Origin of the sequence: Shewanella sp. SW24 (genome assembly GCF_025653395.1) — a bacterium.
GTDB classification, from domain to species: Bacteria; Pseudomonadota; Gammaproteobacteria; order Enterobacterales; family Shewanellaceae; genus Shewanella; species Shewanella oncorhynchi.
On sequence record NZ_JAKKSH010000033.1, the window covers coordinates 1 to 49,772 of the forward strand.

Genomic DNA, 49,772 nt, shown 5'->3' on the forward strand with positions numbered 1-49,772 from the left:
TGATTGCCCTTGGCATCGTTTAACTTCCCTATAGACACTAGAGCGATGACAATCAATGCATTTAGCTATGTGTGCTATCGAAAAGCCCTGTTCTAACAGCACGGAAATCTGGTATCGTCTTGCTTCGGTCAACTGTTGATAATTCATGGTGATACTCTTTTACTTTGGCGAGATAAAGCGTACCACTTTTCAGCAGTTGGCTTCTTCTACACCTCGATTAGAGTGTCGCAGTTATTATCTGAATTCTGGCTTACCGGATTACTATTTGTGTCAAGTACCTTAAATTTAACTTCAGAAGATTCTGAGCCACCTGTACCTAAAATGGCGATATTTTGCGGTGTCGCAGACATAAATATAATGCTTCCCACGTTAGCAGGAAGTACTTTAATAGTGCCCGTAGCTGAAAGATTTAATCCACCTGCGTTAGCAGTAACATTAATAGGATCATCTCCAACGCAGCCCTTTGCAAGGTAAGTCGTTGTAGCTACGCCATTCACAGAGGGTACGGGTGAACTTATTATGGCTTCTGGTGATGATTTAGTTGAACAGGCCGATGAAAACTTAACATCCACAGGTTGGGTAAAAGGCTTACCTTGATCGTCCTGGATAACGACAGAAATAGTCGCGGTGCCACCTGCAGTTAAATCACTTGAACTAACACTTGCTTTACCAGCAACAAAAGGACTTCCACTACCCATGACTACATTTGTAGCACCAACCACCACTACTGTATTACCTTTTTCACCACTAGCTAAAGAGGCAACGATAGTTCCTGCACCTAACGTATTACCAGCATAAATATCAACACTAGCCTTTCCCTGACTATTTGTTACAGCAGTTTTGATAGGAAGGTCCCCAATATCATTGTCAAAGGTCACTATCGTGGGTTTATTAATGCCGGTGATAGTAGCAGTTAACTTACCTGGATTTAAGGATGTGATAGTTTGAATAGGTAAACCTGTAATATCAGTTAAGGCTAAATTAACTTGTGCACCGCCACCCGCTTCACCGCCATCACCTTTCATCACAAAACCGATTTTCCCAGACTCCCCAGTATCAACTTTGCCAGTGACAGTACCTGCACCCGCAATAGTTGCTGTATTTAAAACAATAGTAGCAACACCTTCGGTATTCGTTAATGCCGTTGCCGTACTAGGATCAAAAGACCCAATATTAGAATTACTCAGAGTAAAAGTAACTAATTCACCAGCCAAGGAACCGAGTTTCGAATCAACAACTTTAGCTGATACTGTGGCAGGTGCTAAAGCAGAAATATCCGTATTAGTAATACTCAGAGTGACAGTGACGACACTTGGCGTCGGCGGAGTACCGGAACCATCATCAGAGATACTGCCTCCACCACCACATGCTAATAATAAAAGCGAACACAATCCTGCGAGAAAAACCTTATACGCTGACTTCATTGTCAGGCTCCCTGTTACTCTGATGATAATACCTAAGCGAGACGCTTATTACTTATAGGCTAACATTACACAATTTTCACGCAACTTTCCCATAACTATCTTATTTTATTTCGCAAATCTGATAAATACTTTAACATTAATTGTCATTTCATCTTCACGATTTTCTTGCTAGTCTTGTGAGCGCCAAAAAATAGAATGTATAAAAAACACACAGGACTCTCTATGGCAATTTCTATAAAAAATAAACTCGGCCTTACAAGTAAAATTCTGATCGGTATGGGAACAGGTATTGCTTTAGGCCTCTTTCTCCGCAATGCCTTTCCAGAAAGCGATATAGTAAAAGATTATATTACCGAAGGTTTCTTGCATGTTATCGGTACTATCTTCATCTCCAGCTTAAAAATGTTAGTCGTTCCTTTAGTCTTTATTTCATTAGTTTGCGGAACTTGCTCACTGAGTGAACCTTCAAAATTAGGCCGCTTAGGGGGGAAAACCCTCGCCTTCTATTTATTCACAACCGCCATTGCCTTAGTGATTGCGATTGTCAGCGCAGTCCTTATACATCCTGGAAACGCCTCACTGGCGTCAGAAAAAATGGAGTACGTCGCAAAAGAAGCCCCAAGTCTTGCTGATGTGCTGATAAACATAGTGCCCACTAATCCGATGCAGGCATTGAGCGAAGGTAATATGCTGCAAATTATTATTTTTGCGGTGATTTTTGGCTTTGCTATTGCCCATATTGGTGAGAGAGGTAAACGTATTGCGGCGTTGTTTGAAGATTTAAATGAAGTCATCATGCGTGTCGTGACACTGATAATGCAACTCGCGCCCTATGGTGTATTTGCGCTGATGGCAAAACTTGCATTAACACTCGGTTTAGAGACCTTTGGTAGTGTGGTTAAATATTTCTTCGTGGTCTTAGGTGTATTACTGATCCATGCGTTTGTTGTTTACCCTACACTTCTAAAACTTTTCTCAGGCCTCAATCCCTTAATATTTATTCGTAAAATACGCGATGTGCAGTTGTTTGCTTTTTCAACCGCCAGTTCAAATGCCACTTTACCCATTACCATAGAAGCGTCTGAACATAGATTAGGTGTCGATAATAAAATCGCCGCTTTTACGCTACCGTTAGGCGCTACCATTAATATGGATGGCACAGCAATCATGCAAGGCGTTGCCACTGTGTTTATTGCGCAGGTTTTTGGCATTGAGCTCTCACTAACCGATTATGCCGTTGTTGTTGTGACAGCCACGTTAGCATCAATTGGTACAGCGGGTGTTCCAGGTGTCGGACTTATCATGCTGGCCATGGTGTTAAATCAAGTTGGCTTACCAGTGGAAGGGATTGCCCTGATTATCGGTGTCGATCGCTTACTCGACATGGTACGTACTGCTGTAAATGTCACTGGTGATTGCGTAGCAACTGTAATTATTGCTAAATCAGAGGGCGAATTTAACGAGCAAGTGTTTAACAATACTCAAGCGGGTAAAGTTGCTAGAAGTTTTGATGAGCAAGTTCATCATTTAGATAAATCGAACTAAACCTCACAAAGACCAAAATGACGCCCAGCTTCAGTGTTGGGCGTTTTTGTTTGAACGCAATACAGTTAACATGTCTATTGTTAGCAAAATGTGAACGCACCAATAGTACGGAAGTTTGTTTTTAGATACATTATGTTTACTATTTTAATACGTTTAATGGGAGGGGTATAAATGTGGTGGAGAAGTCTTTGGATCCTGATTGCATGCTGGCTATTGAGTGCCCACTTCGTACGTTACGAACAAATTAACTTTGCCATTCCTTTTGCACTTGCGCCTTTGGTCTTATTTTTTAACTCAGTTTACTTACTTCGTTTATTACAAATTTTATTATTTATAAGTGTCTTTGCCGTCTGGGGCGTCACAACCATTGAAGCGGTACATCTGCGATTAGCGCAAGAAATGCCTTGGTTGAGATTGTCTTTTATCATGATGGCGGTGATGTTATTTACCTTAGGCGCGATTATGTGTGGCAACGGCATTTTGCGGATCAGAAAACAAAAATCGCCTTGGGGAAATTCCCCGATACGCTAACACTTTAACGGCAAAACCTTCTTATTCAACAATTAATTAGTACTTATTTTGACCACAAGTTCAACTCGGTCAGCAAAGGTTAAGTTCAACTAAGATATGCTGATCCTCTATTTGGTTATCAGTGTGATTTTGCGTAGACTAGTTTACTAAAGCTTAGCTCATACACTTTAAGGCATTATATTATGAGAATTTTGGTTGTTGAAGACGATCCTATTTTATCCCACCACTTAAAAGTGCAATTAAGCGATCTCGGCAATCAAGTTCAAGTGGCACTGACTGCCAAAGAAGGTTTTTATCAAGCCACTAATTATCCCATCGATGTCGCCATTGTCGATTTAGGGCTACCCGATCAAGATGGTATTAGCTTAATTCAACAGCTCCGTGAAGCGGGTCTTAAAGCACCAATATTAATTCTCACGGCACGAGTTAATTGGCAGGATAAAGTTGAAGGCCTAAACGCCGGAGCCGATGACTATTTAGTGAAACCCTTTCAAAAAGAAGAGCTTGTCGCAAGGCTTGATGCCTTAGTGCGACGTAGCGCAGGTTTTGTTAAACCCGTGATTTGCAGTGGAGAATTGAAACTCGATCTCGCCGCCAAACAAGTCACTCTGGGTGACGAAGTCATGGAGGTCACTGCCTTTGAATATTTAATCCTCGAATATTTGATGCGCCATTGTCATGAGGTTGTCGCCAAGCAACGTTTACTCGATGTGATTTATGGTGATAAGGAAGGCGATCCCAATACGATTGAAGTCATGGTCAGCCGCCTGCGTAAAAAACTGACCCGCGATGGTATCGATACCCCCATAGTGACCATCCGCGGCCAAGGATATAAATTTAACCTGCCATGCAATTAAGATTAAAATTCAAGAAACGTCTGCTGACACGGATGTTTCTCACCTCACTATCAATTATTACCTTAGTGGGTTTTGGTCTCGCATGGATGGTTAATATTCTGCATGCGCAAAATAGTTATAACGAAGAAACGGCCCAACTCATTGCCGAAATTCCCCAAGTCGCCGCCGAATTACGGGAGCACGATCTTATCCCCGATACCAGTGCTTGGCTGGAAGAAAATAATAAACAAGAGCGTTATGTGATAGCGAGCTGCGATGACAAATTTAAGCAGGTTTGGACCTCATCCCTCGCAGTAGATCGTGGCTTATTTGATACCTGTGAGCGTTTTAACGAAATCCGTAACGACTCCCCGCCCTACTATCTCACCATGGCTGACGACAGAGGATATTTCGTCTATTTGCTCGCGGTAGAAATTGCCAGTGTGCATTACAACCTCCTCGTCATGAAAGATGCCGCCAAACTGGAGCAGGAATACAGTAAGTTCAGTAAACGTACTTATATTCGTTTAGCCATGGTATTGGCCTTAGCCTTAATTCTATTGGTCAGCGCCGCCTATTGGGGCATGCGTCCCTTGGTACGGATGCAAAATGAACTGCAATCAATTAACCAAGGTAAGAGTAAATCACTTTCTGAGGGCTATCCTGTTGAACTTGAAGGCGTAACGCAAGCACTCAACCAGATGTTGCAACAATCGAGTGCCCAACAACAGCGCTATCAAAATGCTATGAATGACTTGGCACACAGTCTTAAAACCCGCTTAGCCGCCGTGCATGCCATTACAGATGACGCCAGTTTGAGTAAACAATCGGCGAGCGAAAAGATCATGGAACAAGTCAGCCAGATGGATCAGCTGGTCAAATACCAATTAAAACGGGCCATGTTAGGCCGCCAAGGCCTGAAGCAAGAACAAACTGTTATTGCGCCCTTAGTCGATCAATTAGCACAAATGTTGTTTAAAATTTATCGAGAAAAACAAGTTCAGTTCTCGGCCAACATATCCCCCTCTTTGATGTTCCCCGGCAACAAGGGTGACTTAATGGAGCTGTGTGGCAACCTTATGGAAAATGCTTTCCGCCTGTGTATCAGCCAAGTGCATGTATCGGCTAAAATTAACTCACAAGGTGAGTTTGAACTTATTGTTGAAGATGATGGCCCAGGTGTTGAAGAAAGCTTAAGACAGAAGATTATCCAACGTGGCGTGCGTGCCGATACTCAGTCTCCAGGGCAAGGGATAGGATTAGCTGTCTGTGATGAAATCGTTCACAGCTACGGTGGCTGCTTAAAAATTGAAGAAAGTCGCTTAGAAGGGGCGCTCTTTAGGATCCGTATCCCAGTGTAAGAAACTGGGATACTATCAGGCAATCACCGCATATAGCTGTTCGGCTCGATTAAACATGATCCAAGAAGTGGCAATATATTTGTCACCACTCACAGGTTTATTTCCCCGATGTGAATGAGTAAATCCCGCAGGCGCTATCACCATAGTGCCTTTTTTAGGGGAGATTTTACGCTGTTGATAATAGAATTCGGTTTCGCCGCCCTCTTCCACATCATTTAAATAAAACATATAGAGCACGACGCGATGCAGAGCTTCATTGTGGCCATTCTGCGGGAATTGCTCCGAATGCCAATGGGGATAACCGCCTTTATTTTGCTGATACTTTTGAATATTAATACTGCCACTGCGATACAAATACTTCACTAAGCCATCGGCCCTAGGCGCACCCAGCGTCGCAAAATTAGTCGGAGTTAGCGTTACAGGTTGGCCCTGCTCATCACTCACTGACACAGCAACCGCACCCATTAATGCCATTGAATACTTTGTGAAATAATCTACTGCGCCCTTTAAGGTATAACCTAAGAGTTCGTTTCTGATAGGCTGCAGGTCGACGAAACTATCTAAGGTCAAATCGCGGCTGATCTTCTTCTCCAAATCGACGCCATTGCCCGTTTGTCCATCAACAACGCCAGCATGTTGCTCAAATGCCAGAATGAGACGGTCACACAAATCATTCGGCAACGCATTAGGGTATACTTCAATAAAGTCCATACTTCCTCAATGGAGTGGCTACTTTCTAGGCTTACTATGCTGACATGTTAGTTAAGTAATTGTAAAGCAGCATCATTGAGATAAAATAACCCACATTACGCTTCACGATAACAAGAATATGAAAAAAAGCTGTAAAGTTTCAGTCCATCAACTTCAAGTCGGCAACTTTGTGCGTTTGCCCGTGGCTTGGAAAGATCATCCCTTTTTATTCAGTAGCTTTCATATTAAACAAGCTGCGCAAATCGAGTTGATTAAAAATCTGGGCATCGAACATGTCATCGTCGATTTAGAACGCAGCGACGTCGCCCCGATACATGCTGATGCGGTCAACCCTATCAAATTGCCGCCAAGTGCTGAAATCAATGTGCTTAAAAACGACATGGATCAATACAAAGCTGAGCAAATCGAAGTACAAAAAAAATTACGCCGTGACATTAATAAAACTGAGCAAAATTTTACCCGCTCAGTAGCCATGATGCGCAGCCTCATCTCTAAGCTACGTAATCGCCCCTTAAATGCGGTCGATGACGCCAAAGATTTGGTCCACACCATAGTCGAACAGTTGCTCAACTCAGATAACTTAGTGCTGCATTTGATGAGTGATGCTAAGCAGGATGAAAGCATTTACTACCACTCCTTGAATGTTGCGATCCTCTCTATGCTGATCGCCAAAGAAATGGAATGGGATAGAAGTGAAATCGAAACGGTCGGTCTCAGTGCCCTGTTCCACGACGTGGGTAAATTAAAAATCCCACCACAAATTCTAAAAAAATCGGCACCTTGGTCAGCACCAGAGCTTAATTTTATCAAACAGCATCCATTACTTGGGATTGAACTGCTCAAATTAGCCGATAATTTTCCCCAAGCAGCCTTACCTGCAATCACCAATCACCACGAGTTTCTCGATGGCAGTGGTTATCCCAAAGGCCTAAAGGAAGAGGCTCTCGACAAGGTATCGCAACTGATTGCGGTAGTGAACGAATATGACTCCTTGTGTTACCCAAGCCAACAGGGCAAAGCCAGAATGCCCTACGCCGCACTGGGGCATTTGTATAAGCAATACAAAACTAAGCTAAATCAAGAGTATATTGGCAAGATGATCAAGATGCTGGGCATTTATCCCCCAGGCAGTGTGGTGGAATTATCCAGCGGTCAATATGCCATGGTGATGTCGGTTAACTTAACTAAACTGCTATGCCCTAAGATATTGGTTTACGATGCGTTAGTTCCTAAAGACCAAGCACCTATCGTTGATTTAGAGATTGAAGGGATCAGCATAGTGCGCTGCTTACCACCTGCGGCGCTTCCTGAAAAAGTCCACGAGTATCTAAATCCGCGCGAGCGAGTGAGTTACTACTTTGGCGGCGATAGTCGTAAGTAGTTGATTAAGAAACTGGCTTAACGATTATGTCTAACGAGCTTCACTCATTTAAGCAAAGTCATCGAGTCTCACTCATTGAATAAAAGTCATTGAATGAACATGATTAAATAAAAGTGATAAAAATAAGGGTCGAATATTGCATTCGACCCTTATTTTTAATTCGAGAAATCAACACAGCTAGCGCCAGACTTATAACCAATGCTTACGTTTAAAGAAGAAGTAAGTACCTGCGGCACTGGCTAACATCATCACAATCGCCATAGGGTAACCGTATTGCCACTCAAGCTCAGGCATGCTGGTAAAGTTCATCCCATAACTACTGGCAATTAAGGTCGGTGGTAGAAACACCACTGCGGCAACCGAGAAGATTTTAATGATTTTGTTCTGCTGCAGACCACTGAACCCCATGGCCGCATCGAGCAGAAAGTTTAACTTATCGAAAATAAACTGACTGTGGGGCATCAGCGACTCGATATCCGACAACATTTCCCGCAAGTCCTTTAAATGTTCATCGGATAACTGGCCACGATAATAACGCTGCATATAACGCAGTGAGCGCTGAGTATCGAGCAAGCTTAATCGGATTTTACCATTAGAGTCTTCTTGCAGAGTGATGAGTTTAAATACATCGTCAAGTTCGTCGTTATCAAATACTTGCTCACCGACATTTTCAAGTACAGTGTAAACGTCTTCAATTAAGTCAGATAGATAATCCACTTTCAGATTAAATAACTCGAGAAACAATTCCTGCGGTGTCGATACTTCTAACCGCCCTAAACGCAAATAGTTACGCAGCAAACGGATAAGACCTACGTCTTCTTCACGAATTGTCAGTAAAAAATTGCTACGAAGGTTGAAGGAAACGTTAACGCCGCGCACATCTTGGCCGACACGCTGTGGGAATAACGAATTAATATGCAAGCCGTCACTGTTTTGATAAAAACGTGCTGAGGCCTCAATTTCATTGATATCTTCTTCGTCAGGCACTTCTTCAACAGAAAAATGACTTAACCACTCTCGCTCCTCATCATCGGGTTTATACAGATCTAACCAAATGGTTGATGCGGGAATACTGTCCAGTATGCCGAGCTCTGTCACAGTAAGGTGACGATTATCATAGACATAAGCAGTAATCATTTGTCCTCCTGAAAAAAAACTTAAGTTAACGATTCCACTTAAGTGCAGGCTAAAAAATTGTCGCTAGTTTACCGCATAAGTTGGCAATGAAAAGGCGTGCAAGGTAATTTAGTAAAATAAATATGCCTTAATCGGTTTCGATAATAGCCAACCGTTCTTGGGTCGAAAAGCGAATATGGATGCCATCGAGAGTGACCATTTTCGAGTCTGAGATATCCCCTTTTCGCACACGATACTCGCCGTTATTGTCGGCATTCGGTGACACAATTCTCACAGTGACAATTCTATGCTGATCGCGCCAATACCAAACACTGTAACTCAGTAGGCTAAATCCAATCACCACAAACACACCCGTCAACAGGTATCGGCGCCACAGCGGTTCACTAAAACGCTTTGAACTGAGATTAACTGCCAGAGGTTCAATCTGACGCTTGCGTTTCACCAGTAAAAACCAAGCGCCAGCAATGACTAAGACTGTTAGTAAAATTTTAATGAGCATGGCTCTTTCCTCTGATAAACGTCCGCTTGTGCTCAATGGTCTCGATCAAGCCAGCAGCAATCTTGCATTGGCCCTTCAATGCCACACAAGTTAGCGCATTATACGCAGACTTATATGGATAAACTGTCTTTGGGATCAAGCTTAAAGTGCACAGTCAAATAGATAAGGCGAATGTATGAGCCACACACATGCACATAGACAAAGCAGAACGTTGAAACAGAGTACAACAGACTTATGACAGGGCGAAAACACTGCGGGACCCATGCTTAAAATTGATTGCTACAGATCACAATACTCAACAATTAAGTAAGTACCTGACATTAAAAATCTTCAAATCCCTTCGCCATCCGCTGAATTTGTGCCAAAGGAACGCCATGGCGATTACGTTTCGCGCATTCCTGCTGATGAGCCAGACTGCTTGGTTCACCCACAAGCACAATTCTAACTTGATAACCTAAGGCTTTTGCCGCCGCTTCATAGGCCATGTATTCCCAGTGGCACAGATTGGTATTATCACAAATCACCACAGGCTCGCTTGAAGAAAGTGCCTGAATAAACCCCGTCAAATTACATTGATGAAACTCAGGTAATTTCTTGGCATCGAAACGGTATTCATCTTCATGGTAGAAAAAACTATCGGTCGAAAATACGCCACGTTGCCGCACGCCAATGGCTTTTTCTAAAGGAAGGGAAAGAATGTAAGTTTCAACCCAGTGTGACTTACCACTGCCCGGTAAGCCACGCATTATAATCGCAACTTTTTCGCTCATGTGTTCGACTCACTGCCAATCACTCGACCCGCTAAAATGGTATCAACCAACTGAGGCACTAACTCCCCCGCTTTTCCTGTGAGGTGATATTGAAACTGACTGTGTCTATCGGGTGCCATCATATTCACTTCGACTGTTTGAGCCCCATGATGGTTAGCTGTATCCACAAAGCCCGCGGCAGGATACACAGTGCCAGAGGTGCCAATGGCAATAAACAAGTCGCAGTTATCCAGCGCATCGTGAATTCGATCCATCCCTAAGGGCATTTCACCAAACCACACCACATGGGGGCGTAATCGCTGAGCCGGAATACAGCAAGTACAGCAATTATCGGCACCAAAGGGGTCACGTAAAATAAAGGTCTGACGTGAGCGCGGACAACGGCCTTTGGATAATTCACCGTGCATATGCAATAGACGGCGCGAACCCGCACGCTCATGCAGGTCATCAATATTTTGTGTGATGATAAGTAATTGACCTTTAAACTCCGCTTCCAACTTTGCCAAGGCCACATGCGCTGCATTGGGCTCAACCGTGCCACTGTGCAGTTGCAACCAACGACTATTGTAGAATCGCTCTACCAATTCAGCATCACGTTCATACCCTTCTGGTGTAGCAACGTCTTCAATATGATGTTCTTCCCATAGACCATCTTGATCGCGAAAGGTGCGTAAACCCGACTCAGCAGAGATCCCTGCGCCGGTTAACACCACAATTTGCTGGTACATGCCGATTCCTTATTATTTTATTTATTTGAATTATTCTCACTGACTTTGGCAGCCGTGAATATTATTCCTTGGTATAACCATACAAAAACTATGCTTGAATTGCCGCAAAATATTGTGATTTAACGCCTATTGACACAATTTATCTGCATATCGCCCTAGAAAGCCAGAACAAAGGTTTAAGTTTTCAACCTGAGCACCTATAATGGCAAACACTATCCACGGATGAACCTATTGGTTCTGCAATCAAGAGATTAGCAATGACAGATGGAAATCAAGCGCTAAAAAAAGCGGGTTTGAAAATTACCCTGCCACGAGTCAAGATCCTAGAACTGATGCAAGGACCTGAAAACCAACATATCAGTGCAGAAGATTTGTACAAGAAGCTGCTCGATATCGGTGAAGAAATTGGTCTAGCCACCGTCTACCGTGTGTTAAACCAATTTGATGATGCAGGTATTGTCAGTCGCCATCATTTTGAGAGCGGTAAAGCCGTTTTCGAACTATCGACTCAGCATCATCATGATCACTTAGTTTGCCTATCGTGTGGCAAAGTGATTGAGTTTTCAGATGAAGTCATCGAACGTCGTCAAGATGAAATTGCCATGAAACACAATATTAAGCTGACTAATCACAGCTTATATTTGTACGGCACTTGCACCAACGATACCTGTGAGCATAACGACGCCTAAGTCGGCCATTGTGTTTATAAAGCATTAAGCAAAAAACCAGCCTAAGGCTGGTTTTTTATTGGATGATGTTAACTGGTAAACCGCTATAACACCTTGGCGTAGATATTCACTTTATGGCCCATAAACTCATTTTGCTCACGCCAATGCATGCCCACACGCTTAGCCACACCTTCAGAACCGAGATTCCCTGCTAAGATAAGTGCAATCGTCTGGTCAATGCCAAAACGTTTAAATTCGGCTAATGCAGCAAATGCGGCCTCAGTACCAATTCCTGTTCCCCAATACTCAGGGAAATAACGATAACCCAGTTCGACTTCGCTGAATTCTGGAATAAATTTCGGACCACAAAAACCAATCACCCGCTTATCGGCTTTATGCTCTACCGCCCAACGACCAAAACCATGTTGCTGATAATCGACTTGGATCACCTTGTGAAACAACTCAACCGCCTGCTCGCGAGCTGTAAATGCCGCGGTGGGAATGTACTTCAGCATCGCGGGATTACTGTTCATCAAATAAAGCGCTTCACAATCTTGCTCAGTAAATGGTCGAATAATTAACCGTTCAGTTTGGGTTATCATCTTTGCTCCTTCAAAAATGGCACTTAAAAATCAACCAATGGTTTGCTTAAAGTGCACTGGCGTAACGTCAACGACACTACGCCAATACCTCAAGCTTAACGGTGGAAATCACCACTGCGCTCAGGCTGATACAGGATTTCTTCAATACGCACTTTTACCATAGAACCACCCGGACCTGGCCATTCAATTTCATCACCTTGAGAGAGCCCTAATAATGCGCTGCCTACCGGCGCCAAAATAGAAATCGTGCCCGCGCCGTTCACGTCTTTTGGATACACTAAACGTAAACAGAAAGTCTCATTACTGGATGAAACGCTAAACTTCACTTCTGAATTCATGGTCACCACATTCGCGGGCACCTGTGATGCAGGCACAATATCGGCTCTGTCTAATTCAGCCTCCAATGCCGCTTTGCCCGGAAACGCATTTGCCGGCAGTGACTCCAATAATCGCTCTAGTCTTTCTAAGTCAATTTCCGAAATAATGATTTTAGGTGTTTTCACAGTTTTTCCCTCGTAAAAAAATGTGATGTTTAAGCCGTTACTGTGGCTAACATCGACTCTGTTGCTTACCCTCCCCCAATGCGATAAGCCCCATAAAACAAATACGCTCGCAACGATAGACTGCAACCGTGTTAAATAAATTTGAGTTCAAGATTTTTTGCAGAACAGCACTGAAGCCATAAGCACTTAGCTCATGGTTAATGGCTCTACTCACATTATCCTCGCCAATGACACAGACGAGCGCGTAGTAGAGAAGCATCAATCTAACCCGTAGAAGCAAAAATATCTAGTCTTCATGGTGTTAGCTCAATCCCATTCCTGTCATTTACTGCGATTTGCTCCCGAAACTACAGCCAATAAAAAAGGCGCCTTAGGCGCCTTTTATATTCGAAAGGTTAGCTTACCAACCTGTACGAATACGCAGCGCTTTGCCGATATCAGCAAGCGAGCGGACAGTTGTCACGCCCGCTGCTTCTAATGCAGCAAATTTGTCTTCTGCAGTACCTTTACCGCCAGCGATAATCGCGCCAGCATGGCCCATACGCTTACCAGCAGGTGCAGTGACACCCGCAATATAAGACACAACAGGCTTAGTCACGTGTGCTTTAATGAAAGCCGCCGCATCTTCCTCAGCGTTACCACCGATTTCACCGATCATAACGATCGCTTCAGTCTGTGGATCGTTTTGGAACATTTCCAGTACATCAATGAAGCTAGTACCTGGAATTGGGTCACCACCAATACCTACGCAAGTAGATTGGCCGAAACCTTCATCCGTCGTTTGCTTAACGGCTTCATAAGTCAGAGTACCTGAACGAGAAACGATGCCCACTTTGCCTTTTAAGTGGATGTGACCTGGCATAATGCCGATCTTACATTCACCAGGGGTGATAACACCTGGGCAGTTAGGGCCGATCATGCGAACGCCAGTTTCTTCAAGCTTCACTTTAACTTGCAGCATGTCCAGTGTAGGAATGCCTTCAGTGATACAAACAATAAGCTCAATGCCACCGTCGATAGCTTCAAGAATGGCATCTTTACAGAAAGGAGCCGGTACATAGATCACAGAAGCAGTCGCGCCAGTCGCAGCCACAGCGTCTTTCACAGTGTTAAACACTGGCAGACCTAAGTGAGTTTGACCACCTTTACCAGGAGACACACCGCCCACCATTTGCGTACCGTAATCGATAGCTTGTTGTGAGTGGAATGTACCTTGACCGCCAGTGAAACCTTGGCAAATTACCTTGGTATCTTTATTGATTAAGACAGACATTATTTGCCCTCCGCAGCTTTAACTACTTGCTCAGCCGCGTCAGTTAGACTGGTAGCTGCAATGATATCTAGACCTGATTTAGCTAATACTTCACGGCCAAGTTCAGCGTTAGTACCTTCTAAACGAACCACAACAGGTACTTTAACGCCCACTTCTTTAACTGCGCCGATAATACCTTCTGCGATCATGTCACAACGTACGATACCGCCGAAAATGTTAACCAGAACCGCTTTCACATTGCTGTCAGACAGAATGATTTTGAATGCTTCTGCTACACGTTCTTTCGTCGCGCCGCCGCCTACGTCTAAGAAGTTCGCTGGCTTGCCACCGTGCAAGTTAACGATATCCATAGTACCCATAGCCAGACCTGCACCGTTCACCATACAGCCAACGTTACCGTCTAATGCAACGTAGTTCAGCTCGAACTTAGCAGCGTGAGCTTCGCGGGCATCATCCTGTGATGGATCGTGCATGCCTTTGATTTTTGGTTGACGATAAAGTGCGTTACCGTCGATACCGATTTTACCGTCTAGGCAGTGTAGGTTGCCTTCAGTGGTAATAACCAGTGGGTTGATTTCAAGCAATGCGAAATCATGATCAACGAACATAGTCGCCAGACCCATGAAAATCTTAGTGAACTGCTTCATTTGAGTTGGGTTTAAACCTAACTTGAAGCCAAGATCACGTGCTTGATAACCTTGTGGGCCAGTCAAAGGATCTATGATTGCAGTGTGGATGAGTTCTGGCGTTTCTTCTGCCACTTTCTCAATTTCAACACCACCTTCAGTCGACGCCATGAACACAACACGACGAGTCGCGCGGTCAACAACGGCACCTAAGTACAGTTCGTTAGCGATGTCGGTACAGCTTTCTACTAAAATTTTAGCAACTGGCTGGCCTTTCTCATCAGTTTGATAAGTCACCAGATTTTTGCCTAACCAGTGTTCGGCAAAGGCTCTGATTTCTTCTTTATCGCCAGTGACTTTAACGCCACCTGCTTTACCGCGGCCGCCTGCGTGTACTTGACACTTAACAACCCATAAATTTCCGCCAATATGGCCTGCCGCTTCTACAGCTTCTTGGGCTGTATCACATGCAAAACCTTCTGACACTGGTAAACCATATTCGGCAAATAAGGATTTTGCCTGATACTCATGCAAATTCATGATGATCTATCCGTATACTTCTAATCAAATCCAACTGGCCCGTTTGGGCCAGTCACGAGGGTATGTCTGGCTATTTCTTTAAGCGCAATCTCTTATCGAGTTGTGTTACAGATCAAGCAGCAGACGAGTTGGGTCTTCTAGGAAGTCTTTAATCGCAACCAAGAAACCAACAGACTCACGGCCATCAACAATACGATGGTCATATGAGAGTGCTAGGTACATCATGGGCAGGATTTCAACCTGACCATTGACTGCCATTGGGCGATCTTTAATGGCATGCATGCCTAAAATCGCACTTTGTGGCAGGTTAAGGATCGGTGTAGACATCAGTGAACCGAAAACACCACCGTTAGTCACAGTGAAGTTACCGCCAGTCATGTCAGCCACAGTCAGCTTACCGTCACGGCCTTTAAGGGCTAAGTCACGAACGGCTTTTTCGATTTCAGCTAAGTTCATGGTATCTGTGTCACGTAACACTGGTGTTACCAGACCACGTGGTGTTGATACTGCGATGCTGATGTCGAAGTAGTTGTGATAGACGATATCATCGCCATCAATAGACGCGTTGACTTCTGGGAAACGTTTCAGCGCTTCAGTCACGGCTTTGATATAGAAAGACATAAAGCCTAAACGGATACCGTGGCGCTTTTCAAAGATATCTTGGTATTGCTTACGGATATCCATGATGGGCTTCATGTTCACTTCGTTAAACGTCGTGAGCATAGCGGTAGAGTTTTTAGCTTCTAACAAGCGGTTTGCGATTGTCTTACGCAGACGTGTCATTGGCACGCGCTTCTCGCTACGGCCAGCCGCTAACGGAGCTACAGCAGGTGCTGCTGGCGCCGCAGCTTTAGGGGCAGACTTAACGAAGGCTTCTACGTCTTCTTTCGTAATACGACCACCCACACCAGTGCCTTTTACTTTGCTGGCATCAACATTGTGCTCAGCCAGTAAACGGCGTACAGATGGGCTTAACGCATCACTGCTTTCATCGCTGGTTTCAGCTGCTGGTGTTGCCGCTTCAGCTTGCGCTTTGGTGACTTCTTTGCCAGATACAGCACCGGCGATGAATTTAGCGATCACTTGTTCACCCAGAACAGTGGCGCCTTCTTCAAACAAAAACTCGCCAATGTGGCCATCTTCTGGCGCAACCACTTCAAGAACCACTTTATCGGTTTCAATATCAACCAGGTTTTGATCACGAGAAACTTGCTCGCCCACTTTCACATGCCAAGTGGCAATCGTGGCATCGGCAACAGATTCTGGTAGTACGGGTACCTTGATTTCGATACTCATGAAAAACTATCCTTTTATAAAATGTCTATTACTACAGTGTGATTGTAAGTTTCAGGGCACTGTTCACTAAAGATTCTTGCTGATGTGTGTGCAACTCAGGGTAACCACACGCTGGTGCAGCTGACGCTTCACGACCAGCATAAGTTAACTGTGCACCTGCAGGAACCGCGGCCCAGAAATGGTGTTGACTAGAGTACCAAGCACCTTGGTTCTGTGGCTCTTCCTGACACCAAACAAAATCTTTCACATGTTGGTAATCAGCCAAAGCAACGATCATTTCATCATGTGGGAACGGATATAACTGTTCGACACGGATTAACGCTACGTTAGTGATATTTTCTTTACGACGTTTTTCCAGCAGTTCGAAGTAAACCTTACCACTGCAGAAGACAACTCGGTCAACCTTGCTTGCTTCCAAGGTATCGATTTCACCGATCACATTTTGGAAACTGCCATTGGCTAATTCTTCCAAGCTTGAAACCGCTAATGGATGACGTAGTAATGACTTAGGCGACATGACGATAAGTGGACGACGCATAGGACGCACCACTTGGCGGCGCAACATATGGTAGACCTGTGCAGGTGTTGAAGGCACACACACTTGCATATTGTGGTTAGCACACATCTGCAAGAAACGCTCTAAACGGGCGCTTGAATGCTCAGGGCCTTGACCTTCATAGCCATGGGGTAACAACATAGTCAGACCACATAAACGGCCCCACTTCTGCTCACCCGATGACAAGAACTGATCGATTACCACTTGGGCACAGTTAGCAAAGTCACCAAACTGGGCTTCCCAAATAGTCAATCCGCCGGGTTCTGCTGTGGCATAACCATACTCAAACGCCAGTACTGAGGCTTCAGATAATACTGAGTCAGTAATATCAATTGGGCCTTGTTCATCAGCAATATTGCGCAGTGGCATGTAAGTCGTGCCATCGTTTTGATTGTGCAATACAGCATGACGATGGAAGAAAGTACCGCGGCCAGAATCCTGACCTGTAATACGTACACGCTTGTTGTCTTCCAGAATTGAGGCATAAGCCAGCGTTTCTGCAAAACCCCAATCGAGTGGCTTCTCGCCTTTTGCCATCGCTAAACGGTCGCTATAAATCTTAGCAACCCGTGATTGCAATGGATGACTTTCAGGTACATAGCTCAGTTTGTCAGCCAGACTTTGTAAACGCTCAGCCGACATAGAGGCTTGATACGCTTCGTCCCACTCACGACCGATATACGGAGTCCAGTCAACAGAATGCAGCGTCATTGGGCGCCATTCTTTAACCACACAATCACCTTGATCTAATGCATCACGGTAATTATTGATAAGACCAGTCACATCATCAGCTGCCATCACGTTTTCAGCGATTAGCTTGTCTGCATAAATCTTACGTGGCGTTGGGTGTTTCTTGATCTTGGCATACATCAGCGGCTGAGTTGCACTTGGCTCATCGGCTTCGTTATGGCCATGACGGCGATAACACACTAATTCAACCACCACATCACGTTTGAACTCGTTACGATAATCAACGGCTAACTGCGACACAAAAGCAACGGCTTCGGGATCATCAGAGTTAACGTGGAAAATCGGTGCCTGAACCATCTTAGCGATGTCAGTACAGTATTCAGTCGAACGAGTATCCGCATGGTTAGACGTCGTGAAGCCCACTTGGTTGTTCACTACGATGCGAATACTGCCGCCGACTTTAAAGCCACGGGTTTGAGACATGTTGAATGTCTCTTGTACTATCCCTTGACCCGCAATTGCAGAGTCACCATGAATAGTAATAGGCATGACTTGTAAGCCATCCTTACAACCGCGACGGTCTTGACGGGCACGTACAGAACCAATGACCACAGGGTTAACGATTTCAAGGTGCGATGGGTTGAAGGCCAGTGCTAAGTGCACATTGCCGCCCGGCGTTTCAAAATCAGAGGAAAAACCTTGGTGGTACTTAACGTCACCAGAACCGTGGGTATCAGCATGCTTACCCGCGAACTCGTCAAACAGTTCAGCTGGACGCTTACCTAATACGTTCACTAACACGTTCAGACGACCACGGTGAGCCATACCGACAACGATTTCTTTAGTACCGGCTTCACCTGCACGATAAATAATTTCGCGCATCATAGGCACTAACGCATCACCGCCTTCTAACGAGAAACGTTTCGCACCAGGGAATTTAGCACCTAAGTATTTTTCTATACCTTCTGCGGCGTTAAGGCCTTCAAGAATGCGTGTCTTAACACTTTTATCGTAGTTAGCTTTACCTAAGGAAGGTTCGAGACGTTGTTGGATCCAGCGTTTCTCATCGGTATCGGTAATGTGCATATATTCAGCACCGATAGAACCACAATAAGTGGCTTTCAGCGCTTTTACCAAATCCGCGAGCTTCATGGTTTCGCCACCATGAGCAAAAGAACCTGTATTAAACTCACGTTCCATGTCTTCTTTAGTCAAGCCGTGGAAGGCAGGATCTAAATCAGCTACGGGTTCACGTTTCCACAGTTCGAGGGGATCAAGATTAGCACCTTGGTGGCCACGGAAACGATGGGCGTTAATTAATTGCAGGACTTTAACTTGTTTAGCATCCATTTCAGGATCCGTCACACGAGCTGAGCTCTTATGGCGACCTTCTAACGCTAAACTGCGAAAATAATCACGTACTTTTGAGTGAGCAGCTTCAGGCGCATCAACAGAGGCACCGTTCACAGGAGGGAGATTATCAAATACCGCACGCCAATCATCAGCGACTGACTGTGGGTCTTCTTGATAGGCTTCATACATCTCTTCTACGTAGGTCGAATTTGCACCACTTAAGTGAGATGATTCGAGCCAGGCTTTCATGATGCCTTGGTGCATTTCTATTCCTTTCAAACTTTATACACGTGCTTAGCCATAGTATTAAATATGCAGTCTGTAGAGATTACCTTCGACGCATAATTTCTGCCGCCCCTAGATGTCCAGATATACGGCGCGTTGTCTTCCATTACATACGCAAAAGAGTCACCTTCTGCTACCAGAAAGTGACTCTTCAAGAGCTATATTATTATTGGTTTCAGCTCGGGTTCTCGCATTACACTGCTCGCTTCAACAGCATGGACTTAATATGACCAATTGCTTTAGTCGGATTAAGACCTTTTGGACAAACGTCAACGCAGTTCATGATGCCATGGCAACGGAACACGCTATAGGCGTCGTCCAGCTCAGATAAACGTTCTTCTGTAGCTGTATCGCGACTGTCGATCAAGAAACGATATGCGTGAAGCAGACCGCTTGGACCGATAAACTTATCAGGATTCCACCAGAATGATGGGCAAGCTGTAGAACAACAGGCACACATGATACATTCGTACAAACCATCTAAATGAGCACGCTCTTCAGGGGATTGTAAGTGTTCACGAGCAGGTTGTTTCTCATCATTGATGAGGTAAGGCTTGATCTTCTCATACTGCTTATAGAACTGAGTTAAATCAACAACTAAGTCACGAACAACTGGCATACCTGGTAATGGACGTATTTCTAATTTCTTGCCTTTAAAGGTTGAAATTGGGGTAATACACGCCAGACCATTCTTACCATTCATGTTCACGCCGTCTGAACCACACACGCCTTCACGGCATGAGCGACGGAATGACAAAGTCGGATCTTGCTCTTTCAACTTGATCAGTGCATCGAGCACCATCATGTCAGAGCCTTCAGCCACTTCTAAGCTGTAATCCTGCATATACGGTTTAGTATCTACGTCAGGATTGTAGCGATAAACTGCAAATGTCAATTTCATCTTTGCAACTCCTAGTAGGTACGTTTCTTCGGCGGGAATGCTTCACGTAACTTAGGTGCCATGTTCACTGCACGACGATCCATCGTTTCAGTGATTGGGTCAAATAAGCTGTGGCATAACCAGTTCTCATCATCACGCTCTAAATAATCTTCACGTGAGTGAGCACCGCGACTTTCGGTACGGAAGTTAGCCGCATAAGCCGTGGCGATTGCCGTTGCCATCAAGTTATCTAACTCTAAACATTCAATACGTTGAGTATTGAATTCACGAGAGTTATCAGACAATTTAGCATTTGCAAGACGTTCACGAATCACTTTCAACTGCTCTAAACCTTCAGCCATAGCATCGCCACGACGGAATACAGAGAAGTTTAATTGCATACACAGTTGCAGATCCTTACGGATTTGCGCTGGGTCTTCGCCATCTTTGTTGCTTTCCCAACGATTCAGACGAGCCAGAGAGGCTTGAATATCTGCATCACTTGCGTCTTTTGGATCGTCAGTCTCATCCAAAGCTTTACCTAAATGCTGACCCGCTGCGCGGCCAAAGACCACTAAGTCAAGCAGTGAGTTACCACCTAAACGGTTTGCACCATGTACAGATACACAGGCAATCTCACCCACAGCGAACAGACCAATAACATCTTGTTCAGTGCCGTCTTCATTCTTACGAATAACTTGACCACTGACCTTAGTTGGTAGGCCGCCCATCATATAGTGACAGGTTGGTAGTACTGGAATTGGACCATCGGCTGGATCAATATGGGCAAAAGTACGAGACAATTCACACACGCCTGGTAAACGTGCTTCTAATGTTTCTTTACCTAAGTGATCAAGCTTCAGTAAACAGTGTGGGCCTAATGGACCGTCTAAACCACGACCTTCGCGGATTTCAGTCATCATTGAACGTGCTACCACGTCACGTGATGCCAAATCTTTCGCGTTAGGGGCATAACGCTCCATGAAACGCTCGCCGTCTTTGTTCAGCAGATAACCGCCTTCACCACGACAACCTTCAGTCACAAGTACACCCGCGCCGGCGATGCCAGTTGGGTGGAATTGCCACATTTCCATGTCTTGCATTTGCACGCCAGCACGCATTGCCATACCGACGCCGTCACCGGTGTTGATATGTGCGTTAGTGGTCGAAGCATAAATACGCCCTGCACCACCTGTCGCTAGAATCGTTGCCTTAGCTTTGAAATAAACGATATCGCCCGTTTCAATTTCAATCGCAGTACAACCCACAACGGCGCCATCATCGTTTTTAACGAGATCTAATGCATACCATTCTGAGAAGACTTGCGTCTTATGCTTAACGTTTTGTTGGTATAAACAGTGAAGCAAAGCATGACCAGTACGGTCGGCAGCTGCCGCAGTACGCGCAGCCTGCTCGCCACCAAAGTTCTTAGATTGACCACCAAATGGACGTTGGTAAATCGTACCATTTTCGAAACGAGAGAAAGGCAAACCCATTTGCTCAAGTTCAATCACGGCTTCAGGACCGGTTTTACACATGAACTCGATCGCTTCTTGGTCACCGATAAAATCGGAACCTTTCACGGTATCGTACATGTGTTGTTCCCAATGATCTTCATGGGCGTTACCTAACGCAACAGTGATACCACCCTGCGCAGATACGGTATGAGAACGGGTTGGGAATACTTTTGATAAAAGCGCACAGCTTTTACCTTCTTTGGAAATCTGCAGCGCTGCACGCATACCAGCGCCACCGGCACCGATCACTACAGCATCAAATTCGCGTACTGGAATACTCACTTAGACACCCCACACAATAACAATGCCGGCCGCTAAATAACAAAATACGGTAACGACAAAGGTGAACTGTAAAACACCACGTAACGACGTGCACTTAACGTAATCTGTCAGCACTTGCCATACACCAATCCAAGCATGTACTAATAAGGCTACCAGCGTCAGAAGTGTAAACACTTTCATTGGCAGAGCACTAAATAGGCCATGCCAGACGTCGTAGGTGAGAGGGGAACTACATGCAATAAAGCCAACCAAGAAAATGGTGTAACAGGCGAGGATCACTGCACTAGCGCGTAGTAGAATATAGTCATGAACACCACTGCGTCCAAAACTTGCTGCATTGGTTACCATACCCAGATCCCCGCTATGATTGAAAAGGCTACCGTTAAGGCAAATACAGCTTTCGCTGATGCGGCACCCGATGACAATTCTTCCCAACGACCGGTATCCATTACTAAGTGGCGCAGGCCACCAAACAAGTGATACGCCAGTGCAGTCATAATGCCCCACAGGATAAACTTCATCACGAAGTTATCGAATAGAGACTGTACGCCAGCGAAACTTTCAGCTGATGCTAAAGATGAATTTAGCAACCAAATGAGAATGCCAACTGCGAACAGCATGATGACACCGGAAACACGGTGAAGAATTGACACAATCGCTGTTGCAGGAAAGCGAATGGTCTGCAGATCTAAATGGACAGGTCTTTGCTTTTTCACGTTCTGCTCACTCAGCTCCATTGAGCATTTTTTTTGTTATGTGAACCGCTTTTGTACAAACTTTAAACAGGAGGTTGATCACTGCAAAAGTAAACACAAAAGCAAAGTTTAAACAAACAGTTAACTATCTGAGCACGCACTCATTTAACATGTAAACAAAGGGTGCTTTATAATCGTTGTTTGCGGCCCTTATTGGGCGAGGCAAGTATACTCGCGGCAAATGTCAAATACAAACATCACAGAATGCAAATTATGTTTTTTTGACTATTTTTTACTGTAAGTGCCAGTTACAAATAGAAAAGTAAAGGCTTTTATACCATGGTCTAACAAATTTAAACGCTTATTTAAATTGAAATGTGATCTAGAATGGCTGTAAAGTAATGGCGGTTTGACATGCCGCACTCACAGATAAGAACTAAGTAAGGAGAACGGGGTATGGCTGATTTAAAAGCCAAATTAGAATTACCAGGGAACGACTCGATAGAATTGCCAGTAAAGCAGGGAACCGCTGGTTTTGACGTAATCGATATCAGTAAACTTGGCAGCAAAGGTTACTTTACTTTTGATCCAGGTTTTCTTGCGACTGCCTCCTGTGAATCTGCAATTACCTATATTGATGGTGATCTGGGTATATTGTTACACCGTGGCTATCCAATCGATCAACTTGCCGTTGACTCCGATTACCTAGACCTGTGTTATTTGCTGCTTTACGGTGAACTACCGACCAAAGCGCAATATACTGAGTTTGTACATACAGTTAAAACCCACACTATGGTTCACGAGCAGCTAGCCTTCTTCTTTAGAGGTTTCCGTCGTGATGCTCATCCTATGGCCATGTTATGTGGTGTGACGGGTGCATTATCTGCATTTTACCAAGACTCTCTGGATGTTAACGATCCACGTCACCGCGAAATCGCCGCTTATCGCTTAGTCTCAAAAATGCCTACGATAGCAGCCATGTGCTACAAGTATTCTTCAGGCCAGCCATTCGTGTACCCACGTAATGACTTAAGCTATGCAGGCAACTTCTTAAGCATGATGTTTGCTGTACCGTGCGAAGAATACGTCGTGAACCCTATTGTTGAACGTGCAATGGACAGGATCTTCATTTTACATGCAGATCATGAGCAAAATGCATCGACTTCAACAGTACGTTTAGCCGGTTCTTCAGGTGCAAACCCATTTGCGTGTATCGCAGCGGGTATCGCATCTCTTTGGGGCCCTGCACACGGCGGCGCTAACGAAGCCTGTTTGCAAATGTTAGAAGAAATCGGTTCAGTAGACCGTATTCCTGAATTCATTGAACGCGCTAAAGATAAAAATGATCCTTTCCGTCTGATGGGCTTTGGACACCGTGTTTACAAAAACTTTGACCCACGAGCCAAAGTGATGCGTGAAACTTGTCATGAAGTGCTGAAAGAACTGAAAGTACAAGATCCACTCTTGGATGTGGCAATGGAGCTTGAGCGCATTGCACTTGAAGACGAATACTTCATTTCTAAAAAGCTGTATCCAAACGTCGACTTCTACTCTGGCATCATTATGAAAGCCATTGGTATTCCAACCAGTATGTTCACTGTGCTGTTCGCACTGGCACGTACTGTAGGCTGGATTGCTCACTGGAAAGAAATGTTAGATCAACCAGGCCACAAAATCAGCCGTCCACGTCAGTTATATACTGGTGAAACTGCGCGTGATTTCGTCGCACAAGACAAACGCTAAGTCCCACGACTTACGCATTAAAAAGCGCCTAAGGGCGCTTTTTTCATTTCAAATAATCCTCTTTTAGACTTCCTTCTCCTGACAAAATACATTGTTGCAATTGCGCACTTGTGTAATCTTAATTAACCGCGTTTAGTTATTCTCATCACTTTTTAAACCTTTTGGCTACATTTGGTAAGAATCACAAACCACACTTAGCCAAAAATACGACTAATAGACTGAAATTAAACAAATTTAAACAAATTTAAACATTGGCATGGTTTCTGCTATCAACTGGCATCATAATAAAGACAACAGGTAACATTCTTATGGAAAAGTCAAAAATTGCTCAATTCACCCTGCCACTGCTAATGATTTCGATGCTAGCAGCCTGTGGTGAGGAAGAAGTGGTCAAAAAAGAAGAAAAATATGCCATTCCCGTCGAAACCACTACAGTGATGCAAGGAAACGTTTCATCTTTTTACAGTACAACTGCCACCTTAGAAGCGCCACAGGAAGCCAATGTAGTGAGTCGTATATCAGGGCTCATTGAATCTCTCGCTGTTGAAGAAGGTGACCGCGTTCAAAAGGGACAAGTGCTGGCTGTTATTGATGCCAAGAGGCAGCAATATGATTTAGACCGCTCAGAAGCCGAAGTCAAAATCATCGAGCAAGAATTAAATCGTCTGAAGAAAATGAGCAACAGAGAATTTATCAGCGCGGATTCAATGGCCAAACTTGAATATAACTTGCAAGCCGCTATCGCTAAAAAAGATCTCGCTGAACTGCAAGTAAAAGAAAGCCGCGTACTGTCCCCTATCAGCGGTGTAGTTGCTAAACGCTATGTGAAAGCTGGCAATATGGCGAAGGAATTTGGCGACTTGTTTTATATAGTCAACCAAGATGAACTTCACGGTATAGTTCATTTGCCAGAGCAACAGCTTGCGAGCTTAAAACTCGGCCAAGAAGCACAAGTGTTTAGTAATCAACATAGCAAGAATGCTATCCACGCCAAAGTGTTGCGCATAAGCCCGATTGTGGACCCACAAAGTGGCACCTTTAAGGTGACACTTGCTGTGCCGAATCAAGAGGCGCGCCTTAAAGCTGGCATGTTTACCCGAGTTGAGCTCAAATACGACACCCACGAGAACGTGATTACCGTTCCCTACAGCGCCTTGATTAACCAAGACAACAAACAAGCGCTTTATGTTATTGATGGTACCAATGCGAACCGTCGTGAAGTCGAAATTGGCTACCGTGAAGGTGATTCGGTAGAAGTGATTACAGGTATTAACCCCGGTGAGCAAGTCGTTACCCGTGGCCAGCAAAACTTGAAAGACCAATCCTTAGTCGAAGTGATCACCCCACTCGATCTTGCTTCCGCTAAGAACTGATAGGAGCCTTTCATGTCAATTATCAGCACTTCCGTTAAACGGCCAGTCACGGTATGGATGTTCATGCTGGCGGTGATTTTATTCGGTATGGTGGGATTTTCCCGCCTAGCGGTGAAGTTACTGCCAGATTTAAGCTATCCCACATTAACCATTCGCACCATGTATGACGGCGCGGCGCCAGTTGAAGTCGAACAGCTCGTCTCTAAACCAATTGAAGAAGCCGTTGGCGTGGTCAAAGGCTTACGTAAAATCAGTTCTATTTCGCGCTCCGGCATGTCAGATGTGGTGCTTGAGTTTGAATGGGGCACAACAATGGATATGGCGAGTTTAGATGTACGTGAAAAACTCGACACTATCGCTCTGCCGCTCGATGTTAAAAAGCCCTTATTGCTGCGTTTTAACCCCAATCTCGACCCCATTATGCGTCTTGCGCTGTCTGTGCCCAATGCCTCTGAAGCCGATCTCAAACAAATGCGCACCTATGCAGAGGAAGAGCTTAAGCGTCGTTTAGAGGCGCTATCTGGGGTCGCCGCCGTGCGTTTATCTGGCGGCCTAGAGCAAGAAGTGCATATTCAGCTCAATCAAGAAAAACTGTCGCAGCTCAATCTTAATGCCGATGATATTAAACGTCGTATTAATGAGGAAAACATCAACCTCTCTGCGGGTAAAGTGATCCAAGGTGATCGCGAATACTTAGTACGAACGCTAAACCAATTCAACTCATTAGATGAACTCGGCCAAGTGATCGTCTATCGCGATGAGCAAGCTTTAGTCCGTTTATTCGAAGTTGCTACCATCACAGATGCCTACAAGGAGCGTAGTGACATCACCCGCATCGGCAGTCAAGAATCGATTGAACTGGCCATTTATAAAGAAGGTGATGCAAATACTGTCGCTGTCGCCAAAAAACTGCGCGATGAACTCGTCAAAATCAATCAAGATCCTAAGCAAAATAAGCTCGAAGTGATTTACGATCAGTCTGAGTTTATCGAAAGTGCGGTCAGCGAAGTCACCTCTTCTGCGCTGATGGGCAGCTTGTTATCTATGCTAGTGATTTACCTGTTCTTGCGTAATATCATCCCGACACTGATTATTTCTATCTCGATTCCCTTCTCAGTCATCGCCACCTTTAACATGATGTATTTTGCCGATATCAGCTTAAACATCATGTCATTAGGTGGTATTGCCCTTGCCATCGGTCTCTTGGTCGATAACGCCATTGTGGTATTAGAGAACATAGACCGCTGCCGTAGCGAAGGCATGAGTAAATTAGAAGCTGCAGTGACGGGGACTAAAGAAGTGGCAGGCGCAATTTTTGCCTCAACACTCACCACTCTTGCGGTGTTTGTGCCGCTAGTATTTGTGGATGGGATTGCCGGCGCCCTCTTCTCAGACCAAGCGCTAACGGTCACTTTTGCACTGTTAGCATCGCTATTAGTCGCGTTAACGTCCATTCCAATGCTGGCATCACGTGAAGGCTTTAAAACCTTACCCGCGCTGATAAAAACGGCACCTAAGGATAAACCCACCACTAAAATGGGTAAGCTTAAACACTATAGTGCGACTGTGTTTTCCTTTCCTATTCTATTAATTGTTAGTTACTTACCCAGTGCACTACTGACCTTAGTGTTGATTTTAGGCCGCTTCTTCTCATGGCTTATTGGTCTAGTGATGCGCCCGTTAAGCTCAGCATTTAACTTTGTCTACCACAGTATTGAGAAGGTTTATTACAAGCTTCTGGCCTCGGCGCTGCGCCAACAGAAAGCAACGCTGTTACTCACGATTGCAATAACAGGCGCTTGTATTAGCTTGTTACCACGACTTGGTATGGAGCTTATTCCGCCAATGAATCAGGGTGAGTTTTACGTGGAGATCTTACTGCCGCCGGGTACGGCAGTGAGCGAAACCGACAAGATATTACAGCAACTTGCACAGTCCATTAAAGACAGAGCCGAAGTTAAACATGCTTATAGTCAAGCCGGTAGTGGCGGTTTGATGACTTCGGATACTGCCCGCGGGGGTGAAAACTGGGGCCGCTTGCAAGTGGTGCTTAACGACCACAGTGCCTATAACGCAGTCACTCAAGTATTACGTGATACTGCGCGCCGTATTCCTGAACTTGAAGCGAAAATTGAGCAACCTGAGTTATTCAGCTTTAAAACGCCACTGGAAATTGAGCTCACAGGTTACGATTTAAACTTACTCAAACGCAGCGCAGATAGTCTCGTCAAAGCATTATCCGCATCGGAGCGTTTTGCCGACGTGAACACCAGTCTACGTGATGGTCAACCTGAGCTAAGTATCCGTTTCGATCATGCAAGGTTAGCGGCTCTAGGAATGGATGCGCCAACGGTTGCAAACCGTATTGCCCAACGTGTTGGTGGTACTGTTGCCAGTCAATACACAGTGCGTGACCGTAAGATTGATATTCTGGTGCGCAGTGAACTCGCGGAGCGGGATCAAATCAGCGATATCGATGCCTTAATTATCAACCCGAACAGCAACCAACCTATTGCATTAAGCGCAGTTGCAGAAGTTTCATTACAATTAGGCCCATCGGCGATTAACCGCATCAGCCAACAACGTGTAGCTCTTGTATCAGCTAACCTCGCCTATGGTGATTTAAGCGATGCGGTTGCACAGGCGCAACAGATACTATCGCAACAAGTGTTACCCGCATCGGTCCAGGCCCGTTTTGGTGGTCAAAATGAGGAAATGGAGCACTCGTTCCAATCACTCAAAATTGCCCTTATCTTAGCGATTTTCTTAGTGTATTTAGTGATGGCGAGTCAGTTTGAGTCACTACTGCACCCCTTGCTTATCCTTTTTGCCGTACCTATGGCATTAGGTGGCAGTGTACTTGGGCTTTATATCACCCAAACTCACTTGAGTGTGGTGGTATTTATTGGCCTTATCATGTTGGCGGGGATCGTCGTGAACAACGCGATTGTGCTTGTGGATCGGATCAATCAACTGCGTAGCGAAGGTGCTCAAAAACTTGATGCCATTCGCGATGCTGCTAAATCGCGCCTACGCCCCATTATGATGACAACCCTCACCACGACCTTAGGCTTATTGCCGATGGCGCTAGGTCTAGGTGATGGCTCAGAGGTGCGCGTACCGATGGCGATTACGGTGATCTTTGGTCTGAGTTTATCAACACTACTGACCTTAATAGTGCTCCCAGTGCTCTATGCCCTGTTCGACCGTAAAGAATACGCCGTAACTGGCTCACATGTAAACGTAGAGGAGACTCGCCCATGAACCTCACCCGTTTAGCCATTAAGCGCCCCGTAACCACCAGCATGTTTTTCTTTGCTATCTTGCTGTTTGGTCTCGCCTCGAGTCGCCTATTACCGCTGGAAATGTTCCCCGGTATTGATATCCCACAGATAGTGGTGGAAGTGCCTTACAAAGGCTCGACCCCTGCTGAAGTGGAGCGCGATATTACCAAAGTGCTGGAGGAATCCCTCGCGACTATGGGGGGGATTGATGAGCTTGAATCAGAATCCTCCCAAGAAGGCGCCGAAATCGAAATCAACATGAAGTGGGGGGAAAACGTTGCCACTAAGAGCTTAGAAGCGCGGGAAAAAATCGATGCAGTGCGGCATTTACTGCCCAAAGATGTGGAGCGGGTCTTTATCCGACAATTCTCCACCGCCGACATGCCTGTGCTCACCATACGCATCTCAAGTGATCGTGAGCTTTCAGGTGCATTCGATCTACTCGATAAACAGCTCAAGCGTCCACTTGAACGTGTTGAAGGTGTCTCTAAGGTCAGCCTGTACGGCGTTGAGCAAAAGCAAATTGAGGTACGCATCAATGCCGACCGCCTTGCCGCCAGTGGATTTTCAGCCACAGATTTGCAACAACGTCTCGGCAGAGAGAACTTTGTGCTGAGCGCAGGTACACTCAGGGCCAGTAATATCGTTTATCAAGTTTCACCTAAGGGTGAGTTTAGAAACCTTGAAGATATCAAAGCACTAGTACTGATCCCCGGATTGACCTTAGGCGATATCGCCGATGTGCAATTTGCCCTACCTGAACGTATCGAAGGTCGACATTTAGATAAGCACTATGCCGTGGGTTTGGATGTGTTTAAGGAATCTGGCGCTAACTTAGTCGAAGTGTCAGACCGTGTCATGAAGGTGATTGAGCTTGCGAAGCAGGACCAACAGTTCCAAGGTATTCGCCTATTTATCATGGAAGATCAAGCCTCTGGAGTAAAATCTTCACTAATGGATTTGCTGCTTTCAGGGTTAATCGGTGCACTGCTGTCCTTTGTCGTGCTGTACTTATTCCTGCGTAATTTGAAAATGACTTTAGTGGTTGTGTCATCCGTGCCTATTTCAATCGGTATGACGCTCGCCGCTATGTATCTACTCGGTTACAGCTTGAATATTCTGTCTATGATGGGACTCCTGCTCGCCGTCGGTATGTTGATTGATAACGCAGTGGTCGTCACTGAGAGCGTACTGCAGGAAAAGCAAGGTAAACACCCTAAAGACAATGAAGAGTCAGTCATGACGGGGGTCGATAAAGTGTCTCTGGCGGTATTGGCAGGCACAATGACAACCGCCATTGTATTTTTACCTAATATTTTTGGCGTAAAAGTCGAGATCACTATTTTTCTAGAGCATGTTGCTATTGCAATTTGTATCTCACTCGCCGCGTCGCTATTGGTCGCAAAAACCTTAATTCCTTTGATGTTGACTAAGTTCCACTTCGACATCGCCCCCGAAAAGGATGCGGGTAAATTACAACGTTTTTACAATAATACCTTAGATTGGGTATTGCTCAGACCTTGGCGTTCAGGCGTGATTGCTGTAGCGATCCTCGCATCCACCGCCCTGCCGCTATCTATGGTTAAACAGGATCAAGAAGACAGCGAGAGCAATGAACGAATCTACATTAACTACCAAGTAGAAGGTCGACATAATCTCAATGTCACTGAGGCGATGATCAACCAAATGGAAGAGTATCTTTATAACAATAAAGAGGAATTCCATATTGATTCTGTCTACAGCTATTATGCCTCTGACGATGGCTCATCGGTGATCCTCCTAAAGAAAGATTTGCCTATGTCAGTGGATGAGTTAAAAAAGAAAATCCGCAGTGGCTTCCCTAAGTATTCCATCGCCAAACCGCAATTTGGCTGGGGCAATGACAACTCTGGCGTGCGAGTCACACTGACAGGGCGCTCAACCTCTGAGCTGATTAATTTGAGCGAGCAAGTTATTCCTTTGTTGCAAAACATCAAAGGATTGCAAGATGTTCGCTCCGAGCTTAATGGCGCTCAGCAAAAAGTGATTATCCGCATTGATAGACAAATGGCGGCGCGGTTAGATTTAAAACTCAATGAAATTGCCTCAAGTATCTCCATGGCACTGCGCGGTTCACCGCTGCGATCCTTCCGCCACGATCCTAATGGCGAGCTACGCATCGAAATGGCCTACGAGAAAGAATGGCAAAAGTCACTTGAGAAACTCAAACAGTTACCCATAGTACGCCTAGACCAAAGAGTGTACACCTTAGATAATCTGGCGAAGATTGAGATCCAACCCCGCTTCGATACTATCAAACACTTCAACCGCCAAACCTCGCTGTCGATTGGGGCTAACTTAGAAAACCTCACCACAGAAGAGGCGCAAACTAAGATTAAGCAAGTGATGGAAAATATCCGTTTCCCCGATGGTTACGACTATTCACTCCGTGGTGGCTTCGAGCGCCAAGATGAAGATCAGAACGTGATGGTGACTAATATGCTCTTGGCTGTCGCGATGATTTATATTGTTATGGCGGCGTTGTTTGAATCTCTACTGTTACCGACGGCGATTATTACCTCAATCCTATTTTCCATCACAGGTGTATTCTGGGCGCTGTTTATCACAGGTACCCCTATTTCTGTGATGGCAATGATAGGTATCTTGATTTTAATGGGGATAGTGGTGAACAACGGTATCGTTCTGGTGGATCAAATCAATCAGATGACACCGGATCTCGACAAATTGTCTGACACCATTCGGGAGGTGTGTATCACCCGTTTGCGGCCAGTGTTAATGACAGTAGGTACAACAGTACTGGGATTAGTCCCACTGGCGATGGGTGATACCCAAATCGGTGGCGGCGGCCCGCCATATTACCCCATGGCAATCGCCATTATCGGTGGCTTATCGTTCTCGACAGTGACTAGCTTGTACTTAGTCCCCCTGTGCTATCAAGCTTTTTATCGGATGCGTCACCGCGCAGCGATTCGCTTAGACCAAGCCGATCACTTTGCGAAAAAACTGTTACCTTGGACGGTTTAGTTGTCTTGGATAGCTGATGTTCTTGAACAGTTCAGCAATCTTCGGCAACTTAATATGCCATTGAATTTGTGATAAAAAGGCTGCTGTGCGGCCTTTTTTATTTTACGAATTACGCTCTATACTTTTACTGCGGTAAAACCCTAAACTGGATCATAAACAATTGCTCAAGACCGGGATAAATTTCTGCAATCACATCACGTAGCTGCGGCAATGTCATATTCTCTTGCTTAGCATGAATGTCTGAGAGCTCAGTTAAGGTCACTGGCACGACATCAATAATATGGATATCACAAAACCAGCGGTCGGTTTCGAAGGTTGAAACGGGAAGCGTTTGACCTGCAATCACATGGGATTCCGTTTCATCACGCAATGTAATGGTTTTAGTGCCACTTAATATATCGTGCTCAAAGCGCTCAAAAAAAGTGATTTTAGTTAATAACACACATCTTCCTCGGCTCAGGATATGAGCAATAAAATAACAGTAGAGTTAATTTTTCAAACTCATAATGCTAGGCAATATAATGGCTTTTGATCCACACAGACAGTCTACACCGCAGCATTTGTCGTGTGAAATACTAACAGCGCCGTTTAAGTCAAATTGTTATGCTAACGCCATTTAGCAAAACTAGTTCTCAAAGAGTAGCCGTTGTTTTCGACAAAATTCAGCAAAACATGGTCAGTTCGCTCAGATTGAGTTAGAATCCCGCCTCAATTGAGCCCTTGGCCTCATATTCCTGCGCGTAGCGGGTGCGAAACGAAATTAGAGACGTCATGAACAAGAAACAAAAGATCATCAAGAAAATAGCTAAACGCGCTAAGGCCAGACTGAATAAAGTCGACCCAGTGACTATCGGCTCACCTGCAAAATCAGGTTACATCTCTAAGGCTGATCGCGCAAAAATGGCGGCATCAGAAGCTGCGACTGAACAAGTCGAAGGCCAACAAGACACGCCAAGTATTGAAGAATAAGAAGCTCAGCAGAATAGTCTTTTAGCGGCGTATTTTGGCATTGTTAGCTTAACTAAATGAAGTGCAAACGCCGTTTCAAACAAAATGCCACAAGCAATCTTGTGGCATTTTGTTTTTCAGCATTCCTATCATTAGCAGCTTTCTGACTGCTCCTCATTATTAAGAGCTCATTTTTATCTGCGTTCTTGCCCACAGCTTCTACATGGCGCAGCTAAGCCACATAACGTCAATTAGGCTTTTTACCCTCGTCTAAATAGGGCAATACGGGCTCATTCTCTTGCTCCTCCGTTAATTGCGCCATCTGCACGCACGAGGATGAAAGCGGATTGGTCGCACTCGGTAAGTTCTGTGCAACACAATTAGCGATTTCCTCTTCCTCACTCAGTACGACATTACGGGGGATAGCATTCGCAGCATCAAGATTAGGCGCGGCTGAAAACGGTGCCTGCGCCGCCACTTTATCCACTAAACGATAGGCAACCCACACACCTAATGTACCAAACAAAATAGACCCTAAAATTTGCCCAATCAATACACCGTAAACACCACCCCAAAGCGCACCCAAATACACAAAGGGCACAGTGCCTAAAGTGGCTTTACCTACGTTAAATAGCGTGGAATATTTGGCCTTGCCAAGGTTATTAAAGGACGCATTCGCCACAAATAAAATCCCCGAAAAGATAAAGAATACCGCAATATAACTGCAGAAAAAATGAATAAGATCAGCACTATCGCCCTTCATATCAAACACACTGACCAAATGTGACTTAAGCATAAACAGCAGCAAAGACATTACCAGCACATACACAGTACAAAACTGAATCGCCCGCGTTAAACTCTCACGTACTCGGTCAAACTGACCTGCACCAAAGTTTTGCCCAACAATAGGTCCAATCGCGCCGGATAGTGCAAAGATCATCCCAAAAGCCACAGGGATTAAACGCCCCAATACTGCCCAGCCTGCCACATAAGCATCACCGAAATCGGCGATCGCTCGGGTCACAAAGGCATTTCCGATGGGAGTTGCCACATTGGTTAACATCGCAGGGCCTGCAATGGCAAAGATAGGCTTAAGATCGGCGACAAAATGTGCCTTATCAAAATGGCCTAACAACTTATGCTTAACCACCACACCGCGAGCGGCAATCACAAATACCGCCACCCGTGCTAAGACGGATGCCAATGCAGCACCTTCAATCCCCATGGCGAACATGAAGATAAAAATCGGATCGAGTACAGCATTAACCCCGCCCCCCGCTAAGGTCGACATCATAGATAACTTTGCATCACCCACGGCGCGTAAAGCCCCGCCGAGCGCCATCGCAAGACAGATAAAAGGTAAGGAAGGCACGAGAATATACAAATAGCTCGCAGCAAGTTCTGCCGTATGACCACTCGCGCCAACTAAGGCAACTAGCTCAGGAATGAAGGTGGTGACCACAGCCGCCACCAGCACACTGATCAGTGTCGTCACAACCGCGCTATTGAGTAATAAGCGCTTTGCCAACGCCACCTCTTTTGCGCCAATCGAGCGAGACACTAAAGCCCCTAATGCAATCGATAAACCAATTCCAATCGATGTGGTAAAAAACGAAATACTCCCCGCATATCCCACAGCCGCCGCGAGTTCATGCTCTCCCAATAGGCTCAGGAAAAAGATATCCAGTAAATCCACGACAAATAAGGCAGAAATCCCTACCGCGGCGGTCGAACTCATCACTAAGATATGGCGTAATATGGGGCCTTCAACAAACTTGGCTTGCGTCATACGTGTCTTTTACCTACAAAAAATAAAAAGTGTTCGCCGAAATCATCATGAAACGCCTTTATCAACGGGCACATCTAGGCTATCTAACTCACATCCACAACGACTACAATACATGGCATCAATATCATGACCTGTCTTATGGCATTGATTACACGAGCGTAAATCTCGATGACGCCCTACTTCTTGGGATATCTCGGCGGTTAAAATCCCCGTTGGGATTGCGATAATCGAGTAACCAATTAGCATAGTAAAAGCCGCAATCGCCTGACCTAATCCGGTTTTCGGGGTAATGTCGCCGTAACCGACTGTAGTAATAGTCACAATTGTCCAGTACACAGATTTAGGGATTGAACTAAAACCATTATCAGGCCCTTCAACCACATACATTACTGAACTCAGTACCATAACGATCAAACTAACCGAGAAGAAAAACAAAAAAACCTTACGACTCGACTGCATCATCGCCCTAAGTAGAACATTTCCTTCACTCAAATAACGCAGTAATTTGAGTACGCGGAAAATCCTAAACAGCCTAAGTATCCGGATAACTAAGGTAAAGTTAGCGCCAGGGATCAGCAACGCCAGATAACTTGGCAATACCGATAACAAATCCACTAAACCATAAAAGCTGCGAGCATATAACACAGGATGAGTCGCGCAGTACAAACGTAGGCCATATTCAATCGTAAAAATAATGGTGAATACCCATTCCAACACAGAAATAAGCTGGCCGTATTCACGATGGAATATCTCTACTGTGTCGAGGAACACTAAGCCGACACTCAACACAATACACACCATGAGGGCGATATCAAAATAGCGGCCAGCGGGAGTATCAGTGCCAAAAATAATGGTACGTAATTGACGTTTTAACGGGCTTTCGGATTCGATATTCTCAGACATACAAACTTTTACTTCCTTGCAACAAACTGACTAACACAGGGATTACAGCATAAATATGCCACGAGTCTGCCATGCAATTGCACCTAGCTCAAAATTATCTACTCACAGTAGGATAAAATTGCGGTATGATGCCGAAAAAAGCCAACAACCTGTGTTTATTTTCGAGGACTTCATGCGCGCCACCCTACTTTCCACATTGACATCTCTCACTGTGACTATCGCGGCTCTCGTTTCACCCGAATTACATGCCTCTGGCATGGGTAAAGTGGATCTGGTGGTGATCACTAAATCCGAATCCAGTATGGCTTTATTGCGCGATGGCAAAGTGCTCAAACAATATCGTATCGCCATGGGTGACCTACCCGCTGGACACAAATTAAAGGAAGGCGATCAACGCACACCACAGGGGCGTTATACCCTAGATTATAAAAAGCCAGATAGTGCTTATTATAAATCGATCCATATTTCCTATCCTAATGAAGAGGATAAACTCAGAGCCAAAGCCTTAGGCATTAGACCCGGAGGCATGATCATGATCCACGGCCAAAACCCTAAGTCGTCACTGCCGCCAGAACAAGCCCAGCAATACAACTGGACTGACGGCTGTATCGCGATTACCAACGCCGAAATGGATGAAGTGTGGAAAGTTGTCGATGAAGGAACGCCGATTGAGATTTGGCCGTAACTTTAGCCAACTTCCCGATGGCAACACGCCAAATAGATAATTGCACGATATCAAACACGCCCAGCTTAATGGGCGTTTTTATTTAACCATTTACATCATATCGTTAGCTGTTTTATCCCCGTTAGTTTGTGTAAGGGATAAAAACTTACGGCAATAATAAATAACTTGGAGTCTTTATGTCATCATCCAATGAAGCTGCCGCGCCGCAGAATACAAGCATCAACTATGAGCAATTAACCCAAAGCTGGCCCGCCTTCGAAGCACAAATTTTAGCCTTACTTGAAACCTTAGACTTAACGGATAAAGCACTGGTTTGCGATCATGTCGCGCTGCGTGTCAATTCCATCGCCAGTGCCGATGCGCTGCGCTATGCCTTTAGCTGCGTCGGTAAGATCATTTCAGACAATATCATCAATGGCCGTACGATTCTGATCATAGAACTGGATACCCCACTCACGCTCGGTCAATTTAGCATTGCCTGTGTTGAACTTCCCTACCCCAGCGACAAAGTCTATCCGCAGGAGGGCTGGGAACACATAGAACTAGTCATTGATTCAAAAGCGAAGGAGTGCGATACCCTGAGCCAAGATTTGCTCACCCTGTGTCCCAAACTCAGCGCTTTGCTACCATCTGAACAGGCTGCAGAGCCAGTTCTGTCAAGCTCACTAGACTTAAGTTCACAAGGCTTAGCATCCCTTGCTGGGATAAAAATTAAGATGAGCTCGCCCAAAGGAGATAAAGAGCGTTTAGCCAATCCGACTATCGCCTTTAAACGCGATGATGTGTGCATTAAAGTGCATCCCCATGGCATAAAAGCGGTGATCGCCAGCGAGCAAATGTAGCGAAGGTGTTTTAGGCGGACTTAAAATCTGAAAGAAGAGAACACTGAGCTTAGATTTCCATTGGCACTTGCCGCACTCGCCATAGCGAATACCTGAGTTAAAATCTGAATTAAAAACTTAGTCAAAAACTAAGTCAAAATCGAAGATAATGCCTAAGTGATGACCTGAGCTGATGACTATTTAATCAGACTCAGTGTTCAGATTATTTTTAGGCCCATTTTTTGGTCGTTTTGTCAAAAATTGCCAAAATTAAATCTAGAAAACAGCATATTTAGCGTAACTTAGGACGTATAACTCGCAGAAGCCATCAGGCACACATTATCGAATCCACTTGATGGATTCGATGTGCAAACAGAGGATCGCCAATGAAGCCACACAAGAACGAAGCGCAAATATTGAAGTTCGCCATGGAAATCGGTGTTGGATATGCCAAAAAACGCGGATATGCGGACTTCGACAAGGGCATCTCGCCCAAAGACAAAGTGGAATGTATTTACCGTTTACTGGTCACAGACAATTTAATCCAGCCACTGGCCAAAGATAAAGAAGATGGGCCAAACATGAAACACAAACTGATTTTGTGGATCACCCGCCAGCTACCCGCCGATCATCCATTGTTAAAGTAATCTTTTTAAGCTAATCGATTGAAACTCATAATCTGCAAGCGGACAGTTGAAACGAGTCTATAACAATCCAACTCACTGAGTGCTAAGGATAAGGATAAGGATAAGGATAAGGATAAGGATAAGAATCATAAAAAATGGCGCATCATTGCGCCATTTTAGTGTGCAAGAACTGTATATTGTATCTAGCCCTTTTTAGCCGCTTTGTTAGCTTTCTCATTCGCCAGCACAGTTGCCATGGGTGGCACTATGGTCGTGGGATCGAGGCGCATTTGATACCAGTTCACTCGCCAATCTAAATGCGGGCCATTAGCACGACCTGTTGCGCCCACCTCTGCCACGGCTTGACCTTGCTTAACCGCTTCACCCGCATTGACGTACAGCTTACTCAAGTGCAAAAAGCTCGAACTCACGCCGTAACCATGATCGATCACCATAGTCCCACCCGAATAAAACATGTCGGGCACAGACAGACTTATCACACCATCGGCGGGCGCCACCACTACAGTGCCCGTTTTCGCTGCCACATCCACACCAAAGTGTGGATTACCGGGTACGTCGTTATAAATACGTTGGCTTCCATAAACCCCGGAAATACGCCCTGTCAGCGGCCAAATAAACTCCTGTAAAAAGGCCGTTTGCTCGCTAAATGTGGCCCGCGCCGCTTTGACCTGCGCCGTGTCTTTCGCCGCTCTTTCCTGCGCGACGGGATCGGGCTTCATAATCTTCGAGCTAATGCCCTTCACACTTTGAATCTTGTACTCACGCTTGACCAAAGTTAAAGGCTTAACCTCAGTCAAACCATCGGGATAAACTAAGGTTAGCTGCTGACTCAGTTCGCCATCGCGATCAAAACCAAAGGCGAAATGACCGTCAGGCGTGACCTTAATGGCTGCACCATTTAAGCTAATCTGAGTGCCCGCTGGCGCTTGACCACGCATTAATGCGCCTTGCTCTAACTTACCCTGTAAACTCACCTCAGCTTGTACCTGAGGCGCAATGAGCACTAGGCCCAAAGTGAATAATGCCGATAAGCAGCGCACTGGATTTGAACTTAGGGGGGCTCCACCGTGAGATAAAAATTGCGATACTTTATTTCCCAACATCTTATTATTTTCCAGCATCTTAGTTTCCAATATCCTAGTTTCCAACATCTTCAAAAAATCCTTATCGAGAGGCAATAGGGATCAAGACCCACTAAATACATTCATCGCGACACAAAACGCAGCCAAATTCAATCAATGCCACGTTAACCTAACGCACCATAAAAATCGATTCTGCAAACCCACATCCCTGTCGTAATTTCAGTTCAGCCTATGATAAAAACAAACAAAAAAGCCCCGATAATCTACCGAGGCCTATTAAATCCGTGATTAAAAGGTGAATAGTTTAAGTCCATTCACTTATATCAGCTCTTAGTGCCTATCCCTTAACGACGATCGCGCCCTTGCCAACACCTTCAAACGCCACCACTTTAAACTGACTTCCTGGCACTTTAGCGACTAATGTCGTGGCAATATAATCAGCTAACAATTCAACCGTCGTGTCGTGGGGAATTAAATCACAGCATTCCTTTGGCATTGCCAATTGGAAATCCCCTTGGGGGGCTTGGTAATGAAAGCCATAGTGGCTGTCATCGGTTATCCGCGTTTGCGGCGAAAGATTAAGGGTCTTAACTGAAACCAAGTCCTCTTCACTGCCTAAATAAATATCGTGCCAACGTTTGGCCCAATACTCATCCCACTTAGGTGCTGGACTGCCATTTTCATAAACGTGAATAGGACTACGATGCCCATGGGCGATACGCTGACAATTACCATCGTGTTTACGTAAACCATGGCTGTAATGGTAATAAGGCGTATCGAGGATTTCGTGTCTTAAGGTGAGTGTGATCCCTTCGACATTCTTAGGTAAAGCTTCACGCAACGCTTTCTGTAAAAAGGCATTCACGCTGGGAATATCAATCTCTTCGGTCGGCACTAAGGCAAAGGCTTGGGAAGGACAGGCCAAATGAATTTCACCTAGCTGACTATCAAAATCCATCCATACTCTATCGCCCTGCTGTTGCCATCGCACACTGCTGCAGGCCGTAGGCACTAATAAACGATGATCGGCCACCGCATCTATGGTCTGCTTGATCGTACGTTTGACTTTAGCAAAATCGAGTACCATGTTTTGCTCGTCTAATCCGCCCTCTAACAGAACATCAACAATCCAACTCTCCCCCACCATGCCGCGCTTTGGGCACAAATAGGAAAAATCGATCACAGTTAAATCTTTGACAAACAATTGCATTAACGCTCCTCGGCAGAAAAACAGTCCACCTATATAATTTTATAGCACCGCTTGGCGATGGCCGAGCATGATAACTTGAGGCACTCAACACGAGTTAACTCAACATGAATGGAGATTCTAATCAATTCCGTCTGTTGTCGCGACAAATGAATCCACTCGGCCCAATATTTTGTATCAGATGTTTGTATCAGATGTTTGTATCAGGTAGTCGAAAATCCAGCAATGCAACTCATTGCAACCATCAGGTACCGATAGGCAGAAAGCAACAATGCATCGACCTTGCCGATTAACAGATGCAACCTTAACAGAAACATCACTCAACCTAGCAAAATAACAACGTAAAAACAGCGAATTAGATCGCAAAAGCTTAATCCGCAACAGCGATAGACCCAATCGAAACAAAGCGTTATCACTCAGCATCATTAACCGCTAGCATCCCTGTTAAACCATACAAAAACCAAGGTTATACAGGGAGAAATAAGATGACCAAACTTACATCTATCGCCATTTTCATCGCAGGTATATTAGCCAGTACCCATGCTATCAGTGCAGAACCCATCGAAGTCATTACAGCAGCCAAGATCACTGAGCCTGAAAAAGTTGAATTAGGTAAAATGCTGTTCTTCGAACCCAGACTGTCTAAATCTGGCTTTATCTCTTGTAACTCTTGCCATAATTTATCCACTGGTGGTGTCGATGCTCTGCCAACGTCCATTGGTCATCATTGGCAGGAAGGCCCAATTAACTCACCCACAGTGCTTAATGCCGACTTTATGCTGGCTCAATTTTGGGATGGTCGCGCCAGTGATTTGAAAGAACAAGCCGCGGGCCCTATCGCCAACCCGAAAGAGATGGGCTTTACCCATGAACTCGCAACTGAAACTATCGCCTCTATGCCTGCCTACCGAGCGCACTTCGCCAAGGTCTATGGCGATGAAAAAGTCACAATTGACCGTTTAACCGATGCGATTGCCACCTTTGAAAAAACCTTAGTTACCCCTAATAGCCCCCTCGATCAATTTCTTCTGGGCAAGCAAGAGGCCATAAGCGCGAATGCCAAAGCGGGTTACCAACTCTTCAAGGATAAAGGTTGCGTGAGTTGCCATAACGGCCCCGCTGTCGGTGGAACTATGTATATGAAAATGGGACTCATCAAACCGTTCCACACCAATAACCCAGCAGAAGGTCGTAAGGGCGTCACTGGTAAAGAAGCTGATAAATATGTGTTTAAAGTGCCGACACTACGCAATATTGAACTCACCTATCCCTACTTCCATGATGGCAGCGTCTGGACCTTGGAAGAAGCGGTGAATACCATGGCAGACATTCAATTAGGGCAAAAACTCTCTGACCAAGAAGTGAAAGAAATGGTCGCCTTCCTTGAGTCCTTAACGGGCGATCAGCCGCAAATCACGCTACCTATTTTGCCACCATCGAATAAAGATACGCCACGTCCAGTGCCATTTAGCTCCAATAATTAACATAGGCGACGAGTCACTGACTAAGAAGTACTCACTTAGCTGTACTCACTTAGCATAGACACTAAGTCAGCGCGACTTAGTTAGCAAAAAGGCCGAGAGTAAAAACTCTCGGCCTTTGGTTATTCTTTCGCTTAAAAACGATGGATTAATTAAGTGCTATTCGCCTTTAAGACGACGATCAAGCTGATCTTTTAAGTTTGCTGGCACACCTTTGATTAAAATCGTGTCCGAGATGGGATCGTAAATCACCCGTTGACCTAAGTGGCCGCCATCAAAACTTAACGTTACGCCGCCACCCGTACCAGAAAACTTCTTCAATTGGCGCAGGGTTGATTTGTCGGCCGGAAACTCTTCATCAAGATCATAACTGCCGCCACGGGCAAAATCATAGAAGGAGTCCATACCTTGATCGGCTAACTCATCGGCCAAGTCTTTGATCTCAATGTCAGCGCCTTCATCGAAACGCTCACTACAGTATTCAAACACTTTATTGCGGCACTGCTGACGCTCGTCTTTCGTCAACTCACTGCTGGCAACAAAATCTTCAACCGCATTCATTAAGGTTTTGTTTTGCGCCTTAGTGTTGACGCCTTCTACGCAGCCCATAAAGTCGAGGAAAAAGTCGGCGACTTTACGTCCCGCACGGCCACGGATAAAGGAGATATACTTGCGAGAATCCTTATCGGCTTGCCACTCAGTTAAATCGATACGCGCCGCGAGTTGGATGTTATTTAAATCCAAATGGTTATTTTGCGACAGTTCCATATCGTCTAATACTGTCATTGACGACTTAGCACTTAATAAAGCCACAAACAAATAATCGCTGGTGATGCTGGTATAGCAAGACATCAACAGGAAACCGCCTTGACTGAAGTCGTACTTTGACAATTCTTCTTGCAGTAATTTACTGGCTTGACCGGAAAACTCCACAAACCCTAGCTCGCCGCCACGGTATTGAGTTAGCGCATTGGCAAAGGCGGGATTCGCCTCACCGTCGTCACCATGGATACCAAAATAGCCAAAACCTTTACCGGCCTTTCCCGTATATGTCTGATGCAACTCGTCGAGCATCACCTCGACCGCCTGACCGTTCAGCAGAGGTTGAGGACGCAAACGGCAGCGTAATTGCCCCTGACTGTCCTGAGAAATCTCGTGAATAATTGCGTGTTCGATGTTAATACTCATAAGCCCTGATAGTGATACTGGGATAAATCCGCTATTATATGCCGCTAATCCATTCCAAAGTGAAACATTTTTTGATTATGGCAATCCAATCGAAATACTCAAACACCCAAGTTGAATCATTAATCGCCGAAATATTGGCTGTGTTAGAAAAGCATAAAGCACCGACTGACCTGAGCCTGATGGCATTGGGTAACTGCGTGACTAACCTGCTAGAACGTAAAGTGCCCAGCGAATCGCGCCAAGCCGTGGCCGAACAATTTGCAAAAGCACTCGCACAATCGGTTAAATCCCAGTAAGTTAACTGGGTAATAATCATCAAAAGAATATAAGATACAAGGCCTTTTAGGAATAAGCGGATCACTATGGTCGAGCGAAAAAAGCAAATGAGCCGCGATCGGGTTTCCCGGCTCATCAACTGGGGACATTGGTTCGCCTTCTTCAATGGCTTATTAGCCATGATAGTCGGCAGCCGATATCTTGGCAGCGTGGGTTATCCAGAAACTTGGTATGGCTGGGTTTATCTAAGCGTCAGCACTATTGGTCAGTTTAGCTTTCTCGCCTTTATCGCCTATTTGATCTGTCTGTTCCCACTGACCTTGATATTGCCTTATTCGAAGATATTAAGAGGCGTCGCGGCGGTGATCGCGACCCTAAGTCTTTGTATCTTATTGTACGATACCATTGTTTACGCCGATTACGGCATGCACTTGAGCCCCTTCGCCTTCGATTTAGCTTGGGCGGATCTCAATGCCCTGCTCCGTGGTACTTCTTATATCGTCACACCGCTGGCCATCATCGCCATTGAACTGACCATGGCGAACTTTTTGTGGAAACGCATAGAGAAAATCCAAAAACTCAATTTAGGCAATAAAGTTATCACCTTAGTGTGTATCTGTTTTATTAGCAGCCACTTGATCCACATTTGGGCCGATGCCGCCGATATCACAGAAATTACCCGTTTCGACGATACTTATCCTTTATCTTATCCCGCGACTGCTCGCTCCTTTATGGAAAGTCACGGTATCGATGGTTCATACCAAGGTGATGACGTCAATCACAACACCAGTGTACTCAGCTATCCAGAGCAGCCACTCACCTGCCAGGCCGACACGAAAATCAACGTGTTGATGATTACTATCGACAGTTTGCGGGCGGATATGGTCGATGGTAAAAGCATGCCATTCCTACAACAATACACTGAAAATAATCAATCTTTTACCCAGCATTTCAGCGGCGGCAACCAATTTAGAACGGGCATGTTTTCGCTACTCTATGGCCTGCAAGGCAGTTATGGCGATGCGCGAATTTTTAATAGCACCAGTCCTTTACTGACCAGAAGCTTTCAACAAGCAGGCTATGAATTGGGGCTTTTCCTCCCTGAAACCAATCTCAATTTGCGTTCATCACAGGCGATGTTTAATGACTTTAATCCTGTCATAGCCAAAGAAACCAATGGCAGCGCCGATGCCGATTTGCACACAGTGGCCAGTTTTAACGAGTGGCACAGCATCCAAAATAAACCTTGGTTTGCGCTCGTTAACTTAAAAGCGCCAGAAAATTTTGATACTCCCGTGGGTTTTCTGGGTATCGAAACAGTGAAAGCCAATACCGACCTGATGCCAGCACAAAAAGTACTGTTTAATCAATATCGCCAATCTCTGTATTTTGTCGATCAACAACTCAAGGCGATGCTGGCCAATGTGTCCAACGACACCTTAGTGATTATCACTGGGGTCAATGGCAAAATGTTCACCAGCAATAGTGATGAAGCGAATCGCAACCTGTCACCACAGAGTGTCAAAGTGCCATTAGTGATCCACTGGCCGAATACGGGTGCTTCTAAGGTCAAATACCGCACCAGCCATTACGGCATTGCGCCGACTTTAATGACCCACGTGCTAGGTTGCACCAATAACACGACAGATTACAGCGCTGGCCGCAGCCTATTACAACCTGACAAAGAAACGTGGATCTATATAGGTGATAGCCGTATTTTTGCTATCTATCAAGAAGCAGAAGTGACAGTGATTGACCGCCACGGTAAATATCGTATTTACGATGAAAACTATGAACATAGGCTCAATAAAAAAATGAGCGCGCCTGAATTGATTGAAGTGATGCGTGAAGGTCGACGTTTCTATAACCACTGAGCTTCATCATCTTAGTTAAAAAAGCCCCATTCCCGCAGGATTGGGGCTTTTTTATTCCCTCGCGACTGGATGAATACGAAATGCACGAAGCTTGGATTTAACTGTGTGGGTTGAAGAGCTGCGTGGCCATTATCTTGAAGCTAGTCTCTTGTAGCTAGTCTCTTATGATGGACCTTACCTGCCACTAAAGCCAAAAGCCGCTATCTTTAGATAACGGCTTTTTAAGGCTTAGGTTTAAATCAACTCAAGTCACTCTACAATCAATCGGCTTTAACCGTAGAGTAGCGTGCTAACCAATGGGCGTAGGAAGCGGGTAATACCCAAGATGGGCGCGCAATTTTCAAGGTTTGCGCCGCTTGATACGGCCAATGTGGATTCGCTAAAAACGCTTTACCTATCATCACTAAATCCATTTGTTCATCTTCAATGGCCGCATTAGCTTGATGTGGATCATCCATACCCCAAGACGTCGCAACAGGGAACCCCACTTCTTGACGAACCCGCGCTGCAATAGGCGCCAAAAATGCCGGACTCCATGGAATATTTGCCGTTGGGGTCGAGAAGCAAATGCTGACGTTCAGCATATCGAGCCCCGCTTGCTTAAATTGCTTCACCAAGGCTATCGATTCCGTCAGTGTTTCTTCATCTTTATGGTCGAATTCAATCACACCAAATCGCGCCGTTAAGGGTAAATGCGATGGCCAAACGTCTCTTACCGCGGCAATGGTTTCTAACAAAAAGCGCCCCCGCCCTTCGGCACTGCCACCGTATTGGTCGGTGCGTTGATTGGCATAGGTTGAAAAGAAACTTTGGGCTAAATAACCGTGGGCGAAATGCAGTTCTAACCATTCAAATCCTGCCGCTAAAGCACGCTTTGCTGCCGCCACAAAGTCGGCTTTAACCCGCTCAATGTCCTCAATCGTCATAGCGGTAGGCACTTTAGGTAAGTTTGCGCCAAATGCGACAGCTGATGGTGCAATCGGTTGCCAACCTCGCGCGTCATCATCGGCAATATGGTCATCCCCTTCCCACGGGATATTCGCACTCGCTTTACGGCCTGCATGACCAATCTGAATGCCTGCAACAGCACCCGCATTTTTAATCGCGCTGGCGACCTTAGCTAGGCCTTGGGCTTGTTCGTCATTCCATAACCCAAGGCATTTGGGGGTAATACGTCCTTCGGGAGAAACCGCAGTGGCTTCAACCACAACAAGACCGGCACCGCCACGGGCAAGGCTAGTGTAATGCACCTGATGCCAGTCGTTGATGAGTCCGTCCGTGGCTTGATATTGGCACATGGGCGCAACGGCAATACGGTTTTTGAGGGTGATGTCTTTAAGTTTGAAGGATGAAAATAGATCGGCCATAGTGTTTCCTGTGTCTATTAAGATCAAAAGGTATTTGAATACTGAATGACGACAGACTAGTCTTATCGTGCCATAATTAAAAGCACATACAGATTATAGATTTGATAAATTTTACTTATGATAAATCCACAGTGGTTACACACCTTTAGCGTGCTAGTCGAGAGAGGCAATTTCACCCGCACCGCCGAAGCTATAGGTATCACCCAAGCGGCTGTGAGCCAGCATATCAGTCGCTTAGAAGAAACCTACGGCACACTGTTTTTACGCCGCACCCGCCAGCTTGAAATCACTCCCATAGGGGAAAACCTGCTGACCTACGTTAAAGAAGTTGAATGCGCGCAGAAACGCCTACAACAGAAACTTATCCATGATGACGCCAATGCCGGTGATATTAGCCTTATCACTCCAGGTAGCATTGGTTTAACGCTTTTTCCATTATTAATCGAATTACAACAAGCCTTTCCGGCGTTAAGCATTCGCCACCGTTTTGCCCCTGACAGTGAGATAGTGGCCTCAGTGTTGGCCAATGAACATGAAATCGGCATGGTAACCTTAAAACCTTCCGATCCTCGTATTCACAGCACACATTTTACCGAAGAGCCGCTTGAACTTGTGGTACCTGCGAGCCATAAACAACATGAATGGGCTGATTTACAACGGCTAGGGTTTATCTCCCATCCCGATGGTGAGGCCATGGCGACTCGGCTGCTTAGCCGTAAATATCCAGCTCACCCCGGCATTCAAGAGATCCCTTGCAAGGGATTTACCAACCAAATCAGCCTCATTCTCGAACCTGTCGCAAAAGGGCTAGGATTTACGGTTATACCGCAATACGCCCGCAAAGCCTTTGAACGACAAGAAGATATCTATGTTGTGGAATGTGGCAGCCAAGTTGTAGACACCATTTGGCTTATCCACCGCGCGGAATGGCCCTTGTCACGCAGAGCCCAAAAAGCGATCACATTTTTAAAGGAGAAAATATAAAACCCCATTTAAAAATGGGGTTCGGCACACAAGTTGCCGCACAGGAATAGTCAGCGTTAGCAACGGATACATAAGACTCAGAGGCTATTGATTGATATCCAATTCATTATGGATCAATACCACACACTGGGAAGCAAACAACATCTTAGGCCCTAGGCTGATCTTTTGCGCGCCGAGTCGTTTCAAGGTATTAAAACTTTTCTTCGGCATAGGAATATGATCGGTCAGTAAAAAGCACGGATTACCCACAAATTCTTGCTCACGGATTGATGTACCCTTCTTATCCATCATAAACAATTGATAATCCACCGCGAGGTCCTGTACCAGCTTTTCAAAACTGATGGTACTGACACTGATGCCCTCGTCAACAACACGGGTTTGCTCCTTCGTCATGCCCCGAGAAATATCTAAGGCTTTGGCAATTTTAGTGAGCAAAGCTTGCTCGTGAAAACCACCAATATGGCAAATATTTCGAGTATCGAAGCAGATAGTGCGGGAAAAATCATGGGTACTTTCTAGCACCAAATAAACGACAACATCGTTTCGATGGGACTGAGCCACAAAGATAGTGTTCATCAGGGTATGAGCTAAAATCTCGGTATGCGCCTCTTGGCCGACAGAAGCCAAAAACAACTGACTGTCAGTAGGTGCTGATCTTGCTCGTAAAACAAACGCGCGCATAGGTAAATGTCCTACTCAATAATGTCTTAAATGCTAAATGGCGGATACATATAATTTGTGAAATTGACGATTTCGCCTTGAAAATTTTTGCCTTTTGCTGTGCCAAAGCCAGCCTAATCACTCGAACTTGAGCCTTAGTCGCAAGCAGCGTTAATCATATGGGCAGCGAAAAGGTATAAAAAACAAAACCCGTATAGCAATGCTAACACGGGGTTTTGTTTTACTTAACTGCTGGTTATTTTAATGATTAAAACAAACTAACAAAAAGCATCTAATTTGGTCGGTATGAGAGGATTCGAGCCTCCACTCCCTGATACTCTATAACAGTGAACCGCTTAATCATAACCTGCTAAATTTAAACATAAATAATGTAATTTTGCACGTTTTAATTACCTCAACAATTTATGTACACTTACACGCAAATGCGATATCAAGACTACAAGTACAACAAATTGAGCGTATTCAAACAAAATAACATCCCATTAGTTGTAATCAATATCGGATAACAACCAAAGGGATCTAGGGAATACCTACAATCCCTGCATTTTCCCGATTCAGCAATGTGCTCTGACGCGGTGGCCATACGTGCAGGAATCACTCAGCATGTCACCTTTCCTATAGATAATTCCAACATCAGGACAAATTAAGGGGCTCTAAACTTGCCTTAACAGGCCAAGACAGAACGAATATTGTTCCTCCATGGCCCAATGGCTGGCAGACCACATGGCCGCCGTGAGCTTCAACAATTGTTTTAACCACTGCGAGACCGAGCCCACTGCCGCCACTTTTTCGAGAGCGAGACGGATCTACTCGGCGAAATGCTTCGAATACGTAGCTTGCTGCCTCATCAGGGATACCAGGGCCTTCATCTTCGACGCAGAGATAACAGCTTGCCCCCGAGCGGTAAAATCGTACAGTCAAAGTGCCAGGATCAGCATGCTGGCGTGCATTTTGAACTCGGTCAAAGTCAGATCCAGTGCCTGCTACTGACCGTTACAGATTACGCTAGCCTCGTGACTGTCTAAGTCGATTTGGAACGGGCCGACGCGCAACATTTGGGTATTTATGGGCGTGTTAGTGCGATCGCGTCGCAGTACCGCCGGCACCCTAGCCACCACCTCGGCCTATCGGCAAAAACACTATCCTCATCGTCGAGTTCGCCCGCCAATTGCATGCCGAGGGCCATACGCTGATAGATGCTGCAGTGACCGCTGCACGCTTGCGTCTGCGTCCAATTTTGATGACCTCATTGGCATTTACTCTCGGAGTAGTACCCTTAATGCTTGCGAGCGGCGCCAGCGCAGAAACTCAGCATGCTATCGGTACTGGCGTATTCGGTGGCATGCTCAGTGGCACCTTGCTGGCAATATTCTTCGTACCGGCGTTTTTTGTCTTTGTCATCGGCACACAAGAGCGCTTGAGTGCCTAGCTTGCGCGGCATAATACTGCCAAATAGTCTCACCCGCTTTGATGCTCTGTACTGAAGGATCCCCTCATAAATCAGCCATAGCATAGCCATATTTGAGCAACTGATTGGCGAATAATACCCAGGCCGCCAGCAATTCTTTCTCCGTGATTTGATAATCAGGCCGCCTGAGTACCTCCAATCCCAAGCGAATCGTTGAGAGTACCGTTCGATGCCCAATGGTATTGGCCTGAAAATGCTTATCCCAGCCCTGTTGCTGTGCGTGTAAACCAACTAGCCACAACAGGCATTGAACCATCA

Annotated in this window: 42 protein-coding genes and 4 pseudogenes; 19 read left to right on the plus strand and 27 right to left on the minus strand. The window is 45.3% G+C overall.

All coding sequences use genetic code 11. The annotated features are described in order from the left end of the window. Both L5M17_RS19795 and L5M17_RS19800 read right to left on the minus strand, forming a co-directional pair. Positions 1-147: helix-turn-helix domain-containing protein (locus L5M17_RS19795; protein WP_263148938.1), on the minus strand; the 147-nt coding region annotated here is incomplete at its 3' end. 74 nt (positions 148-221) lie between these two features. Further along, positions 222-1,424, minus strand: a pseudogene (locus tag L5M17_RS19800) (hypothetical protein); the annotation flags it as partial. Positions 1,425-1,646: 222 nt separating this feature from the next. Here L5M17_RS19800 and L5M17_RS19805 point away from each other — a divergent pair. The 4 genes from L5M17_RS19805 to L5M17_RS19820 all read left to right on the plus strand — a co-directional run bounded on the left by L5M17_RS19805 (position 1,647) and on the right by L5M17_RS19820 (position 5,697). Further along, the gene (locus L5M17_RS19805; protein ID WP_263148925.1) at positions 1,647-2,969 is read left to right on the plus strand and encodes a dicarboxylate/amino acid:cation symporter; all 1,323 of its coding nucleotides are present in this window, start codon (positions 1,647-1,649) and stop codon (positions 2,967-2,969) included. Between the two features lie 171 nt (positions 2,970-3,140). Next, a complete protein-coding gene (locus L5M17_RS19810; RefSeq protein WP_028759715.1) occupies positions 3,141-3,500 on the plus strand; it encodes a hypothetical protein in 360 nt (119 codons plus the stop codon). Positions 3,501-3,682: 182 nt separating this feature from the next. After that, positions 3,683-4,357, plus strand: a complete 675-nt coding sequence (locus tag L5M17_RS19815; protein WP_219252121.1) for a response regulator — start codon at positions 3,683-3,685, stop codon at positions 4,355-4,357. Beyond that, positions 4,348-5,697 (plus strand): sensor histidine kinase, encoded by a 1,350-nt coding sequence (locus tag L5M17_RS19820; protein ID WP_263148926.1) that lies wholly within the window; start codon positions 4,348-4,350, stop codon positions 5,695-5,697. Before L5M17_RS19815 ends, L5M17_RS19820 begins: the two co-directional genes overlap by 10 nt. Positions 5,698-5,712: 15 nt before the next feature. Here the strand turns inward: L5M17_RS19820 and L5M17_RS19825 are convergent, their stop codons facing one another. Then, positions 5,713-6,408, minus strand: a complete 696-nt coding sequence (locus L5M17_RS19825; RefSeq protein WP_173244477.1) for a 2OG-Fe(II) oxygenase — start codon at positions 6,406-6,408, stop codon at positions 5,713-5,715. Positions 6,409-6,526: 118 nt separating this feature from the next. Between L5M17_RS19825 and L5M17_RS19830 the strand changes: the two genes are divergently transcribed. Beyond that, entirely contained in the window at positions 6,527-7,789 is a 1,263-nt protein-coding gene (locus L5M17_RS19830; RefSeq protein WP_168825389.1) for an HD-GYP domain-containing protein, read from the plus strand. Positions 7,790-7,978: 189 nt separating this feature from the next. Here L5M17_RS19830 and corA read toward each other — a convergent pair whose 3' ends face one another. From corA to cobB, 4 genes are all read right to left on the minus strand, one after another. Then, the gene (gene corA, locus L5M17_RS19835) at positions 7,979-8,926 is read right to left on the minus strand and encodes a magnesium/cobalt transporter CorA (protein WP_028759710.1); all 948 of its coding nucleotides are present in this window, start codon (positions 8,924-8,926) and stop codon (positions 7,979-7,981) included. Between the two features lie 127 nt (positions 8,927-9,053). Then, on the minus strand, positions 9,054-9,425 hold the full coding sequence (locus L5M17_RS19840) for a hypothetical protein (protein WP_173496824.1): 372 nt from the start codon (positions 9,423-9,425) through the stop codon (positions 9,054-9,056). A gap of 320 nt (positions 9,426-9,745) precedes the next feature. Then, on the minus strand, positions 9,746-10,195 hold the full coding sequence (locus tag L5M17_RS19845; protein ID WP_173496823.1) for an ATP-binding protein: 450 nt from the start codon (positions 10,193-10,195) through the stop codon (positions 9,746-9,748). After that, complete coding sequence (cobB, locus tag L5M17_RS19850) at positions 10,192-10,923, minus strand: Sir2 family NAD+-dependent deacetylase (RefSeq protein ID WP_173496822.1); 732 nt, start codon at positions 10,921-10,923, stop codon at positions 10,192-10,194. The genes L5M17_RS19845 and cobB overlap by 4 nt, the downstream gene beginning before the upstream one ends. Positions 10,924-11,180: 257 nt before the next feature. Here cobB and fur point away from each other — a divergent pair, with 257 nt between their 5' ends. Further along, positions 11,181-11,612 (plus strand): ferric iron uptake transcriptional regulator, encoded by a 432-nt coding sequence (gene fur, locus L5M17_RS19855; RefSeq protein WP_028759706.1) that lies wholly within the window; start codon positions 11,181-11,183, stop codon positions 11,610-11,612. 83 nt (positions 11,613-11,695) lie between these two features. On the opposite strand, the gene L5M17_RS19860 is transcribed toward fur, so the two are convergent. The 10 genes from L5M17_RS19860 to sdhC form a co-directional block, all read right to left on the minus strand. After that, on the minus strand, positions 11,696-12,193 hold the full coding sequence (locus tag L5M17_RS19860) for a GNAT family N-acetyltransferase (protein WP_263148927.1): 498 nt from the start codon (positions 12,191-12,193) through the stop codon (positions 11,696-11,698). 95 nt (positions 12,194-12,288) lie between these two features. Then, positions 12,289-12,696 carry a nucleoside diphosphate kinase regulator gene (gene rnk, locus L5M17_RS19865; protein WP_028759704.1) on the minus strand — a complete coding sequence of 136 codons (408 nt, stop codon included), beginning with the start codon at positions 12,694-12,696 and terminating at the stop codon, positions 12,289-12,291. Positions 12,697-13,096: 400 nt separating this feature from the next. Beyond that, positions 13,097-13,969, minus strand: a complete 873-nt coding sequence (gene sucD, locus L5M17_RS19870; protein WP_028759703.1) for a succinate--CoA ligase subunit alpha — start codon at positions 13,967-13,969, stop codon at positions 13,097-13,099. Continuing rightward, positions 13,969-15,135: an ADP-forming succinate--CoA ligase subunit beta gene (gene sucC / locus L5M17_RS19875; protein ID WP_006081976.1), complete on the minus strand. Its 1,167-nt coding sequence runs from the start codon at positions 15,133-15,135 to the stop codon at positions 13,969-13,971. Before sucC ends, sucD begins: the two co-directional genes overlap by 1 nt. Before the next feature lie 105 nt (positions 15,136-15,240). Then, entirely contained in the window at positions 15,241-16,431 is a 1,191-nt protein-coding gene (gene odhB, locus L5M17_RS19880) for a 2-oxoglutarate dehydrogenase complex dihydrolipoyllysine-residue succinyltransferase (RefSeq protein ID WP_006081977.1), read from the minus strand. Positions 16,432-16,462: 31 nt separating this feature from the next. Then, positions 16,463-19,294, minus strand: coding sequence for a 2-oxoglutarate dehydrogenase E1 component (gene sucA, locus L5M17_RS19885; protein ID WP_028759702.1), 2,832 nt, complete (start codon positions 19,292-19,294; stop codon positions 16,463-16,465). 214 nt (positions 19,295-19,508) lie between these two features. Next, on the minus strand, positions 19,509-20,216 hold the full coding sequence (locus L5M17_RS19890) for a succinate dehydrogenase iron-sulfur subunit (RefSeq protein WP_028759701.1): 708 nt from the start codon (positions 20,214-20,216) through the stop codon (positions 19,509-19,511). Positions 20,217-20,227: 11 nt separating this feature from the next. Beyond that, positions 20,228-21,994: a succinate dehydrogenase flavoprotein subunit gene (gene sdhA, locus L5M17_RS19895; RefSeq protein WP_011847025.1), complete on the minus strand. Its 1,767-nt coding sequence runs from the start codon at positions 21,992-21,994 to the stop codon at positions 20,228-20,230. Next, positions 21,995-22,342, minus strand: coding sequence for a succinate dehydrogenase, hydrophobic membrane anchor protein (gene sdhD / locus L5M17_RS19900; protein ID WP_028759700.1), 348 nt, complete (start codon positions 22,340-22,342; stop codon positions 21,995-21,997). Next, positions 22,336-22,731: a succinate dehydrogenase, cytochrome b556 subunit gene (gene sdhC, locus L5M17_RS19905; protein ID WP_012089416.1), complete on the minus strand. Its 396-nt coding sequence runs from the start codon at positions 22,729-22,731 to the stop codon at positions 22,336-22,338. The genes sdhD and sdhC overlap by 7 nt, the downstream gene beginning before the upstream one ends. 414 nt (positions 22,732-23,145) lie before the next feature. Here sdhC and L5M17_RS19910 point away from each other — a divergent pair, with 414 nt between their 5' ends. From L5M17_RS19910 to L5M17_RS19925, 4 genes are all read left to right on the plus strand, one after another. Beyond that, the gene (locus L5M17_RS19910) at positions 23,146-24,432 is read left to right on the plus strand and encodes a citrate synthase (protein ID WP_105252697.1); all 1,287 of its coding nucleotides are present in this window, start codon (positions 23,146-23,148) and stop codon (positions 24,430-24,432) included. 308 nt (positions 24,433-24,740) lie between these two features. Beyond that, positions 24,741-25,805 (plus strand): efflux RND transporter periplasmic adaptor subunit, encoded by a 1,065-nt coding sequence (locus tag L5M17_RS19915; RefSeq protein ID WP_105252698.1) that lies wholly within the window; start codon positions 24,741-24,743, stop codon positions 25,803-25,805. A gap of 12 nt (positions 25,806-25,817) precedes the next feature. Next, positions 25,818-29,069: an efflux RND transporter permease subunit gene (locus L5M17_RS19920; protein WP_263148928.1), complete on the plus strand. Its 3,252-nt coding sequence runs from the start codon at positions 25,818-25,820 to the stop codon at positions 29,067-29,069. Further along, positions 29,066-32,113, plus strand: coding sequence for an efflux RND transporter permease subunit (locus L5M17_RS19925; protein ID WP_263148929.1), 3,048 nt, complete (start codon positions 29,066-29,068; stop codon positions 32,111-32,113). Before L5M17_RS19920 ends, L5M17_RS19925 begins: the two co-directional genes overlap by 4 nt. A 124-nt stretch (positions 32,114-32,237) precedes the next feature. Here L5M17_RS19925 and yqfB read toward each other — a convergent pair whose 3' ends face one another. Further along, positions 32,238-32,555 carry a N(4)-acetylcytidine aminohydrolase gene (gene yqfB / locus L5M17_RS19930; RefSeq protein ID WP_113940516.1) on the minus strand — a complete coding sequence of 106 codons (318 nt, stop codon included), beginning with the start codon at positions 32,553-32,555 and terminating at the stop codon, positions 32,238-32,240. Positions 32,556-32,884: 329 nt separating this feature from the next. On the opposite strand from yqfB, the gene L5M17_RS19935 reads away from it, so the two are divergent. After that, on the plus strand, positions 32,885-33,082 hold the full coding sequence (locus L5M17_RS19935; protein WP_028759693.1) for a DUF2986 domain-containing protein: 198 nt from the start codon (positions 32,885-32,887) through the stop codon (positions 33,080-33,082). A gap of 226 nt (positions 33,083-33,308) precedes the next feature. Here the strand turns inward: L5M17_RS19935 and L5M17_RS19940 are convergent, their stop codons facing one another. After that, positions 33,309-34,850, minus strand: coding sequence for an MATE family efflux transporter (locus tag L5M17_RS19940; RefSeq protein ID WP_263148930.1), 1,542 nt, complete (start codon positions 34,848-34,850; stop codon positions 33,309-33,311). Between the two features lie 45 nt (positions 34,851-34,895). Next, positions 34,896-35,753, minus strand: coding sequence for an ion transporter (locus tag L5M17_RS19945; RefSeq protein WP_028759691.1), 858 nt, complete (start codon positions 35,751-35,753; stop codon positions 34,896-34,898). Positions 35,754-35,925: 172 nt separating this feature from the next. On the opposite strand from L5M17_RS19945, the gene L5M17_RS19950 reads away from it, so the two are divergent. The 3 genes from L5M17_RS19950 (at position 35,926) to L5M17_RS19960 (ending at position 37,906) form a co-directional block, all read left to right on the plus strand. Continuing rightward, the gene (locus tag L5M17_RS19950; protein ID WP_028759690.1) at positions 35,926-36,438 is read left to right on the plus strand and encodes a murein L,D-transpeptidase family protein; all 513 of its coding nucleotides are present in this window, start codon (positions 35,926-35,928) and stop codon (positions 36,436-36,438) included. Between the two features lie 176 nt (positions 36,439-36,614). Further along, positions 36,615-37,280 (plus strand): VOC family protein, encoded by a 666-nt coding sequence (locus L5M17_RS19955; protein ID WP_263148931.1) that lies wholly within the window; start codon positions 36,615-36,617, stop codon positions 37,278-37,280. A 365-nt stretch (positions 37,281-37,645) separates the two neighbouring features. Beyond that, positions 37,646-37,906: a DUF5062 family protein gene (locus L5M17_RS19960; protein WP_006081993.1), complete on the plus strand. Its 261-nt coding sequence runs from the start codon at positions 37,646-37,648 to the stop codon at positions 37,904-37,906. 182 nt (positions 37,907-38,088) lie between these two features. Here L5M17_RS19960 and L5M17_RS19965 read toward each other — a convergent pair whose 3' ends face one another. Both L5M17_RS19965 and L5M17_RS19970 read right to left on the minus strand, forming a co-directional pair. After that, positions 38,089-39,027, minus strand: coding sequence for a M23 family metallopeptidase (locus L5M17_RS19965; RefSeq protein ID WP_411568946.1), 939 nt, complete (start codon positions 39,025-39,027; stop codon positions 38,089-38,091). A gap of 298 nt (positions 39,028-39,325) precedes the next feature. After that, a complete protein-coding gene (locus L5M17_RS19970; RefSeq protein ID WP_028759687.1) occupies positions 39,326-40,198 on the minus strand; it encodes a 6-carboxytetrahydropterin synthase in 873 nt (290 codons plus the stop codon). 482 nt (positions 40,199-40,680) lie between these two features. Here L5M17_RS19970 and L5M17_RS19975 point away from each other — a divergent pair, with 482 nt between their 5' ends. Further along, positions 40,681-41,679, plus strand: coding sequence for a cytochrome-c peroxidase (locus tag L5M17_RS19975; RefSeq protein WP_263148932.1), 999 nt, complete (start codon positions 40,681-40,683; stop codon positions 41,677-41,679). 156 nt (positions 41,680-41,835) lie between these two features. Here L5M17_RS19975 and yejK read toward each other — a convergent pair whose 3' ends face one another. Continuing rightward, entirely contained in the window at positions 41,836-42,864 is a 1,029-nt protein-coding gene (gene yejK, locus L5M17_RS19980; protein WP_263138485.1) for a nucleoid-associated protein YejK, read from the minus strand. Positions 42,865-42,941: 77 nt separating this feature from the next. Here yejK and L5M17_RS19985 point away from each other — a divergent pair, with 77 nt between their 5' ends. After that, a complete protein-coding gene (locus tag L5M17_RS19985; protein ID WP_011847036.1) occupies positions 42,942-43,160 on the plus strand; it encodes a YejL family protein in 219 nt (72 codons plus the stop codon). A 66-nt stretch (positions 43,161-43,226) separates the two neighbouring features. Next, positions 43,227-45,014 carry a DUF3413 domain-containing protein gene (locus L5M17_RS19990; RefSeq protein ID WP_263148933.1) on the plus strand — a complete coding sequence of 596 codons (1,788 nt, stop codon included), beginning with the start codon at positions 43,227-43,229 and terminating at the stop codon, positions 45,012-45,014. A 260-nt stretch (positions 45,015-45,274) separates the two neighbouring features. On the opposite strand, the gene L5M17_RS19995 is transcribed toward L5M17_RS19990, so the two are convergent. Next, the gene (locus L5M17_RS19995) at positions 45,275-46,381 is read right to left on the minus strand and encodes an NADH:flavin oxidoreductase/NADH oxidase (protein ID WP_263148935.1); all 1,107 of its coding nucleotides are present in this window, start codon (positions 46,379-46,381) and stop codon (positions 45,275-45,277) included. A 117-nt stretch (positions 46,382-46,498) separates the two neighbouring features. Here L5M17_RS19995 and L5M17_RS20000 point away from each other — a divergent pair, with 117 nt between their 5' ends. Continuing rightward, entirely contained in the window at positions 46,499-47,365 is an 867-nt protein-coding gene (locus L5M17_RS20000; protein ID WP_263148936.1) for a LysR family transcriptional regulator, read from the plus strand. A gap of 84 nt (positions 47,366-47,449) precedes the next feature. On the opposite strand, the gene trmY is transcribed toward L5M17_RS20000, so the two are convergent. Both trmY and L5M17_RS20010 read right to left on the minus strand, forming a co-directional pair. Further along, positions 47,450-48,046, minus strand: a complete 597-nt coding sequence (gene trmY, locus L5M17_RS20005) for a tRNA (pseudouridine(54)-N(1))-methyltransferase TrmY (protein ID WP_028759682.1) — start codon at positions 48,044-48,046, stop codon at positions 47,450-47,452. Positions 48,047-48,679: 633 nt separating this feature from the next. Continuing rightward, positions 48,680-48,991 (minus strand): annotated as a pseudogene (locus L5M17_RS20010) (sensor histidine kinase); the annotation flags it as partial. Positions 48,992-49,178: 187 nt separating this feature from the next. On the opposite strand from L5M17_RS20010, the pseudogene L5M17_RS20015 reads away from it, so the two are divergent. Further along, positions 49,179-49,475 (plus strand): annotated as a pseudogene (locus L5M17_RS20015) (efflux RND transporter permease subunit); the annotation flags it as partial. Between the two features lie 64 nt (positions 49,476-49,539). Here the strand turns inward: L5M17_RS20015 and L5M17_RS20020 are convergent. Then, positions 49,540-49,772, minus strand: a pseudogene (locus L5M17_RS20020) (IS4 family transposase); the annotation flags it as partial.

Excerpts from the sequence above, each read along its gene's own strand:
- L5M17_RS19805 (WP_263148925.1), top strand. The coding sequence starts at position 1,647 with ATGGCAATTTCTATAAAAAATAAACTCGGCCTTACAAGTAAAATTCTG.
- L5M17_RS19810 (WP_028759715.1), top strand. The coding sequence starts at position 3,141 with ATGTGGTGGAGAAGTCTTTGGATCCTGATTGCATGCTGGCTATTGAGT.
- L5M17_RS19815 (WP_219252121.1), top strand. The coding sequence starts at position 3,683 with ATGAGAATTTTGGTTGTTGAAGACGATCCTATTTTATCCCACCACTTA.
- L5M17_RS19820 (WP_263148926.1), top strand. The coding sequence starts at position 4,348 with ATGCAATTAAGATTAAAATTCAAGAAACGTCTGCTGACACGGATGTTT.
- L5M17_RS19825 (WP_173244477.1), bottom strand. The coding sequence starts at position 6,408 with ATGGACTTTATTGAAGTATACCCTAATGCGTTGCCGAATGATTTGTGT.
- L5M17_RS19830 (WP_168825389.1), top strand. The coding sequence starts at position 6,527 with ATGAAAAAAAGCTGTAAAGTTTCAGTCCATCAACTTCAAGTCGGCAAC.
- corA (WP_028759710.1), bottom strand. The coding sequence starts at position 8,926 with ATGATTACTGCTTATGTCTATGATAATCGTCACCTTACTGTGACAGAG.
- L5M17_RS19840 (WP_173496824.1), bottom strand. The coding sequence starts at position 9,425 with ATGCTCATTAAAATTTTACTAACAGTCTTAGTCATTGCTGGCGCTTGG.
- L5M17_RS19845 (WP_173496823.1), bottom strand. The coding sequence starts at position 10,195 with ATGAGCGAAAAAGTTGCGATTATAATGCGTGGCTTACCGGGCAGTGGT.
- cobB (WP_173496822.1), bottom strand. The coding sequence starts at position 10,923 with ATGTACCAGCAAATTGTGGTGTTAACCGGCGCAGGGATCTCTGCTGAG.
- fur (WP_028759706.1), top strand. The coding sequence starts at position 11,181 with ATGACAGATGGAAATCAAGCGCTAAAAAAAGCGGGTTTGAAAATTACC.
- L5M17_RS19860 (WP_263148927.1), bottom strand. The coding sequence starts at position 12,193 with ATGATAACCCAAACTGAACGGTTAATTATTCGACCATTTACTGAGCAA.
- sucD (WP_028759703.1), bottom strand. The coding sequence starts at position 13,969 with ATGTCTGTCTTAATCAATAAAGATACCAAGGTAATTTGCCAAGGTTTC.
- sucC (WP_006081976.1), bottom strand. The coding sequence starts at position 15,135 with ATGAATTTGCATGAGTATCAGGCAAAATCCTTATTTGCCGAATATGGT.
- odhB (WP_006081977.1), bottom strand. The coding sequence starts at position 16,431 with ATGAGTATCGAAATCAAGGTACCCGTACTACCAGAATCTGTTGCCGAT.
- sucA (WP_028759702.1), bottom strand. The coding sequence starts at position 19,294 with ATGCACCAAGGCATCATGAAAGCCTGGCTCGAATCATCTCACTTAAGT.
- L5M17_RS19890 (WP_028759701.1), bottom strand. The coding sequence starts at position 20,216 with ATGAAATTGACATTTGCAGTTTATCGCTACAATCCTGACGTAGATACT.
- sdhD (WP_028759700.1), bottom strand. The coding sequence starts at position 22,342 with ATGGTAACCAATGCAGCAAGTTTTGGACGCAGTGGTGTTCATGACTAT.
- sdhC (WP_012089416.1), bottom strand. The coding sequence starts at position 22,731 with ATGGAGCTGAGTGAGCAGAACGTGAAAAAGCAAAGACCTGTCCATTTA.
- L5M17_RS19910 (WP_105252697.1), top strand. The coding sequence starts at position 23,146 with ATGGCTGATTTAAAAGCCAAATTAGAATTACCAGGGAACGACTCGATA.
- L5M17_RS19915 (WP_105252698.1), top strand. The coding sequence starts at position 24,741 with ATGGAAAAGTCAAAAATTGCTCAATTCACCCTGCCACTGCTAATGATT.
- L5M17_RS19920 (WP_263148928.1), top strand. The coding sequence starts at position 25,818 with ATGTCAATTATCAGCACTTCCGTTAAACGGCCAGTCACGGTATGGATG.
- L5M17_RS19925 (WP_263148929.1), top strand. The coding sequence starts at position 29,066 with ATGAACCTCACCCGTTTAGCCATTAAGCGCCCCGTAACCACCAGCATG.
- L5M17_RS19935 (WP_028759693.1), top strand. The coding sequence starts at position 32,885 with ATGAACAAGAAACAAAAGATCATCAAGAAAATAGCTAAACGCGCTAAG.
- L5M17_RS19940 (WP_263148930.1), bottom strand. The coding sequence starts at position 34,850 with ATGACGCAAGCCAAGTTTGTTGAAGGCCCCATATTACGCCATATCTTA.
- L5M17_RS19945 (WP_028759691.1), bottom strand. The coding sequence starts at position 35,753 with ATGTCTGAGAATATCGAATCCGAAAGCCCGTTAAAACGTCAATTACGT.
- L5M17_RS19950 (WP_028759690.1), top strand. The coding sequence starts at position 35,926 with ATGCGCGCCACCCTACTTTCCACATTGACATCTCTCACTGTGACTATC.
- L5M17_RS19955 (WP_263148931.1), top strand. The coding sequence starts at position 36,615 with ATGTCATCATCCAATGAAGCTGCCGCGCCGCAGAATACAAGCATCAAC.
- L5M17_RS19960 (WP_006081993.1), top strand. The coding sequence starts at position 37,646 with ATGAAGCCACACAAGAACGAAGCGCAAATATTGAAGTTCGCCATGGAA.
- L5M17_RS19965 (WP_411568946.1), bottom strand. The coding sequence starts at position 39,027 with ATGCTGGAAAATAATAAGATGTTGGGAAATAAAGTATCGCAATTTTTA.
- L5M17_RS19970 (WP_028759687.1), bottom strand. The coding sequence starts at position 40,198 with ATGCAATTGTTTGTCAAAGATTTAACTGTGATCGATTTTTCCTATTTG.
- L5M17_RS19975 (WP_263148932.1), top strand. The coding sequence starts at position 40,681 with ATGACCAAACTTACATCTATCGCCATTTTCATCGCAGGTATATTAGCC.
- yejK (WP_263138485.1), bottom strand. The coding sequence starts at position 42,864 with ATGAGTATTAACATCGAACACGCAATTATTCACGAGATTTCTCAGGAC.
- L5M17_RS19985 (WP_011847036.1), top strand. The coding sequence starts at position 42,942 with ATGGCAATCCAATCGAAATACTCAAACACCCAAGTTGAATCATTAATC.
- L5M17_RS19990 (WP_263148933.1), top strand. The coding sequence starts at position 43,227 with ATGGTCGAGCGAAAAAAGCAAATGAGCCGCGATCGGGTTTCCCGGCTC.
- L5M17_RS19995 (WP_263148935.1), bottom strand. The coding sequence starts at position 46,381 with ATGGCCGATCTATTTTCATCCTTCAAACTTAAAGACATCACCCTCAAA.
- L5M17_RS20000 (WP_263148936.1), top strand. The coding sequence starts at position 46,499 with ATGATAAATCCACAGTGGTTACACACCTTTAGCGTGCTAGTCGAGAGA.
- trmY (WP_028759682.1), bottom strand. The coding sequence starts at position 48,046 with ATGCGCGCGTTTGTTTTACGAGCAAGATCAGCACCTACTGACAGTCAG.